Source organism: Streptomyces sp. NPDC051105, assembly GCF_040682795.1.
Classification (GTDB): Bacteria; Actinomycetota; Actinomycetes; order Streptomycetales; family Streptomycetaceae; genus Streptomyces.
Genome location: NZ_JBFBBR010000001.1, coordinates 283,470 through 339,230, shown reverse-complemented (window position 1 = coordinate 339,230; position 55,761 = coordinate 283,470). Strand labels below are relative to the sequence as shown.

Here is a 55,761-nt window from a genome sequence, read left to right as displayed (position 1 = left end):
CCGGGAACTGGTACTACGTCACCGGCGTCGACGTACGCAGCGTGACCCTCGGCACCGTGGTCGCCTTCGGCGACTCCCTCACCGACGGCAACGGCTCCTCCTTCGGCGCCAACCACCGCTGGCCCGACCGCCTCGCGGAACGGCTGCGTCCCCTCCGGATCGGCGTCCTCAACGCCGGGATCTCCGGCAACCGGCTGCTGCTCGACGGCACCGGAGGACCGGGCGCCCTGAACCGGCTGGACGCCGACGGGCTGGCTCGGACGGGTGTCCGTACCCTGGTCGTCCTCGAAGGCATCAACGACATCAAGGGCACCCCGGAGGCCACGGACCCGGCCGACTTCGTGCGCGCCTACCGGACGATCGTGGCCCGCGCCCATGCGCGCGGGATCCGGGTCGTGGGCGCGACACTCACGCCCTACGCGGGGTTCAGCGGCTACACCGAAGCCCGGGAGGCGGTACGGCAGCGGGTCAACGCGCTGATCCGCACCGAGCACGTCTTCGACGCCTACGCCGACTTCGACGCCGTCGTCCGCGACCCGGAGCAGCCGACGCGGATCCGGCCCGGCTACGACCCCGGCGACCACCTGCACTTCAACGACGCCGGCATGCGCGCCCTGGCCGCCGCCGTCCGGCTCGTCGACCTGCTCTGAGCCCTCGGCCGCCCCAGACCACCGCCCCCAGCCAGCCCGCCGCGATCAGCAGGCAGGCGAACAGCTCGGTCAGCACGCTGGAGCCGCCCGCGTCCATCGTCGTGCGCAGCGCGGCCGGCGCCTCGGCGCGGCGGCCGAGACGGAGGCGTTCGTGCAGGTTGATCCCGGCCCAGTCGGCCGCCGTGGCGGGAACCGGCCACGGCGCAAACCCGCCGCCGCACATCATCGCCCTACCGGCGGTCTCTCTGCCAAGATCACGTCAGCGCAGCACCTTCACAGGGGATCCGGATCCGCGATTCACAGCTGCTCGCAAGGAACATCCGTCACAATCTGGCCTCCGGCCGACGCCACCGCGTCCGGCCGTGCGGACGTGACCCGGGCCCATGACGCGCGTACGCGCAGGGGATCCGGGGCCGGGTCACTCAAGTGTCGCCGGGTGGTTCTCCCGTGGGGGGTGGGACCACCCGGCGACTCACACGTGTCATCCGTACCGTCCGCACCGTCTCTCCCAGGCGTGTCGTCGACTCCCTTTCCTCGCACGGGTGTTCAGCGAGTCCCTCGCCACGCCGTTCGGCACCGGTTCGGGTGCGGGATTTTCCCGATGCCCCGTTTTCATCCGGCCCGTGCGGTGGACAATTAGGGGCATGAGTCAGCCAGGGGGTAGGCCCACCCGTCATGAGGACGACTGGTGGGGGCAGTTGTACGACGACTCCACCGAGGACACCGGGCCCACGGCCGCACCCGATTCCCTGGACGACCGCTTCGCCTCGGCGAAGAACACGGTGGCGGGGCGGGGACGGCGGGGTGCCGCCGGGGAACCGGGCGCCGAGCCGGTCCCACCGGCCGTACCGGTCCCACCGGCCGTACCGGTCCCACCGGCCGTACCGGTGCAGCCGAGCGGGCCCGGGGCTGTGCCGGTCCCGTCGGCCGCTCGGGTGCCGTCCCCCGGCCCGACGGTTCCGCCGGCCGTGCCGACGCCGCCGACCGTGCCGGTCCCACCGGCCCAGCCGGCCGTGCCCGCGCAACGCGCGCCCGCCGGCCCCGCCGAGGCACCGGGCGAGGACACCACCACCGCCCGGAGGCCCTGGCCATGGGACGAGGAGGAGCAGGAGTTCCTGGAGGCCGACGAGGACGCCGGGGCGGACGCGCACCCCGCCACCCGCCCCGACCTGGCCACGCTCCCGCCGCACTCCGCCCCGGTCTCCTCCGTGGAGTACGTCGGCTCCGGCCCGCCCACCTACGACGCCGAACCCACCGCCCTGCCCGCCGCGGACCCCGACGAACTCGAAGACCTGGTCGCCGACACCGTGCTGGACGGCGCCCGCTACGGCACCTGCACCCTGCGGGCCGTCTCCCAGCGCGGCGACTCCGCCCGGTACCGGGGCGAGCCGCGCCGCGACGCCCTGCTCACCGCCCGGTTCGGGGCCGGCGACCAGGCCCTGCTCCTGGTCGCGGTGGCCACCGGCGCCCGGGCCACGCCCGGCGCCCACCGGGCCGCCGCCGAGATCTGCGAGTGGATCGCCCGGGCGGTGGGCCGCAGCCACCAGCGGCTCACCGAGGACATCCAGGCCGCCCGGCGCGGCGACCTCAAGTCCGGGCTGCACCGGCTCACCGACCGCAGCCTCGGCAAACTCCGCGCCAGCGCCGCCGAACAGGGCGTCGCCGCCGAGGAGTACGCGGCCAGCCTGCGCTGCCTGCTCATCCCCGCCCACCCCCAGTGCCGTACCCGGGTCTTCTTCGGGGTCGGGGAGGGCGGCCTGTTCCGGCTCCGGGATGGCGAGTGGCAGGACATCGAACCGCAGGTCGACACCGACACCGTCGGCGAGGCCGTGGTCGGCTACGGTTCACCGCCCGCGGAGACACCGGAGGGCGACCGGCTCACCATGGACCTCGGTATCCCGACCCCGCCGAGCCCCTACGAACCGGCCCCCGAACCGCCCCGCGACCCCTTCCTCTTCCGGGCCTCGGTAGCCCGCCCGGGCGACGCGCTGGTGATGTGCAGCGGCGGGCTCGCCGACCCGCTGCGCGGCGAGCCCGCCCTCTGCGCCTACCTGGCCCGACGCTGGTCCGGCCGTACCCCGCCGGGCCTCGCCGCGTTCCTCGCGGATGCTCAGGTGCGGGTGAAGGGCTACGCCGACGACCGTACGGCGGCGGTCGTCTGGGAGGCGTGACGCCGGTCCCTGTGCGTGGATGGGAGGTATCCGCCCACAGGGAAGGGGCACCCGTCCGCCATGGCCAAGCAGAACGTCGCCGAGCAGTTCGTCGACATCCTCGTCCGCGCCGGAGTACGCCGCCTCTACGGCGTCGTCGGCGACAGCCTCAACCCGGTGGTCGACGCCGTCCGCCGCAACTCCGCCATCGACTGGATCCACGTCCGCCACGAGGAGACCGCCGCCTTCGCGGCCGGCGCGGAGGCCCAGATCACCGGGAAGCTGGCGGCCTGCGCCGGCTCCTGCGGCCCGGGCAACCTGCACCTCATCAACGGCCTGTACGACGCCCACCGTTCGATGGCCCCGGTGCTCGCCCTCGCCTCCCAGATCCCCTCCAGCGAGATCGGCCTGGGCTACTTCCAGGAGACCCACCCCGACCGGCTCTTCCAGGAGTGCAGCCACTACAGCGAGCTGATCTCCAGCCCCAAGCAGATGCCCCGGCTGCTCCAGACCGCGATCCAGCACGCGGTCGGCCGCAGCGGGGTGAGCGTGGTGAGCCTGCCGGGCGACATCGCCGACGAGCCCGCCCCGGAGCATCCCGTCGAGAGCGCGATCGTCACCTCCCGGCCCACCGTCCGGCCCGGGGACGAGGAACTCGACAAACTGGTCGCGATGATCGACGCGGCGGACAAGGTGACGCTGTTCTGCGGCAGCGGTACGGCCGGGGCGCACCCGGAGGTCATGGAACTCGCCGGGAAGATCAAGTCCCCGGTGGGCCACGCCCTGCGCGGCAAGGAGCACATCCAGTACGACAACCCGTACGACGTCGGCATGAGCGGGCTGCTCGGCTATGGCGCCGCCTACGAGGCCACCCACGAGTGCGACCTGCTGATCCTGCTCGGCACCGACTTCCCGTACAACGCCTTCCTCCCCGACGACGTACAGATCGTTCAGGTCGACGTACGCCCCGAGGTGCTGGGCCGGCGGTCCCGTCTCGACCTCGCCGTGTGGGGCGATGTCCGCGAGACGCTGCGCTGTCTGGTGCCGCGGGTGCGGGCCAAGGAGAACCGGCGGTTCCTCGACCGGATGCTCAAGAAGCACGCGGACGCGCTGGAGGGGGTGGTGAAGGCGTACACCCGCAAGGTCGAGAAGCACGTCCCGATCCACCCCGAGTACGTGGCCTCCGTGCTGGACGAACTCACCGACGACGACGCGGTGTTCACGGTCGACACCGGCATGTGCAATGTCTGGGCGGCCCGGTACATCACGCCCAACGGCCGCCGCCGGGTGATCGGTTCCTTCTCGCACGGCTCGATGGCCAACGCGCTGCCGATGGCGATCGGCGCGCAGTTCACCGACCGGCGGCGGCAGGTCGTGTCGATGTCCGGGGACGGCGGCTTCGCCATGCTGATGGGCGATTTCCTGACCCTCGTCCAGTACGACCTGCCGGTGAAGGTCGTGCTGTTCAACAACTCGGCGCTCAGCATGGTCGAGTTGGAGATGCTGGTCGCGGGCCTGCCCTCGTACGGCACCACCAACGTCAACCCCGACTTCGCCGCCGTCGCCCAGGCCTGCGGTGCCTATGGGGTGCGGGTCGAGAAGCCCCGGCAGCTGGCCGGCGCGCTGAAGGACGCCTTCAAGCACAAGGGTCCGGCCCTGGTCGACGTCGTCACCGACCCCAACGCGCTGTCCATCCCGCCGAAGATCAAGGCCGACATGGTCACGGGCTTCGCGCTCTCCGCGTCCAAGATGGTCCTCGACGGCGGCGTGGGCCGGATGGTCCAGATGGCCCGCTCCAATCTGCGCAACGTGCCGAGGCCCTAGCTCAGCCCTCGACCGGCACCCACTGGCGGACGCCGTTCACGAAGCCGTACCAGTATTCCGGTAGGCCCTTGATGGAGCTGGTGCGGAACGGCCGGCCGTGGTCGTCGATCCGGACCGTGCCGGAGCGGCCCTGTGAGGACCAGTCCAGTTCGAGGTACCAGCGGCAGTCGCAGCCCTCGGTGCGCGCGTTGACGCGGAGCACCTCCGGGTCCGTGGACGAGACCCGGTAGGGCAGCCGCATGGTCGAGACGGTCTGCCCGTCCGGGCCCTCGCCGGCCACCGGGCGGGCGAGGGGACGGTCCTTGTCCAGGCCGACGTCGAAGTAGCGCGGGGTGAGCCCGCCGCCGCAGCCGTCGGCCATGGAGTAGGCGATGCCGGGTGCGGGCGCGGCCCGGCCGACGACCCGCACCCGCAGGTCCTCCAGGACGACGGCCGTGGACGAGCGGCCCTGCACCGAGATCTGGACGATCGTGTCGCGGCCGTGCACCGCGTTCTGGGTGGCCGCCCAGGTGCCGGCGTCCTGCGGGACGGGCGGCGGCGGAACCTGCGCCGGCTGCTTGTCGATGACGTAGTCGTGGTCGCAGCCCAGCTCCCAGACCTGGGAGCTGGCGGTCCAGGCGAGCGGGACACCGGCCTGGGCGGGGGCGGCGGTGGACGTGCTCGGAGCGGCGGACGAGGGGGTCCTGGTGCCGTCCGGCGTGGGGGACGGCGAACGGCGGCCGGGCGAGCCGGAGTCGTCCGGTGTCGGGCCGGCGGGTGCGGGATCGTGGCGCCGGGCGTCGCCGGCTGCGGTCGCCGGGGAGGAACCGGGGGACCGGGCCGAGGTGCCGGCGGGCGGCCGGTCGTCCGAGGGGGCGATCAGGCTGCCCAGCGTCACCAGGAGAACGACGGCGACGGCCGAGCCGACCAGGGTGCGGCGACGGCGGTACCAGGGGCGGGGCGTGGGCGTGGTCCCGGACTGCGGTACCGGGTCTTCTTCCCCGCTCCCGGCCGCGGCTTCCGGGGTTTCCGATTCCGCTTCGGTCCGCTCCGCGGCCTCCGGAGCCGTCGGTCCGGGTTCCTGAGTCCCGGTGTCCTCCGGCGTCCGCGGTCGCTGCCGTGCCGCGACCGCCCGTAACCAGCGCTCGTGGAGTTCGAGCCGTTCCTGCGGGGTCGCCCCGCAGAACGCGGCCAGGCGTTCGACCGGAGCGAAGTCCAACGGCACCGCCTCGCCCGCGCAGTAGCGATGCAGGGTGGAGGTGTTCATGTTCAGGCGGCGGGCCAGGGAGCCGTAGCTCCGGTCCGTACGGTCCTTCAACTGCCGCAGCAGCGCCGCGAACTCCTCGACGTCCTCGCGCACAGGCACCTTCCCCCGGTCGTCCGTATCCCAGGCACTCATATACCTGCACGTCAGCGGGGCTGGGATGGTTCCAGGGCGGCGGAACGGGCGGTTGCCGTTGCGGTTGCCGCAGGTGACCGCCGATGCTTCTGGTGTCGCACCGACCAGGGCCGGACCGACCAGCCGGCGCCGTCCGCGGCATCCCACACCCATGCACCGATCCAACGGGGGACCACTCATGCCCAAGCGCACCCGAGCAGGCGCGCTCACCGTACTCGCCGGCGCCGCACTGGCCATAGGCACCACGCTCGCCGTCCCGGCGGCGGCCGCCCCGAAGGCGCCCGGCTTCCTCGCGGCGGCCGACCTGCCGCCGCACCCGACCTCGTCCTGGACGGCCGGCAAGGTCACCGCGGGCGTGCCGGAGGCGGTCAAGCAGGACACCTGCCTGGGCATCGCCCTCGGCGGCGGACAGAACACGTGGTACCGGGAGTTCCGGACCGACCTCGACACCAGCGCCCGTCAGGTCAGCGTCGAACTGGCCAGTGTCGGCGCGGCGAAGGGCCGGGTCGCGAAGCTGGACGAGGACATCGTGTCCTGCGCGGACCGGATCGAGATGGAGGACCCGGAGACCCGGGCCGCCTTCCAGGACCACGGCGATCTGCCCGTCGGGGACGGCGCCCACGTCTACGCCCTGCACACCGAGACCTCCTGGGGCGCCAGTGACATCCGGCTGCTGTCGCTGGGCCGGGAGGGGAGCACCGTGACGGTCGTGGACTGGGGGCAGCTGGGCGGCTTCCAGGACGCGCCGGTGAAGGCGTTCAAGAAGACGACCACCACGGCCGTGAACAAACTCCACTGAAAGACGGGGGCCGTCCTCCCGCTCGGGGGAGGGGAGGACGGCCCCGACAGCCATCAGCCACATCGGCCACATCGGCCATCAGCCACATCGGCCATCGGCCATCAGCCCTCAGCCACATCGGCCATCAGCCCTCAGCCACATCGGCCATCAGCCCTCAGCCACATCGGCCATCAGTCATCACCGCAGAGAAGCAGAAAACGGGGAATCAGACATGAGCACCAAGACCCGCACCGTCCTCACCGCCGGCGTGCTCGCCGTGGCCCTCGGGCTCGGCGTCACCGCGCAGGCCTCGGCCGGCGCGCCGCGCAGCGTCGGCGGCGACCCGTCCGACAACCTCACCCGGATCGCCGACTTCTACGGCGCCTACATCGACGCCGAGAGCGACCCGGACGGAAGCGGCGACCTGCCCACCGCGCTGCGCGCCTACTACGTCGCCCCGACCTACCTGAAGCAGCTGCAGGCCTGGGAGGACCGGGAACACGCCGACGGGGTCCTGCAGGCCCAGAACACCCCGCTCAAGTGGAAGGTCACCGGCAACGGCACGGCGAAGAACCACACCGAGGCCGTCGTCACCCTGACCTGGAGCCGCAACACGACCACGAAGCTGTTCGTCGACATGAGCCGCGGCTCCCACAAGATCATTCACATCGGCACCAAGGGCCTCGGGGCTAAGTAGGCGGAAGGGTAGGTTTCGGCCAGGTTCGTCGGTGCCGTGGACCGCGTGAATCAGCTCGTTGGGTTGTGCGAGGGGCTGTTTCACGCCGGGTCCCCGGCACCGTTGGCGCGTACGGGACGGTCCGGGAGGCGACGTACGGGCCGGGGCCGGTTCAGGACATGGCCGAACACCCGGCCGTCATCGGCGTGACATGACTGGCCCGTGCCCGAGCGGGCATGGATCCCCGTGAACGTGTTCGATCAGGAGGGGATCCGGCAACAACGTGCGGGCGGGGGTCATGAACAGTCAGGCACGAGGGGGCGGTCCCGTGGCCATCGGGGCCTCCTCGGCGCAGACGGCGGGGGAAGAGACCGACACCACGGAACGGGGACACCCGTCACACCTCAGGCGGCGGCTGGGACGGTCGGACCTGCGGGCGGTGCCCGAGGCGCGACGGGAGCTGCGGGAACTGCTACGCCACTGGGGGAAACCGGGCCGCTCGGAGATCGCGGAACTGCTCACCAGTGAGCTCGTCACCAACGCACTCGTCCACACCGACCGCGAGGCCGTGCTGACGGCCGTCGTGGGGCCCAGCCAACTGCGAGTGGAGGTACGGGACTTCGTGGGCCGTCGGCCGCGCGTGCGCGCCCCGGACACCGGGGGCACCCACGGCCGGGGCCTGGTCCTGGTCGACTCCCTCGCGGACGCCTGGGGCGTCCAGCCGCACGAGGTGGGCAAGTCGGTATGGTTCGAACTGGACGCGGACGCCGCCTGACGGCGCCTTCGCACAACGGGACGGGGGCGTGACCCTGAAGGTCACGCCCCCGTCCCGAGGTGCCGTCCGGCAGCGGACGATCAACCGAACTGCTGCTCAAGGTCCTTGAGCTTGCGCTCCAGGGAGTCGAGGCGCGGCAACGCCATTGTGTCGTCCTCCGCGGTCAGGTCGACGGTGATCGGGTCAGACCCTTTGCGGACGGGCTGGAGGGAGGGCCGCTGGCGGACGGGCAGCTGCTCCGGCGCCGATATGGCAGGCTCCGCAGTGGGCTGGGAGGCGCGCTCGACCTGGTGCACCTCGTCCTGCCGGCCGCGTCCGACGAAGCCCCGGTGACCCCGGCTGATGGCCTTGAGCTGGGCCCGCTCCAGACGGTCCTGCTCGCGGCGGCGCAGCCGGTTCGTCTCCTTCTGCCGCTTGTCCTCGCGTACCTCGTCGACCGCCTCGTCCAGGCTGCGCACGCCCTCCAGGAGCATCAGCGACCAGGCCTTGTAGGTCTCACGGGGGGCCCGCAGCCAGCGGACGATCCGGATCTGCGGCAGCGGGCGCGGCACCAGGCCCTGCTCCCGCAGGGCGGCCTTGCGGGTCTGCTTCAGCGCGCGGTCGAAGAGGACGGCCGCGGAGAGCGACATGCCGGCGAAGAACTGGGGAGCGCCCGCGTGGTCGACACCCCTGGGCGCGTGTACCCAGTTGAACCAGGCCGCGGCGCCCGCGAACGTCCATACGAGTATCCGGGAGCCGAGGGCCGCGTCACCGTGGCTCGCCTCGCGCACCGCGAGGACGGAGGAGAACATCGCCGCGCCGTCCAGACCGAACGGCACCAGGTACTCCCAGCCGTCGGAGAGGCCGAGGTTCTGCTGGCCGAAGCCGACCAGACCGCGGAACGAGAGGGCCGCGGCTACCGCCGCCGAGCAGAACAGGAGCGCGTAGGAGACGGTGCCGTATATGGCTTCCTTGCGCCGACGGCGCTCCTCGCTACGCTCCCACGAGTCGTCCTTCGCGTGCTCCCCGCCGGACCGCTTGGAGCGCGCGAGCACCGCCACCGCGACCAGCATGCCCAGGAGCAGTACGGCGCCGGGAAGCAGCCAGTTCAGCGATATGTCGGTCAGTCTCATCTAGGGGTCCCTTGCATTGGGATAGGGCGTATCGCCCGCCATAGTGGCCCAATCCCACCGACCCTCAGGGGGTTTCGGGGCAAGAGGCCGCCAAGGAAGTGCAAGCGGATGCCCAGGGCAGCGTTCTGCTCGAACTGCCGCGTGAGGGGCGGGAGTTGAGTTCGAGTAAGAGTACCCATACGGGTGGTTCCTCGGAAAGTTCCTGCGGCAAGTGAGGAAGTTGTGAATTCCCTGTCGGCGCAAGGGTGATCCCGCCCTCGGCGATCTTAGTGGATCCCGTGGGGTGCTCGATGCCGGGGGGCGGCCTGAGGGTGCCTCAGGCCGCCGCGGCCGCCGTGAGTTTGGCGATCCGCTCGTCGTCGCAGGTCCGCGGGCAGGTGGCGCAGGTGTCCTCGGGCCGGAGCGTGTAGTACATGCAGCAGCTCGCCCGGTCCCGGGTCGGCAGCGGCTCGCCCGCCGGGCCGGTCAGTATCCGGAAGGCGGCCGAACCGGCGTACGGCTTGGTGGCGCCCGGCAGCAGCCGGTCGAGTTCGCGTACGGCCCGCTCCTCTTCACCGAGCATCTCGGCGACGTACCAGAGCCCCTCGACGATCTCGTCGGTCGCCATGCCCCACAGCGCGCGCCCGCGCCGCCGCATCCGCGGCCCGAAGGCGCCGAGGACCGGTTCCAGGTGCTCGGCGACGGCCGCCCGCACCTCGGCCCGCAGCGCCGCCTCGTCGGCGACGACGACCGCGCCGGGCAGCGCCGCCGCCGGGTCGCCCGGCAGGCAGGCGAAGGAGGCGACGCGTACCGCCATGCGGCCGGCCGCCCGGTCGTACGAGACATGCGTCACGGGCAGTCGCGGGACCCGGCGGTCCAGGAACCACGGGAGGGTGATCAGGAGGCAGGCGGCCCAGCCGTAGCGGTGCAGGCCGAAGCTCGCCACCACGTCCGGGCGGCCCGGCTGTCCGTAGTCCCGCAGGATCTGGTCCTCGTCCCAGGCCAGGAAGGTGTCCAGTCCGGCCCCGCCCGCCGCCAGTTCGGCGGCGCCGACCCAGTCACCGCCCCGGGGCGCCGGCTCGCCCGGGCCCAGCTCCGTGACCACCAGGTCCGGGCAGACCTCGGCCAGGCGGGCGTAGGCGGCGGAGACGGGGGAGGTCATGGGCTACCACCGATCGGGTGCGGGCCGACTACCGGATAAGTAAGCCTTACCTTACCCATCATTCGGAAATTTGAACTATCGCCCGGGGCGCCTAAGGTGCTTGACGGACGAGTAACAACCCACCGTTAATGACCCAAGTCCCGACGAGTCGGAGGAGGACCCGTGAACCATCGCGCGCACCCGGCTCCGGCCGAGACGGCCAGGGTGCCGGCGCAGACGCGGTCCGGGGAGACGGCCCGGGAGGCGACCGGACACGTCGCCGCCACGCCGGCCGCGCGCGGCGAGCACACGCACTGCGAGAGCCCGATCCCGCAGCCCAGGGCCGCCGTGCAGCGGGCGTCCGTGCGGGGGCAGATCCTGGACGCGTTGCGTACGGCGCTGGTGAGCGGGGAACTGGCGCCCGGTGAGGTGTACTCGGCGCCGGCGCTGGGGGAGCGGTTCGGGGTCTCCGCGACCCCCGTGCGCGAGGCGATGCAGCAGCTGGCCCTGGAGGGCGCGGTCGAGGTCGTGCCCAACCGCGGGTTCCGGGTGGTGGAGCGGGGGGCGCGTGAACTCGCCGAACTGGCCGAGGTGCGGGCGCTGATCGAGGTGCCGGTGATGATGCGGCTGGCGCGCAGCGTGCCGGCCGAGCGGTGGGCCGCGTTGCGGCCGCTGGCCGAGGAGTCGGTACGGGCGGCGGCGATGGGGTGCCGGGCGACTTACGCGGAGGCCGACCGGGCTTTCCACCGGGCGGTGCTGGCCCTTGCGGGCAACGAGCAGCTGGTGCAGATCGCGGAGGACCTGCACCGGCGGGCGGTTCCGCTGCGCGGGGGCCGGGCCGACCTGATGACGGACGCGGATGAGCATGCGGCGTTGCTTGAGGCGTTGATCGCGGGGGAGTTGGACGCGGTGCGCCGGTTGGTGGCCGGGCATTTCGCTGCCGCGGGCTGAGCGGGGAGGGCGTTCGCGCGGCGGCCCGCCGTAGGGGTGGCGGCCGGGGGTTTCGGGCGTCGGGATGGGGTGGTTGCCGGGGGATTGTTGTAGCGGTGGGGATCGGTTGCCGGGGGATTGTTGTAGCGGTGCGGATCGGTTGCCGGGGGATTGCTGTAGCGGTGGGGATCGGTTGCCGGGTGCGGGTGCGTCGCGGTGGTGGCGCGGTTCCCCCGTGTCCCGCGCGGGGCACGTCATAGCCGCGGCGACACGGGTGGGCGCCGGGGCCCCCTCCGGGAGAGGTGCCCTTCCGGCGCCGGGGAGCGAAACCCCGGGGTCCCAGCCCCGCACCCGGCTTGGGTGGCGTCAGCTGCCCTGTGCGGTCTTGTCGTACGCGTCGTGCCAGGCCGCCTTCGCGCCCGAGTCGCCTATGCGGTAGACGTCGACCACCGCGCCGATGCCCACGGCCACCGACAGCACGCCCACCGCGATCCGCACCGGGAGGGTCGACCAGCGGCTGCCCTCGCCGGCAGTCAGTTCCTCCCCGGTGCGCCGCGTCGCCCACCACACGACCATGGCCAGCACGAACAGACCCAGCGCCCACGGCAGCAGTCCGTCACCCAGTTCGGTGTGGCGGCGGACCAGGGAGTCCGCGGTGACGTGCCGCTCCAGCCACTCGCCTGCTTGGGTCGTCAGCGGCACGCTGACCAGGGCGACCAGCGCGAGCGCGGGCAGCAGGACGCCCAGCCGCCGGGCGGCCCGCGGCCACAGCGCGGCGGCCACCAGGGCGAGGGCGGTCAGCGGGACCAGCACGACGACGATGTGGACCAGCAGGACATGGGCCGGCAGGCCGTTGACGGTGCTCATGGCAAAGCGCTCCTGAGGGGGTCGGGGCGCGTCAGCCTGGCACAGCAAACTCTCAGTTTTCTCTGAGGCGCGTCTCAGGCGGTCGCCGCTCCCGGGGCGGGCGGGGTCAACTGTCCTGCCAGCCACGTCGGGACGCCGCCCAGGAGGCGGAACAGGCGGCCCGCCTCCTCCCGTAGCCGCGACGCCTCCGGCTCGGTCTCCGTGTCGGCCAGGGACGCGAGTGCCGGTGCCGTGCCCACCAGGTAGCCCAGCTCCTCCCTGATCCGCAGGGACTCCGCGAAGCCGTGCCGGGCCTCCGCCAACTCCCCCTCCCGCAGCGCCAGTCCGGCCAGATGCCGCCAGGTGAAGGAGAGCAGCAACGGGTCGGCGTGGGCGGTGGCGGCCGCGTGGGCGCGGCGATAGGCCGCCCGTGCCGCCTGCGGGGAGCGGGTCAGGTTCTCCGCCAGCAGGCCCCGGCGGAAGTCGAGAAGGGCCCGCCCCGGCGCCCCCGGAGGGATCAGCGCGGCCGCTCTGCCGAGCGCGGCCCGCGCCTCGTCGGCCCGGTCCCGCACCCCGTGCAGCGTGGCCGCGTAGGCGAGTTGGCCGCGCTCGCACGCGGCGGCGCCCCGTTCCTCGTCGGTGCGGGCCACCGCCTCCGCCGTCCGCAGCGCGTCCTCCGCCTCTCCCCAGCCGGCCTCGGTGTAGAGACACCGTTCGACCATCAGCCCCGCCCGTTGCAGGGAGTACGTCGGCGTGTCCGTCGGCAGCAGTGCCGCCGCGTCGGCCCAGCAGGCCCGCGAGCGCAGCCGCCATACCGCGGTCTGGAGCGGATCGTCACCGGCGTTCGTTCCGTTCCCAGACATGGCGGAGTACGCCACGTTGCCCTCCCCTTGCACGCCGTCGAGCAGTTGAGTGGTGGCCGCATTCCAGCATCTATCGCCACGCGGGGCCAAGAGGGTGGGTGAATAATTTCACAAAGTCGTGGGACGGCGAGGGCACTTGGCGCGAGCCGGTCGCACGCCGGCGTGACCTCAGCTCATCCGCAACGCCAAGAAGAAATCGAGCTTGTCCTCCAGCCGCGAGAGGTCCCGGCCCGTCAACTGCTCGATCCTGCCCACGCGATAGCGCAGCGTGTTGACGTGCAGGTGGAGGCGGGTGGCGCAGCGGGTCCAGGAGCCGTCGCAGTCGAGGAACGCCTCGAGGGTCGGGATCAGCTCGGCGCGGTGTCGGCGGTCGTAGTCCCGGAGGGGATCCAGCAGGCGGGCGGTGAAGGCGCGGCGGACGTCGTCGGGGACGAAGGGCAGCAGCAGGACGTGCGAGGCCAGTTCCTGGTGGCCGGCCGCGCAGACCCGGCCGGGGCGGGCGGCGGCCACCCGGCGGGCGTGCCGGGCCTCCTCCAGGGCCCCGCGCAGCCCCTCCGCCGAGTGCACGGCCGCGCTGACGCCGAGGGTGACCCGGCCGTCGTCGTCCAGGCCCGCGGACAGGGGGTCCCGGACCGACTTCAGGAGGGTGTCGGCGTGGATACCGGACTCCGAGCCGTCGTGTTCGGCGGTGACCGCGGGGAGCGGGACCAGGGCGATCGCCTCGTCGCCGGTGTGGGCCACCGCTATCCGGTCGGACGGCTCCGGGCCGGTGGCCGCCGGGTCGACCAGGATCTCTTCGAGCAGCGACTGCGCGACCGGGCCGCCCTCGACCTCGCCGCCCTCCCACTCGGCGCGGGCGACCACCACCTGCCAGTGCGGGGCCGCGCCGAGACCGGGCAGCAGGACGGGAGCGGCCACCCGCAGGCGCGCGGCGATCTCCGCCGGAGCCGCGCCCGTCTGGACCAGCTCCAGCACCTCCTGGGCGAGCCGGCGCCGTACCGTACGGGCCGCGTCGCGGCGGTCGCGCTCGACGGCGATCAGCTGGGTGACGCCCTGGAGCAGGTCGAGGCGCTCGTCCTGCCAGTCGCTCGCGTCCGCCTCGACGGCCAGCAGCCAGTCCGAGAGCACGGTCTCGCGCACGTCCCGCGCGCCCTGCGGGGAGCGGCCTCCCCCGGCCACCGCCGGGCGGTGCCCCCAGGAGCGGATCGGGAAGAGCGAGTACGTCGTGGAGCCGAGGAGGACGCGGTGCGGGCCCCGGCGGCCGGTGCGGGTCGCGGCCAGGTGCTCGGCGGCCAGCTGGGCGCAGGCGTCGGCGGGCAGCGCGGGCCCGGACACCTTGGAGCCCGCGATCAGCCGGCCGGTCGGGGAGAGCACCCAGGCGCGCAGGTCGAGGTCCGAGCCGAGCAGGTCCAGGACCACGTCCGGGCCGCCGCCCGCCGGGCCCGAGGTCATCATCCGGCGGTGCCGGTCGACGACGGCCGCGAGGTCCCCGGCCCGCTCGCCGCTGACCTGCCGTACGACGTGCTCGGTGATCGTCGCGAACGCCACCGACTCGTGCACCGCGAAGAGCGGGAGCCGGTGCCGGGCGCAGGCCACGACCAGGTCGTCCGGGATGTCGCCCAGTTCGGCCTCACCGGCCGCCAGCGCGGCCACCCCGGCCTGCGCGAGGAGTCGTACGAACGGCTCGGAGTCCGCGGCGTCCCGGCGCCAGGCCAGGCCCGTCAGCACCAGCTCACCGCCCGACAGGTAGCGGCTGGGGTCACGCAGGTCCGTGGTCATCACCCCGCGCACGGTGCGGTCCAGCTCGTCCTCGCCGCCGAGCAGCCGCAGGCCCAGCGCATCGGTGTCCAGCAGTGCGCGCAGCCGCATCTCGTCGCCGCCGTTCTGTGTCTCGAAATCTACGATGAATCGTGCAGTGTCATGGATGAGGCGCCCGCGTGCGAGGTCACGGGCCGCGATCGCGAGGTGCCTGGGCGTTTCCTGCGTTTCCACAGGAAAACCGGGAGGTTACTGATGACCTCCGTTCATACGAATCTACAAGATGCCCGTGCTGGCCAGCCAACTCCTTCATGGTTTCGGTGACTGACCCCACTGGAGTACGGGGCGGTGTACTGGCGTCATTCCGCGTTAACAGGACATGAACGAGCCGGGCCCGCCGCACACGGATTGGCTCAATCCGCACGACTCACGAGACTCACGAGACGGAGAAGAGAGCCGGTCATGGACTTCCTTCGCCCCGCCAGCTGGGAGGAGGCGCTCGCCGCGAAGGCCGAGCACCCCACCGCAGTGCCGATCGCGGGTGGCACCGATGTGATGGTCGAGATCAACTTCGACCACCGCCGGCCCGAGTACCTCCTCGATCTCAACCGCATCGGCGATCTCTACGAATGGGAGGTCGGCGAGGAGAGCGTACGGCTCGGCGCCTCCGTGCCGTACACCCGGATCATGGAGCACCTGCGCACCGAGCTGCCGGGCCTGGCCCTCGCCTCGCACACCGTCGCCTCCCCGCAGATCCGCAACCGCGGCGGCGTCGGCGGCAACCTCGGCACCGCCTCCCCGGCCGGCGACGCCCACCCGGCGCTGCTCGCGGCCGGCGCCGAGGTCGAGGCCGAGTCGGTGCGCGGCACCCGGCTCATTCCCGTCGACGACTTCTACACCGGCGTCAAGCGCAACGCCCTCGCGCCGGACGAGCTGATCCGCGCGGTGCACGTGAAGAAGGCCGACGGACCCCAGCAGTACTCCAAGGTCGGCACCCGCAACGCCATGGTCATCGCCGTCTGCGCCTTCGGGCTCGCCCTGCACCCGCGGACGCGGACCGTGCGGACCGGGATCGGCTCGGCCGCTCCCACGCCGGTGCGCGCGAAGACCGCCGAGGACTTCCTGAACGCGGCGCTCGACGAGGGCGGCTTCTGGGACAACGGAAAGATCATCACGCCGTCGGTCGCGAAGCAGTTCGCGGACCTGTGCGCCGCCGCCTGCAACCCGATCGACGACGTCCGGGGCACCGCGAGCTACCGCCGCCACGCGGTTGGCGTGATGGCCCGCCGGACGCTCACCTGGACCTGGGAGTCGTACCGCGGCGCCCGCCGCATCACGGAGGGAGTGGCGTAATGCGCGTCAACTTCACTGTCAACGGACGCCCGCAGGAGGCCGACGACGTCTGGGAGGGCGAGAGCCTTCTCTACGTGCTGCGCGAGCGGCTCGGTCTCCCCGGCTCCAAGAACGCCTGTGAGCAGGGGGAGTGCGGGTCCTGCACCGTCCGCCTGGACGACGTGCCCGTGTGTGCGTGTCTGGTCGCCGCCGGGCAGGCCGAGGGCCGCGAGGTCGTCACCGTCGAGGGGCTCGCCGACTTCGCCGAGCAGCGTGAGCGCGGTACTTCCCGCGGGACCCCGCTGGACGAGGCGAAGACGTGGGCCGCCAAGGGCACCGACTCCCACACCGGCGAAGGCACCCCACTCTCCCCGATCCAGCAGGCGTTCATCGACGCCGGCGCCGTGCAGTGCGGCTTCTGCACCCCGGGTCTGCTGGTCGCCGCCGACGAGATGCTGGAACGCAACCCGACCCCGACCGACGCGGACATCCGCGAGGCGCTGTCCGGCAACCTGTGCCGGTGCACCGGCTACGAGAAGATCATGGACGCGGTCCGTCTCGCGGCCGCCCGGCAGGGAGAGGCGGTCTGAGCGACATGCCCACCAACACCGCTCCCCTCGGCACTCCCACCAAGGTCACCCAGGGCTCCCAGACCAAGGGCGGCGTCGGCGAGTCCACGCTCCGCCCGGACGGCACCCTCAAGGTCACCGGTGAGTTCGCGTACTCGTCCGACATGTGGCACGAGGACATGCTCTGGGGCCAGATCCTCCGCTCCACGGTCGCGCACGCGGAGATCGTCTCGATCGACACCGGCGAGGCCCTGGCCCAGCCCGGCGTCTACGCGGTCATGACCTACGACGACCTGCCCACCGAGGTGAAGAACTACGGCCTGGAGATCCAGGACACCCCGGTCCTCGCGCACGGCAAGGTACGCCACCACGGCGAGCCGGTCGCGATCGTCGCCGCCGACCACCCGGAGACCGCCCGCCGCGCCGCCGCCAAGATCAAGGTCGAGTACCGCGAGCTGCCGGTCATCACCGACGAGGCCTCCGCGACCGCGCCGGACGCGATCCACATCCACGAGAACCGCGACGACCACCACATCGGCCACGTCCCGCACCCCAACATCGTGCACCGCCAGCCGATCGTCCGCGGCGACGCCGACGAGGCCGCCAAGAAGGCCGATGTCATCGTCAAGGGCGAGTACTACTTCGGCATGCAGGACCAGGCCTTCCTCGGCCCCGAGTCCGGCCTCGCGGTGCCCGAGGAGGACGGCGGCGTCCACCTCTACATCGCCACCCAGTGGCTCCACTCCGATCTGCGCCAGATGGCCCCGGTGCTCGGCCTGCCCGAGGACAAGGTACGGATGACGCTGTCCGGCGTCGGCGGCGCGTTCGGCGGTCGCGAGGACCTGTCGATGCAGATCCACGCCTGCCTGCTGGCCCTGCGCACCGGCAAGCCCGTCAAGATCGTCTACAACCGCTTCGAGTCCTTCTTCGGCCACGTCCACCGCCACCCGGCCCGCCTCTACTACGAGCACGGGGCAACGAGTGAAGGCAAGTTGACCCACGTCAAGTGCCGAATCGTGCTCGACGGCGGCGCCTACGCCTCCGCCTCCCCGGCCGTCGTCGGCAACGCCTCCTCGCTCGGCATCGGCCCGTACGTCGTCGACGACGTCGACATCGAGGCCATCGCCCTCTACACCAACAACCCGCCCTGCGGCGCGATGCGCGGCTTCGGCGCGGTCCAGGCGTGCTTCGCCTACGAGGCGCAGATGGACAAGGTGGCGAAGCAACTCGGCATGGACCCGGTGGAGTTCAGGAAACTGAACGCCATGGAACAGGGCACCTTGCTGCCCACCGGCCAGCGGGTCGACTCCCCGGCCCCGGTCGCCGAACTCCTGCGCCGGGTCAAGGCGATGCCCCTGCCGCCCGAGCAGCAGTGGCTCTCGGCAGGCGAGGAGGCGGACGTACGGCAACTGCCCGGCGGCCTGTCCAACACCACCCACGGCGAAGGCGTCGTCCGCGGTGTCGGCTACGCGGTCGGCATCAAGAACGTCGGCTTCTCCGAGGGCTTCGACGACTACTCCACCGCCAAGGTGCGCATGGAGGTCATCGCCGGCGAGCCGGTGGCCACCGTCCACACCGCGATGGCGGAGGTCGGCCAGGGCGGTGTCACCGTCCACGCGCAGATCGCCCGCACCGAGCTGGGCGTCACCCAGGTCACCATCCACCCGGCCGACACCCAGGTGGGCAGCGCCGGTTCGACCTCGGCGTCCCGCCAGACGTACGTCACCGGTGGTGCCGTCAAGAACTCCTGCGAGCTCGTCCGCGAGAAGGTGCTGGAGCTCGGCCGCCGCAAGTTCGGTACCTACCATCCGGCCTGGGCCACCGCCGAGTTGCTGCTGGAGACCGGCAAGGTCGTCACCGACGGCGGCGAGGTGCTCGCCGACCTGGTGGACGTGCTCGGCGACGACGCGGTCGAGATCGAGGCGGAGTGGCGGCACCGGGCGACCGAGCCCTTCGACCTGCACACCGGCCAGGGCAACGGCCATGTCCAGTACAGCTTCGCCGCCCACCGCGCGGTCGTCGAGGTCGACACCGAGCTGGGCCTGGTCAAGGTGATCGAGCTGGCCTGCGCCCAGGACGTCGGCAAGGCGCTCAACCCGCTCTCCGTCGTCGGCCAGATCCAGGGCGGTACGACCCAGGGTCTGGGGGTGGCGGTGATGGAGGAGATCATCGTCGACCCGAAGACGGCGAAGGTCAGGAACCCGTCCTTCACCGACTACCTGATCCCGACCATCCTCGACACGCCGACCATCCCGGTCGACGTCCTCGAACTCGCCGACGACCACGCCCCGTACGGGCTCCGTGGCATCGGCGAAGCCCCCACCCTGTCGTCGACCCCGGCCGTCCTCGCGGCGATCCGGAACGCGACGGGCCTGGAGCTGAACCGCACGCCGGTCCGACCGGAACACCTCACCGGCACGGGACCCTCCGCGGGCTGAACCGGTGAGTTCTCCTGGGGGACTTCGTCCCTCAGGAACCCAGAATGTTCGTCTCGGGCCGTCCCCCGGGTCGGGCACCTCCCCAAATCCCGCCATGCGCCGAAGGCAAGCGGCGGGTGCCCCTTTGAACCTTGGGAGTAGGCCCATATGACCCAGCAGTCACTCGAGCCGAAGACCGTCGCCGAAGACGCGGGTGAGGGAACCCGCGTCCCGGCCGGACGGTCCTGGCTCGACCGGTACTTCCACATCTCCCTGCGGGGATCCACCGTCGCGCGTGAAGTGCGCGGCGGCGTCACCACCTTCATGGCGATGGCGTACATCCTCCTGCTCAACCCCCTGATCCTGTCCGGCAAGGACGCCGCCGGGGACACCCTCGGCCAGAAGGCGCTGATCACCGCGACCGCCTTCGCCGCGGCCTTCACCACGCTGCTGATGGGCTTCGCCGGCAAGGTGCCGCTCGCGCTCGCCGCCGGCCTCTCCGTCTCCGGCGTGCTGTCCTCGCAGGTCGCCCCGGAGATGACCTGGCCGCAGGCGATGGGCATGTGCGTGCTGTACGGCGTGGTCATCATGCTCCTGGTCGTCACCGGCCTGCGCGAGATGATCATGAACGCGATCCCGCTCGCGCTCAAGCACGGCATCACCATGGGCATCGGCCTGTTCATCGCCCTCATCGGTCTCTACAAGTCCGGCTTCGTGCACCAGGGCAAGGCCACCCCGCTCGCCCTCGGCCCCGGGGGCGAACTCACCGGCTGGCCGGTGCTGCTCTTCGCCGGCACCCTGCTGCTGATCTTCATGCTCCAGGCCCGGAACGTCTCCGGTGCCATCCTGATCGGCATCCTCAGCGGCACGGTGGTGGCGGCCGTGCTCAACGGCCTCGGGGTCATCGACCCCAAGCAGTGGGCGGGCGGCGCCGCCCCCGCACTGCACGGCTCCGCCGTCTCCATGCCGGACTTCTCGCTCTTCGGGCACGTCGAGTTCGGCGGCTGGGGCAAGGTCGGCGCGATGACGGTCGCGATGATCGTCTTCACCCTGGTGCTCGCCGGGTTCTTCGACGCGATGGCCACCATCATCGGCGTCGGCACGGAGGCGAGGCTCGCCGACGACAAGGGCCGGATGCCGGGCCTGTCCAAGGCACTGTTCATCGACGGAGCGGGCGGCGCGATCGGAGGCGTGGCCGGCGGCTCCGGGCAGACCGTGTTCATCGAGTCGGCGACCGGCGTCGGCGAGGGCGCCCGCACCGGACTCGCCTCGGTGGTCACCGGCCTGTTCTTCGCGGCCTGTCTCTTCTTCACCCCGCTCACCGCGATCGTCCCGCAGGAGGTCGCCTCCGCCGCCCTGGTGGTCATCGGCGCGATGATGCTGATGAACGCCCGGCATGTGGACTGGGCCGACCGGGCCACCGCCGTCCCGGTGTTCCTGACGGTCGTGCTGATGCCCTTCACCTACACCATCACCGCCGGTGTGGCCGCCGGCGTCATCTCCTACACCGCCATCAAGGCGGCTCAGGGCAGGGTCCGGGAAATCGGCGCATTCATGTGGGGCCTGACAGGGATCTTCCTGGTCTATTTCGCCCTCCATCCCATAGAGAGCTGGCTCGGCGTCCACTAGACGCTCCGCCGGTTCGGCCGTGACGGGCCGGCGGTCGTCCGCCGGCCCGTCACGGCTGGTCGCGTCCACGCGGCGGAGCCGCACACAACTGCAGACCCGCGCCCCGTCGGGGCGCCTGTCCCCAACGTCGTCCGAAGGAGACCGAGAGATGCTGGACATCGCCGAGGAGCTGAACCGGTGGGTCGCGGACGGCCGTGACTTCGCCGTGGCCACGGTGGTGGCGGTCGGCGGCAGCGCCCCGCGCCAGCCCGGCGCCGCCCTCGCGGTGGACGCCGACGGCACCGCCGTGGGCTCGGTCTCCGGCGGGTGCGTGGAGGGCGCCGTGTACGAGCTGTGCCGGCAGGCGCTGGAGGACGGCGACACCGTCCTGGAGCGCTTCGGCTACAGCGACGAGGACGCCTTCGCCGTCGGCCTGACCTGTGGCGGCGTCATCGACATCCTCGTCACCCCGGTACGGGCGGGCGACCCCGCCCGGCCGGTGGTCGAGGCCGCGCTGGCCGCCGCCGTACGGGGGGAGGCGGCGGCCGTCGCGCGGATCGTCACCGGGCCGGCCGAACTCCTCGGCCGCGCCCTCCTTGTGGACGCCGACGGCGCCTACGAGGGCGGTTTCGGCGCCCACCCCGAGCTGGACCGCACGGTGGCCGCCGAGGCCGGCGCCTTCCTGGACGCGGGCCGCACCGGCACCCTGGAGATCGGAGAGCAGGGCTCTCGCTGCGGAGCACCGCTCACGGTGCTGGTCGAGTCCTCGGTCCCGGCACCCCGGATGATCGTCTTCGGGGCGATCGACTTCGCGTCGGCACTGGTCCGTGTCGGCAAGTTCCTCGGCTACCACGTGACGGTGTGCGACGCGCGGCCCGTCTTCGCCACCAAGGCCCGCTTCCCGGAGGCCGACGAGATCGTCGTCGGGTGGCCGCACGAGTACCTGGAGCGGACGCAGGTGGACGGCCGTACCGTGCTGTGCGTCCTCACCCACGACGCCAAGTTCGACATCCCGCTGCTCCGGCTCGCGCTGCGGCTGCCGGTGGCGTACGTGGGCGCGATGGGCTCCCGCCGCACCCACCTGGACCGCAACCGGTGGCTGCGCGAGGTCGGCGTCACCGAACTGGAGCTGGCCCGCCTCAGGTCCCCGATCGGCCTGGACCTCGGCGCCCGTACGCCCGAGGAGACCGCCCTGTCGATCGCGGCCGAGATCGTCGCCAACCGGCGCGGCGGCAGCGGACTCTCCCTGACCGGCGCCCACACCCCGATCCACCACGACACGGCATCGACGCCGCCGCGGCGGATCGGGTCGGTGGCCTGACTCCCCCCGGGTCAGGCCACCCCGCAGGGAGCGGAGCGCCCGGTCCGTTCCCCCGATCGCCGTACCGGTCCGGGCGCCAGGGGACGATGGAAGCGCCTTCACGGGGGTCGTACAGCGTCAAATGACGCATTCGGCGGGGAGAGTTCCGTTCTGATGCGTTTGCGGTGCAAGTCCCTCGCCCGGATGGCCCGAGCGGGGCGGCTCACTCCTCCGCCCAGCGCCGTAACCCCGCCAGATCGAGGACGACGGTGCGGCCCCGCCGGGTGGCCACCAGGCCCTCCTGCTGCATCGCCCGCAGACAGCGCACCACCGACTCCCTGGACGCCCCGGTGGCGGCCGCCAGTTCACGCTGGTTGACCTGGACGGAGACGGCACCCGGCAGGGTCTCCGGCGCGGCCGAGCCGTACTGCACGGCGAGCTTCACCAGCAGCCCGGCGACCCGGGCCCGGGTGGTGCGGGCGCCCTGTTCGGCGCGCAGCCCGTCGGAGTCCCGTAACCGGCCCACGACACTGCGCAGGACGGACAGACACAGTCCCGGGTCCCGTTCCAGGAGCCGCAGGAAGGCGTCCGCGGCGACCACCACCCCCTCCGAGCGGCGCATCGCGGTGACGGTCGCGCCCCGCGGGCCGCCGTCGACGCAGGCGAGTTCGCCGAGGAGTTCACCGGGACCGCGCAGGGCGAGCAGGCTGGTGTAGCCGTTGGCCGAGTCGACCGTCGCCTTCACCAGGCCGGCGGTCAGCAGGACGACGGAGTCGGCCTCCTCGCCCTCCCGCATCAGCACCTCGCCGCGGGCCCACCCGCGCGGGTGCCCGGCCTCCCGCAACAGCTTGATTTCCCCGGGCGAGAAGAACGCCACCTCCGAGCCTCCCGGCCGCCTCGACCCACGGTGACCGTTCGGCACCGGAGGGCCACTGTCCATCGTGCGGCCGGGATCTGCCAAGGGGTGGCCACCGGGGCGGCGCCTACGCCTTCCTGAGCAGCGCGTTGACCGCCCGCCCGAACACCGCCCGGGAGGCCCTGCGCACCAGCGGATCGAAGGCCGACGGCAGCCCTCGCACCCGCAGCTCCTCGTGCCAGATCACCCGGGTACGGCCGCCCGGCCCCGGGTGCACCTCCAGCTCGGCCCAGCCGAGCACCACCCGGCCGTGCTTGACCAGGCGGCACCGCCCGGAGCCGCCGTCCTCGGGGGGTTCCCAGACGGTCACCTCCATGGGGTCCTCAAAGGCGAGCGGTCCGAGCCCGGAACGGGCCACGAAAACCGTGCCCTCGTGGGTCGGCGGATCGGTGAGCACGGTGATGCGGGTCAGCGGGACCGCATCGGCGTGCGCGGACCACTCCGTGAGCCGGCGCCACGCCTCGTCGATCGGCAGTGGGGCCGTGCGTTGGAGAAGGAAGGTGACCACGGACCGATCGTAGGGAATCGGCCGGGCTCCACGGGTCGGGCACCGCCTGTTCACAGGATCGACAGAAACGTCCAAGGCAGGCCGGAACCGGCCCCGGACCCGTACGATTCCCGCCATGGGCGGGCAAACCGCCTGCCTTCACGGGGAGTTGGCCGACATGCCGTTGAAGACCTATGGCGTACTGATCACCCGGGCCGTCGACGTCCGGCGCGAGGGCGCCGGCGACAGCCCGCACTACCAGATCCACCTCACCGACGACACCGGCGTCCCCTACCGGGCCGCTGTCAACGTCCTCTCGCAGCAGAAGCCCGCCGAACTGCTCTACGTCGTCGACGACGACTTCACACACCCCCTGACCGCCCGCCTGGAGGGCCTGACGAGCGGTTGGAACACCCTGCCGCCCGGGTCCGGCGGCCCCAATCTCGACTTCGTGCGCGGCAACCTCTTCGACCCGGCGCGGATGCGCGTCCTGCCGGCCGACCGCTCCGGTCCCGACAACGACCTGGCCGACCTGCTCGACCACTACGTACGCCGTGCCGTCGACGACCCCCGAGCCAGGCTGTACCTCTTCGGCGAGCGCTGGGGGCCCGAGACCGGCGTCAAGGACAAGATCTTCGGCTTCCTGCCCGGCAACGGTGTCCACGACATCCACATGAACCAGGGCAACAGCGGCCGCTTCAGCAGCGACGACGGGGTGTGGCAGGACGGCGGGCTGCTGATCCGCCTCCCCGGAGACGGCCAGGGCGGCGAACGGTGGGTCGGCATCTTCCTCGCCTTCCAGAACCAGGCCTGGCACACCGACGACGTCACCGGCCACGCCCTCGACGGCGTCGACACCTCCCGGCCGGCCCCCGGCGACCAGCCGGTCCGGATCGTCGCCGCGCTGGTCAACCCGACCGGTCCCGCACCCGAGGCGGAGACGGTCACCCTCCTCAACGCCTCGGCCACCCCGGTCGACCTCACCGGCTGGCGCCTGCTCGACCGCATCGGCCAGGCCTCCCCGGTCCCGCCCGGCCCCCTGGCCGCCGGTGCCGCCCTCGCCGTGCCGCTGTCCGGCGGCGCCCAACTCGGCAACCACGGCGGCGAGATCACCCTCCTCGACACCGCCGGCCTCAAGGTGCACGGGGTGTCCTACACGGCCGAGCAGGCGGCCCGCGAAGGATGGTCGGTCGTCTTCTGACCGGACCCTGTCGGGGTGGGTGGTGGTGCCCCGCGTCGCCCCCACCCCGGCACGTTCGACATCCCCCGTCGGCCGGCCGCTCGCCGCCTCGCCCCCCACCCTCGGCTCCGGGATCCATCCCGGCGCCGGCGCTCGGCCGTCCTGTGTGCGACTCCGGCTCGGAGTCGAGGAGTTGATCCGCACGGGCCGAGCGACCGCACCTGGTCCGCCGGCGGCCCTAGGGCCGGTACACCTTTCCGGGTTCGGCCTTGCCGGGTGCCAGCAGCTGCGGGACGGTCACGAAGACGTACCCGCGCTCCTTGAGCGCGTCGATGATCCCGGGTACGGCGGGCACGGTGCCCCGGTAGATGTCGTGCAGCAGGATGATCCCGTCCCGCGACACCTGGTCCAGCACCCGCTTCTCGATCAGCGCCGAGTCGGTGGTCAGGTAGTCCTTGGCGGTCACGCTCCACAGCACCTCGGACAGGCCCAGCTCACGGCAGATCCGGTGCACGTTCGCGTCGGTACGCCCCTGGGGCGGGCGCATCAGGGTGGGCTTGCGCCCGGTGAGCCGCTCGATCGCGTCGTCGGGCCGGGTGAGCTCCTCGCGTATCTGCCGGTCGGAGATCTCCGTGAGGATCTTGTGGTCCCAGGTGTGGCTGGCGATCTCGTGGCCCTCCGCGGCCATCCGCCGGACCAGCTCCGGGTACTTCTCGATGTGCCGCTTGCCCAGCAGGAAGAAGGTCGCCGGGACGTGCTTCTCCTTGAGGATGTCGAGCAACCGGGCCGAGTTCTCGCTGGGCCCCGCGTCGAAGGTGAGCGCGACGCACTTGGCCTCGCGGCAGTCGACGGTCCCGAACCGGGCCTGGCTCGTCTTCACGGCGTGGTCGCGGGCGTCGGCGGGCGAGGTCGTGTCGACCTGCGCGCAGCCCGACAGGGCCAGGGCGAGTGAGACGGCGGCGGCGGTGAGGGCCGGTATGCGAAATCCGGGGGACGAACGGAACCTGTAGGGCCGTCTTTCCCTCTTCTTGGTCGGAAGCTTGCTCCAAAGTGGCATGCCGGGACTATACACACAGTTTATAGAATGCGTGTACGAATCCTCCTGGTGGACTCGGCCTTCGACACCTTCGGGTGTGAGCATGGGAGAAGGGGGCCGACCTCGACCGGAGAGGACGAGCCGTGCGCTACCGGGACCGCGCCCAGGCTGGTCGCGAACTCGCCGCCGTACTGGGGAAGTTGCGCGACGAAGGCGGCCTGCCGGACCCGATCGTGCTGGCGCTGCCGCGGGGCGGTGCGGCCGTCGCCGCGGAGGTCGCGCGGGAGCTGTCGGCCCCGTTCGACGTGCTCGTCGTCCGCAAGATCGGGGCCCCGCACCACGAGGAGTTCGGCGTCGGCGCGATCGCCGGGGACGATCCGCCGCTCCTCGACCGGGCGACCCTGGCCCACCTGGGCATGAGCGAGGACTCCCTGGCCCCCGTGGTGGAACGGGAACGGCAGGAACTGCGCCGCCGCGAGCGCCGCTACCGGCAGGGCCGGCCGGCGCCCGAGCTGCGCGGCCGTACCGTGATCGTCGTCGACGACGGCCTGGCCACCGGCTCCACCGCACGCGCCGCCCTGCGCCACGTGCGGCGCCGAGATCCCGCCCGGACCGTGCTGGCCGTCCCTGTCGGCGCCCCCGACTCCCTCGACACGCTCGCCGCCGAGGCCGACCTCGTCGTCTGCCCGTACCGGCCGGCCGTGTTCAACGCGGTCGGCCAGTGGTACGACGACTTCGCACAACTGACGGACGCCGACGTGCTGGACGCGCTGCGCGGCGCCTGACGGGGAGGGGACGCCGTGCCGGAACTGGCCGTGGGCGAGGCGCGTCGGCGGTTCGCCGGGGCGAGGGTGGCGCGGCTCGCCACCGTCGACGAGTCCGGCCGCCCCCATCTGGTGCCGGTCGTCTTCGCGCGGCACGGTGCCGACGGGATCGTCACCGCCGTGGACCACAAGCCCAAGACCACGCCCCGGCTCAAACGGGTGCGCAACATCGCCGCACAGCCGTCCGTGAGCCTGCTCGTGGACGAATACGACGAGAACTGGGACCACTTGTGGTGGGTCCGGGCGGACGGAGACGCGCGGGTGATTCCCGCCGACGCGGCGGTCATCGAGCCGCTGTGCGCGAAATACCCGCAGTACCGGGAACGCCCGCCGAGCGGTCCGGTCATCTTCGTGACCGTCTCACACTGGACCGGCTGGCAGGCGGCCGCCCTTTAGACGCGGAATTTCCGCATGTCAAGTCCCGAGCTGTCGGAACGTGACCCTGCCGCGCGCCGCGGGCCTACTGGAAGCACGAGCTCGACCGGAAACACCGGACAGGAAATCCGAGCTCGGTGGCACGGAAAGTGCCCTTCGCTTCAGGAGGAGAAAGAAATGATCCGCAAGACGCGCAACGCCGGTACCGAGGAATCCCGTCCCAAGCGCCGCCTGGGTGCGGCGGCGGTCCTGGCCTCCGCGGTGGCGGTCGCCGGTGGTGTGGTCCTGCCGGCCGCGGTGGCCACGGCGGCACCGATGCCGAAGGCGCCGGTGGCCGACGCCCACCTGTCCAAGGAGCTCAAGAAGAACTGCGGCAAGAAGCCGCCGGCGCACCATACGCAGGGCCGCGTGTACTCGTGCTGGGCCAACAACAAGCAGTACCACTGGGACGAGAAGTACCACTGCTACTACTACCTCGTCGACGCGCACCGGTATTACTGGGACTGGGACCACGACTGCTATTACGTGGTCAAGAACCACCACAAGTACTACTGGGACCACTACTACGACTGCTACTACGTCGTGCACAAGCACCATAAGTACTACTACTGGGACTCGTATCGCCAGTACAACTACTGGGAGCACAACAAGCACGAGAAGCACTGGGACCACTGGGGCAGCGACAGCTGGAAGAAGCCCGAGTGGGTGGAGAAGCACGACAAGGAACACCCGGACGACAAGGGCAAGGACAGCGAACACGGCCAGCCCCCGGCCAAGGGCCCGGACGGCACGGACACGACGGGGACCCACGGGAAGAGCCCGAATGAGGGGACGGATCCCGGGACGGATCAGGGGACCGACCACGGTACCGACCAGGGCACCGGTCAGGGGACGGACCATGGGACGGATCAGGGGACCGACCAGGGCACCGGTCAGGGAACGGGCCATGGGACGGATCAGGGGACCGACCAGGGCACCGGTCAAGGAACGGACCATGGGACGGATCAGGGGACGGATCAGGGGACCGACCAGGGCACCGGTCAGGGGACGGACCATGGGACGGATCAAGGGACCGGCCAGGGCACCGATCAGGGAACGGATCAGGGGACCGACCACGGTACCGATCAGGGCGGGACTGACCAGCAAGGTGGGACCGATCAGGGTGGTGCTCCGGCTGACGACGGCGGTAGCGACCAGGGTGGGCCCGCTGACCAGCCTGCGGATCAGGGCGGTGCTGACCAGGGCGGCACGGACCAGGGCGGGACTCCTGCCGACCAGGGTGGGGCCGACCAGCCCGCCGACCAGGGTGGGGCCGACCAGCCCGCCGACCAGGGTGGTGTGGACCAGGGCAGCGGTGCTGACCAGGGTGGGAGCGCCGACCAGGGCGGTGGCACGGATCAGGGTGGCGCGGCCGATCAGGGTGCTGTTCCTGACGGTGGTGACCAGGGTGCCGGTGCTGACCCGGCGGCTCTCGTCGGCTGAGATGTAGGGCCGAGCGGTGGGTGAAGGTCTTCCGACCTTCACCCACCGCTCTTTCGCGCGCGTCGGTCGCCCAGCGGGACGCCGCCCCTCTGGATACGATTTGTAAAGGTTTGACACGCTACGGGGTGGACATGCCATGGCGACGCGCATCGCGGGTTACGAGGTCGAGGGCGAGATCGGGCGGGGCGGAATGGCCGTCGTCTACCGTGCGACCGACCTGCGCCTGGACCGCACGGTCGCCCTGAAGCTGCTCGCCCCCGAGATGGCCCGCAACGACACCTTCCGCCGACGCTTCACCTACGAGTCACGGGTGGCGGCCGCCCTCGACCACCCCCACATCGTGCCGATCTTCGAGGCCGGCGAGACCGAGGGCGTGCTGTACATCGCGATGCGCTTCGTGTCCGGCCCGGATCTGCGCGGGCTGCTGGACAAGGAGGGCGTGCTGCCGTTGGCCACGGCGCTGCGGATCGCCGCCCAGATCGCCTCGGCGCTCGACGCGGCCCATGAGCACGACCTCGTGCACCGGGATGTGAAGCCCGGCAACGTGCTGGTGGCGCGGGGCACCGACAGCGACCACCCGGAGCATGTCTATCTCACGGATTTCGGGCTCACCAAGAAGTCGCTGTCGCTGACGGGGTTCACGACGGTCGGCGAGTTCGTCGGCACGCTCGACTACGTGGCGCCGGAGCAGATCTCGGGCCGCCCGGTGGACGGGCGGTGCGATCTCTACAGTCTCGCCTGCGTGGTCTTCGAGATGCTCGCCGGCGGTCCGCCGTTCGTCCGGGACGAGGACATCGCGCTGCTGTGGGCGCACCAGTACGACCGGCCGCCCGCGCTGAGCGAGGTGCGGTCCGGGCTGCCGCCGGGGCTGGACGAGGTGTTCGCCAAGGCGCTGGCCAAGGTCCCCGAGGACCGCTTCGGCTCCTGCCTGGAGTTCGTGGGCGCGCTGCGGCTCGCCGCGTACGGCGTCGTACCGGGAGAACCGGCATCGTCGGACCGTCCCACGGACCGGACCCCCACAGTTCGCCGGGGCACCGGGCCCACCCCCGGCCCGTCCACCCCCGGTCCGCCCACCTGGGCCCGCCCGATGTTCGGCCCCTAGCCTGCTCGGCCCGCCGGAGCGCTCACTCAGCCGTGAGGAACTGTTCCGCCCAGACGGTCTTGCCGGTGGTGGCGTGGCGGGTGCCCCAGCGCTGGGTGAGCTGGCCGACGAGGAGCAGGCCGCGGCCGCCCTCGTCGTAGGTGTGGGCCCGTCGCATGTGCGGGGCCGTGTTGCTGGAGTCGAAGACCTCGCAGGTGAGGGTGTGGTCGTCGTGGATGAGCCGGAGCCGGACGGGCGGCCGGCCGTACCGGAACGCGTTGGTGACCATCTCGCTGACGATCAGCTCGGTGATGAACGTGGCCTCCTCCAGCTGCCAGGCGACCAGCTGGTCGGTGGCCTGTTTGCGGGCGTCGGAGACGGCGGCGAGGTCGAAGGGCAGTTCCCAGGTGGCGACCCGGTCGGAGTGCAGGGCCCGGGTGCGGGCAACGAGCAGGGCGATGTCGTCGTCGGGGCGGTGGGTGAGCATGGTCGTCAGGACCCGGTCGCAGACGGTGTCCAGGTTCTGCGCGGGGCGGGCGAGCGCGGTGAACATCTTGTCCAGGGCTTCGTCGATGTCGTGGTCGCGGGGTTCGAGCAGCCCGTTGGTGTAGAGGGCGATCAGGCTGCCCTCGGGCAGTTCCGTCTCGAAGGACTCGAAGGGCAGCCCGCCCAGGCCCAGCGGGGGCCCGGCCGGCACGTCGAGGAAGCGGACGGCGCCCGAGGTGACCACGGCGGGCGGCGGATGTCCGGCCCGGGCGACGGTGAACCGGCGGGTGACCGGGTCGTACACGCCGTACAGGCAGGTCGTGCCGACGCCGCCGGCGGTCTCCTCGGCGTTGTCGGCGCCGGCTTCCTCGGCGGAGAGATGGACCACCAGGTCGTCCAGGTGGCTGAGGAGTTCGTCGGGCGGCAGATCGACGTCGGCCAGGGTGCGGACGGCGGTGCGGACCCGGCCCATGGTGGCGGCGGCCCGCATACCGTGGCCGACCACGTCGCCCACGACGAGCGCGACCCGGGTCCCGGACAGCGGGATCACGTCGAACCAGTCGCCGCCCACCCCGGCCTGGCCGACCGAGGGCAGATAGCGGGTGGCGATGTCCAGCGCCGCCTGCTGGGGCAGCGTCTGCGGGAGCAGGCTGCGCTGGAGGGTCATCGTGGTGGTGTGCTGGCGCTGGGCGCGCTCGGTGCCGTGGATGCTGGTGGCCGTACGGGCCGCCAGTTGCTCGGCCACCCACAGATCGTCCGGGTCGAACGGCTCGTTGCGAAGGTTCCGTCCGAACAGGGCCACCCCGAACGTGGTGCCGGACGCCCGGAGCGGCACCGCCATCAGCGAGTGCGCCCCACTGTCCCGGATCCACGCGGCCGCCAGCGGATCCTCCCGCGTCCAGCGGGTCACGACCTCGTCGTCGCTCGCGTACACCGTGCCCCGCCCCTCCGCCAGACACCGGCCCGACGGCGACCAGGGCGGGCAGCGCAGCACGTCGCCGGAGGGATGGGGGAGCGGCGGGCCCTGGGGCGCCGCCCGCACGGCCGCTCGTCGCAGCGCCGGGCCGTCGGCGGCGGGTGCACCGGGCCTGGCCGCGTCCAGCAGGTCCACGGCGCAGGCGTCGGCGAAGGCGGGGACGACGACGTCGGCCAGCTCCCGCGCGGTGCGCTGCACGTCGGAGCTGGTGCCGATCCGTACCCCCGCGTCGCTCAGCAGCAGCATCCGCCGCCATACCAGCTGCTCGGACGGATCGGAGTGGGCCGTCAGGGTCACCGCCCGCACCCGCCCGTCCCTGTCCGTCAGCGGGGCGAGCCGTCCGTGCCACTCGTGGTCGGGGTCGGCCGGGTCCAGGCGCAGGCGGACGTCCTCGGGGCCGCCGCCTTCCAGGATCCGCCGCATGCCGGCCTCGGCCTCGGTGCCGCCCTCGTACGGTGCGATGTCGGTCAGCCGCAGCCCGCGCATCGTGCCCTCGGCGAGGGACAGGCCGCGTTGCATCCCGACGCTGGCCAGCACCAGCCGCAGTCCCTCGTCGAAGACGGCGGCGACACAGGGAGACTGGTCGAAGGCCCATTCCCCGAGGGTCCGGTCGGGGGCGGCCGCCGGCGGCCCGGCGACGGCGGACACCACCCGCCACTCCGTGCCGCCCGGCCGCTCGCCGGAGAGTCGGCGGTGGACGAGTACGTCCCGGTCCAGCCGGTGCCCGTCCCGGTGGCGCAGGGCGGCGGTCCCGCTCCACCGCGGGCCGGCGGCCGCCTCTCGCCAGGTGTCCCCGTCCGGCTCGGCGAGCAGCCGGGTGGCGTGCTGCCCCAGGATCTCGGCGGGCGGGTAGCCCAGCAGCAGCGTGGCCCCGTCGCTCCAGCCGGTCACGGCACCCCGCTCGTCGACCGTGACCGCGGCGGTGTAGGTCCCCTGCGGTACGGCGTGGGTCTGCGCCCGGTTGCTGGGAGGGGTGGGACGTCGTTCCATCGCCGCTCATCCTTCGCGGAACCTGCACGGCCGGCTCTTCTCCCAGGATGGTCCCGGCCGACACGGAGCACCAATTCGCCGCCGTTACCACCCGGACGCCGCGGCCACGCTCGTCCCGGGTTCCTGTGACACACCTGTGACAGGCGGCGGACAGCGTCATGACGTCGGCTTGTCAGGGTTTTGTAAACGGACAAATCGCCTTTATCGGCCAATCCGGCAAGGGAATCCTCATGAGCTTCACCGTCGTCACCCAGCACACCGAGACCGCCGCCGTCGCGCTGGCCCCGCGTGAGCGCGAGACGCTGAAGCACATCGCCGCGGGCTGCACATACCTCCAGGCGGCACGGCAGATGGGGCTCTCCCGGCACACCGTCGACGCCTACCTCCGCCGGATCCGCGCCAAGCTCGACATCAACACCACGGCCGAACTCACCCGGCTGGCCATCTCGCTTGGCCTGTGAGATCCGCCCGGCCGTGACAGCGTGGGAACAACGGCTGAGCACGGTGTCCTGGAGGCGGAGATGACGGTGAACGGGCTCGGACTGGTGGTGCACGGGGGCCGGGCGGAGGCGGTGGACGCCGCCCGTACCGTACGGGCGTGGGCGGCGGAGCACGACGTGCGGTGCACGGACATCGACGTCTGGCACGACGGCGGACGGCACAGCTCCGGGGAGGAGGTCGCGGCCGCGGGCGATCCCGACCTGATCGTCACCCTCGGCGGCGACGGCACCTTCCTGCGCGGCGCCCGGCTCGCCGCCCACCACGACGCCCTGGTCCTCGGCGTCGACCTGGGCCGGGTCGGCTTCCTGACCGAGGTGGCGGCCTGCTCGGTGACGGAGGCGCTGGACGCGATCCGCGAGGACCGGTTCGCCGTCGACAGCCGGATGCTGCTCACCATGCGCGCCTCCCGCCGGCTGGAGGTGCCCTCCGACATGGAGGAGCTGATGCGCTACGGCCGCGGGCCGCTGCTGCCGCCGCCCGAGGTGCGCACCGACTGCGAGAAGGACACCGAGTGGGGTGTGCCCCTGCACATCACCGCGGTCAACGACGTCGTACTGGAGAAGCTGTCCCGGGACCGCCAGGTGTCCGTCGGCGTGTACGTCTCCGGTCGGCTGCTCGCCTCCTACTCCGCGGACGCGCTGCTGGTGGCGACGCCGACCGGCTCGACCGCCTACAGCTTCGCGGCCGGCGGGCCGGTCGTCTCGCCGTGCGCGGACGCGCTCGTCTTCACACCGGTCGCCCCGCACATGACGTTCAACCGGTCGGTCGTCACCGCCCCGAACGAGCCTGTCGGCCTGCGCGTCCTGGAGCGCTCGGGGCAGGCCGCGGTCAGCGTCGACGGACAGGTGCGGGGCGTCCTGGCGCCGGGGGACTGGATCGGTGTGTACGCCGCCCCGGCCCGGCTGCGGGTGGTCCGGCTCGCGCCGATGGACTTCTACGGCCGGCTGCGCGAGCGCATGAACCTCACCGACGCCCCGGCCGCGGTCGCCGACGGCACCCCCGCGCCCCTGTGGTCGACGCGGACGCCCCCGCCCGGTGACATGGCCCACCTCTCCCTGCTGCCCGCCGGCCTGCTGGACACCGAGCCGGAAGAGCCCTGCGTGGACGCGAAGGACGAGGTCGCCCCGGCACCCGGCCGCGGCTGACCACCGCCGCCCACGCCTCAGACACGACCCTGCTGCCCACCCCGGCGCCCCGGCCGGCGCCTCGCGGCCCACCCCGGCGCCCCGGCCGGCGCCTCGCGGCCCGCCCCGGCGCCCCAGGCACCGCCCGGCCGCCCGCCCCGGCGCCCCAGGCACCGCCCGGCCGCCCGCCCCGGCGCCCCAGGCACCGCCCGGCCGCCCGCCCCGGCGCCCCAGATTTCGCCGGGCCGCGCAGCGGGCGGCCGCCGAGGCGGCGGCAGGCGTCTGGCCCGCGTCGCCTCGGCCGGCTCGACCGTGGGCCGGCCCCTGACCGGCGTGCGGACGCCGGTCAGGGGCGGACGCGGCGGTGCTCAGTAGCGGCCGCCCACCGTCTGTGCGGCCAGCCCGTCCAGCGTGGCGACCTCCTCGGCGGTCAGCTCGATGCCCGCGGCGGCCACGTTCTGCTCCAGCCACTTCACCCGCTTCGTCCCCGGGATCGGCACCACGGGCACACCGAGCCGCGCGCCGCGCGCGTGTACCCAGGCCAGCGCCAGCTGCGCCGGGGCGACATCGCGCGCCTGGGCCAGCGCGCGGATGGCGTCCGCGATCGCCTGGTTGTCCGCCGTCTGGAAGCGCGGCAGCCGTCGGCGGGCGTCACTCGCCGGCAGGGCGGTGACGTCGACCGTGCCGGTCAGGAAGCCCCGGCCGAGCGGCGAGTACGCCACCAGCGCCACGCCCAGGTCGCGCAGGGCGTCCCCGACGGTGGTCTCCACGTCACGGGACCAGATCGAGTACTCGCTCTGCACGGCCGCGACGGGGTGGACGGCACTGGCGCGCCGCAGCAGTTCGCCGTTCACCTCGGAGAGGCCGATGTGCCCGATCTTGCCCTCCTTCACCAGCTCCGCCATGGCGCCGACGGACTCCTCGATCTCGGCGGTCTGCGGCGGCCGGTGCAGGTAGTAGAGGTCGATGTGGTCCACGCCCAGCCGCAGCAGGGAGGCGTCGCAGGCGCGCTTGATGTAGCCCGCCTCGCCGCGCAGCACCCAGGTGTCGCTGCCGGTGCGGTCGATGCCGGTCTTCGTGGCGAGCTGGACCTGGTCGCGCCGGCCGGCGATGGCCCGGCCCACCAGCACCTCGTTGTGTCCGAAGGCGTAGGCGTCGGCGGTGTCGATGAGGGTGACGCCCAGGTCGAGGGCCCGGTGGACGGTGGCGATCGCGTCGTCCCAGCTGGTCGGGCCGTACCCCTCGCTCATGCCCATGCAGCCGAGCCCCTGGGCGGAGGTGGTGAGGCCCCCGAGAGAAACCGTGTCCACGGCATGTCTCCGTTCGATGTCGGCGGTGCGTGCGATAACGGATACCGGAGGATCCTCCGGTAGTGGGGACGCTAACGGAGGATCCTCCGGTAAGCAAGTGGGAAGAATGCCGGGTACGGTGACCGGCCTGGAGGGGAGTACCGCATGAACGGACAAGGACCCGCACGGCCCGTGCGCGCCCACGCCCGCCGCAACCGGGAGAAGCTCGTGGCGGCGGCCCTGGAGGAGTTCACGCGCACCGGCAAGGACGCGCCGCTCGACAGCATCGCCAGGGCGGCCGGCGTCGGCATCGGCACCCTCTACCGGCACTTCCCGACCCGGGAGTCCCTCGTCCTCGCCGCCTACGAGCACGAGGTGGACCAGTTGTGCGCCGTGGGGGGCGAGCTTCTCGCGGCGCTCCCGCCGGACCGGGCGCTGCGCGAGTTCATGGGCCGGCTGGCGGGCCTGCTGGTGACGAAGCAGCACATGTCCGAGGCGCTGCGCAGCGCCGGACCCGACGGCGGGGAGTCGTACGCGAAGGTCTACGACACGATCGGCACCCTGTTCACGGCGGGCGTCGCCGCCGGGACGCTCCGGTCCGACATGGAGACCGGTGACGTGGTGCGGGCCATGGGCGGCCTGCTGCGCCTGGACGTGGACGGGGACTGGAAGGGGCAGGCCGAGCGCCAGATCCGGCTCCTCATGGACGGCCTGCACACAGGAGCTCCGGCCCGCGCCGAAGGGCACGAGCCGGAGCGGTAGAGCCGGGAACGGTCAGTCCGTGGACCGTACCGTCGGCATCGCGAGCGCGACCGGCCCGCTCTTGCAGGAGTCGTGGCAGTCCTTCTCCAGACTGCAGCACAGCGAGCAGATCGCCCCCGAGTGGAACGGGCAGCCCGCCACGTCCGGCCGCTCGAACTCGGTCGTGCACACCGTGCAGGTCAGCACGGCCGCCGACGGTAGCCCGTCCGCGCCCAGCAGCGGCTCCGCCAGGTCGTCGACGCGGGCGATGTAGTACTTCCCCTTGGTCAGCACCGCGAACAGCGGCGAGAGCACCATCGCCAGGAACAGCGCGATGAACGGCGAGTACGCCTTGCCGTACTCCCCGAACGCGTTGAAATAGGCGGCGATCGAGACCGCCGACGCGATCAGCATCGAACCGAAGCCGACCGGGTTGAAGTTGTGCAGATGGGCACGCTTGAACTCGATGTACGACGGGCTCAGCTTCAGCGGCTTGTTGATGACCAGGTCGGCGACGACCGCGCCGATCCAGGCGATCGCCACGTTGGAGTAGAAGCCGAGGACGGTGTTGAGGAAGCCGAAGACGCCGCCCTCCATCAGGGCCAGCGCGATGCCGACGTTGAGGAAGATGTAGACAACGCGCCCTGGGTGACGGTGCGTCAGCCGCGAGAAGAAGTTCGACCAGGACAGCGAACCGGAGTACGCGTTCGTCGAGTTGATCTTTATCTGGGAGAGGATCACGAAGAACGTGGCCAGGCCCAGCGCGACGGGCGCGGCGAACGTCTTGAAGCCGGACACGTACTGCTGGATCGGCTCATTGGCTTTGGCCAGGCCCACGCTGCCGGCGATGTAGAAGGCGAGGAAGGCGCCGCCGATCTGCTTGGCGGCCCCGAGCACCACCCACCCCGGACCGGCGGAGAGCACCGCACCCCACCACTTCCTGCTGTTCTCGGGCGTCTTGTCCGGCATGAACCGCAGATAGTCCACCTGCTCACCGATCTGAGCGATCAGCGACAGCGCCACACCGGCACCCGCGCCCACCCCGAGCATGCTGATGCTCGAGCCGGTGGGCGAGTTCCCCGCGAAGTGCGTGAACTCCGAGAACTTGCCGGGCTCCTGGATCGCGATCGACACGAACGGCGCGACCATCAGCACCAGCCACACCGGCTGCGTCCACACCTGCATCTTCGACAGCGCGGTCATGCCGTAGATGACCAGCGGCAGGATGATGACCGAGCAGATCAGATAGCCGACGGCGAGCGGGATGTGCAGGCCCAGCTCCAGGGCCTGCGCCATGATCGAGCCTTCGAGGGCGAAGAAGATGAAGGTGAAGCTGGCGTAGATGACCGAGGTGAGCGTCGAGCCGAGGTAGCCGAAGCCCGCGCCCCGGGTCAACAGGTCCATGTCGATGGAGTACTTGGCCGAGTAGTACGAGATCGGGATGCCGGTGAGGAAGATGACCACCGCCGCGGTCAGGATCGCCACCATCGCGCTGGAGAACCCGTTGGAGATGGCGATCGAGCCGCCGATGGCGAAGTCCGCGAGATAGGCGATACCGCCGAGCGCCGTGGTGGCCACCACGTACGGGGTCCAGCGGCGGAAGGACTTCGGCGCGTAGCGCAGCGAGTAGTCCTCCAGCGTGTCGTTCTTCGCCCAGTCGTTGTAGGTCCGTTTGCCGTCCGACCCGCCGTCCGCCACGGCCGGCGGCGCTTCTTTCCCGACGATCTCCGTCACGACTCTGCCCTCTCTCGTCCCCGGTCGTTTGCACGGAAGAGTCGCGGCGCGCTGTTTCCCGAACGTTTCACCTGCTTTAAAAGACAAAGCTTGATACTTCCCGTGGGAAGTATCGGCTGTGCTCGGGGAGTTGGGCTCAGAGCTGGGCGACGATGTGGAAGTCGAAGGCGTCCGCCCGCGCCAGATACAGCCGTTGCGCGAGATGGTTGCCGTGCAGCCGTACGACACCGCGCGGGCCCTCGTACGACACCGAGTCCCGTACCGCGCAGATCGTCCGCACGTCCAGCGACCGGGCCCGCTCGGCCAGCGCCGCCAGCAGCCGTACCCCTTCGAAGCACGACTCGCCCGGGCTGCCCACGACGGGTGCGTGGGCACCGAACCGGGCCGCGTGGCGGGCGCTGAAGTCGAGGCTCTCGGCGGTCGCGAGGGTCTCGAAGAAACCGGCCGTCGCCCACAGCCCGTCGGTGCCCTCCGCGCCCGTGGCCAGCAGGATGTTCTCGTCCATGTGGGTGCTCAGCCTGAGACACCGCTGGTGCAGCCCGTAGCCGGCGAACGCCCGGTTGAAGCGGGCCGCGTCCGCCCCGACCAGCAGCATCAGCACCGCGTCCGCCTCGCACCGCTCGACCCGGCGCAGCACCGGCCCGAACTCCTCCGTCCCGAGCGGCACGAACACCTCGTCCCGCACCCGGCCCCCGCACTCCCGCGCATACGCCCGTACCGTACGGGCGGTCACCCGGGGCCAGACGTAGTCGTTGCCCACCGTGCACCAGCGCCGCACCCCGGCCGCCTCCGCCAGCAACCGCATCGCGGGCAGCAGTTGGGCGGCATCGGTCTCACCGGTCAGGAACACGCCGGGAGTCCGCTCGCCGCCCTCGTACTGGGCGGTGTAGACATAGGGCACCCGGCCCGCGATCCGGGGCAGCAGCGCCTGCCGTACCGCCGACGTGTGCCAGCCCACCACCCCGTCCACGGCGCCCGGCGCGACCAGGGACCCGACCTCGGCCGCCACCCGCCACGGCGGCGCCCCGCCGTCCACCGTGACCAGCCGGACCTCCCGGCCCAGCACACCGCCCGCGGCGTTGAGTTCCTCCACGGCGAGACGCGCGGCCGACTCGCACGACGGCCCGAAGACCCCCGCCGGTCCCTGCAGCGGCACCACCAGGGCGACGACCAGGGGCGAACCCGAGGGGCCGCTCGGCGGTGCCCTGTGCATCAGGCCACCTCCGTGCGGGCATGGGGAGCGGATTCCGGTCCCGGGCCCCGGCACCCTCGCGGAGGCTCGTATTCTGCGGGCACAGTAGACCTACCGGAAGGACACCGGCAATGCCGTCCGTACCCTCCTCGCCGGACCTCGCCCACCTCCTCAGCCACGCCGAGCGACGCGTCGTGCAACGGCTGGCGGCGGTGCTGGCCGAGGAGGGCTGCACGGTCGAGGAGTGGCGCGTGCTGTCGATCGTCGGGGACGGACAGGGGCATCCGATGTCCGAGATCGCCGAGTACGCCCTGATGCCGGCGCCCAGCCTGACCAAGCTCGTGGACCGCATGGTCGCCGGCACCCTGGTGTACCGCCGTCCCGATCCGCACGATCGCCGCCGCGTCCTGCTCCACCTCACTCCGCGCGGCGACGACCTGTACCGGCGCGCCGCCCGCCGGGTCCGTACCGACCACGCCCGGCTGCTCGCCGAGACAGCCGACGGGGGAGCGCTCGCCCGGCTCCTGCCCCGACTCACGGCGGCGGCCGACGCCCGGACGGCCGACGCCCGGACGGCCGACGCACCGAGCGCGGCCCGGCCCGCCTGACGCTCGCGCGCGGGTTGTCAGTCCTCGCAGCCGCTCTCGCAGCCGCTCTCGCGGTGAGGTGTCACCACCCGGTGAACAGCAGATGGTTGATCAGCAGCGCGAGCAGCGCCTGTGCCGTCAGCCAGGCGCGCGGCCGGGGCAGGAACGCGCAGGCCGGGAGCAGCCACATCGCGAACGGCAGCCAGATGCGCTCCGTCTCCGCCTTGCTCATCCCGGACACGTCGGCGACCAGCAGCGCGAGCAGCGCGACCGCCGCCAGGAAGGCGAGCCGGGTCGGTACGGAGCCCGCCGTACGGCGGTGGACGAGCGTGGCGGCCGCCCGCCGCAGGCCCGCCACCGTCGCCAGGCCGATGACGATCACCGTGCAGGCCAGGTTGGCCCACACCCAGTAGCCATACGGGCGGGTGCCGCCGATGCCCTGGTAGTAGCGGGTGACCAGCAGCCGGTACCCCTCCCACCAGTCGAACCCGGCGAGCGTGAACACGACCGGGACGACCGCCGCCCCCGCCACCAGCAGGGCGAGGACCACCGGCCGCGCCCGGACCCGGCGCCGGCCGAGCACCAGCACCGCCGCCCCGATCAGCGCGAAGAGCGTCAGGCCGTACGACAGATAGCAGGTCAGGCCGTACAGCAGTCCCGCGCCCGCCGCCCATCCCACGGACCGTCCGGTCACCGCCAGCACCAGCAGCGCCACCGCCCAGGCGGCGACCGCCGCGAAGTACCCGTCGGCCGACGCGCCCACCCACACCGCGGCCGGGGCCATGGCCAGGAAGGGGGCGGCCCGCCGGGCGAGCCGCTCGTCGGCCAGGGCCCGCACCGTGACCAGCACGGCGACACAGGCCGTGGACCCGACGGTGATGCACCAGGCACCCGCCCAGCCGCCGCCGTGCAGCCCGAGCCGGTCGAGGAGGACGAAGGTGAGGGTGGCCGCGGGCGGATGTCCGGCGATATGGGCGGGCCAGGGGGACGGGGTGCCGCTCACGATGTGGCGGGTGAAGTCGCGCAGGGTGGCCGGGATGTCGTGGAAACGGCCGATGACCGTGAGGTACTCGTTCGGGCTGGTGAGCCGGCCGGCCACACCCCGCTGCCAGCCGTCGACCAGCGCCAGCGACCAGGTCCAGGCCAGACAGGCGCCCCAGGCCGCGGCGAGCAGCCCGCGCCAGGGCAGCCGTACGGCGAGGTTCGGCCCGTACGCCACCAGCACGGCCGCGACCAGTACGGCGGCCGGGGTGCCCGGGCCCACGTGCGGGTCCCAGTCGGCGAACAGCGGCGGCCAGTGCACGAACAGGACGCGGTAGGCGTCCTGGAGGTGCCGGCCGACCAGGACGGCGACGAGCACCAGCAGAGCGGCGGCGAGGACGGCGTAGAGATCGGCGGGGCGATCACGGTGGGGGGCGCGGGTCACACCGGAACGCTAGGTCGGCGACCGGGCGAACGACTGGATCAGGTGGCTGACGTCAGACTTTCGTCATGGGTCGCGCACCCGTTCCCCGGGTTCTCCCCGCCTACGGTCGGACCATGCGACACGACGACCCCCGGCTTCCCACCTCACCCGGCTTCTGGCGCAGCCCGCTGCGCGGCACCTGGTTCACCTCGGTGCTCGGCCTCGTGCTGCTCGTCGGCATCACCGTGCTGTTCGTGACCGGACTGGTGTCGTACGCCGCCTACAACCCGGACCTCGCCCCGGTGAACGACCAGACCCCGGACAAGGGCATCCTCGGCTTCTACCTGTTCTCATGGCCGACGAACCCGTCCTGGCTCTACCGGCTCACCCAGGGCCTGCACGTCACCCTCGGCGTCACCCTGATCCCGGTGCTGCTCGCCAAGTTGTGGTCGGTGGTGCCGAAGCTGTTCACGCTGCCCCCGGCCCGCTCGCTCGCCCACGCGCTGGAGCGGATCTCGCTGCTGTTGCTGGTCGGCGGCGGCCTCTTCGAGTTCACGACCGGTGTCCTCAACGTCCAGCTCGACTACGTCTTCCCCGGCTCCTTCTACCCCCTGCACTTCTACGGCGCCTGGGTGTTCTTCGCCGCGTTCGTGGCGCACGCGGCGCTGAAGACCCCGACCGCGCTCCGGGCGGCCCGGCAACGGCGGCGGGACGAGGCCGAGTTGGCGCCCATCCGGTCGGACGCGCCGACCGTGTCCCGGCGTGGCGCGCTGTGGTTCGTCGGCGGGGCGTCCCTGCTGCTGCTCGTCACCACGGCCGGGCAGAGCATCGGGGGCGCGCTGCGGCGCACCGCCCTGCTCGCGCCGCACGGCGGAGCCGACCCCGGCAGCGGGCCGAACGGCTTCCAGATCAACAAGACGGCCGCGTACGCCGGGATCGACGCCAGGGCGACCGGAGGCGAGGCCTGGCGGCTGGTCGTCGCCGGACGCGACGGCCGGACGGTCCGCCTCAGCCGTACCGAACTCCTCCGACTGCCCCAGCACAGCGCCGCGCTGCCCATCGCCTGCGTCGAGGGGTGGTCGACCGCCGACCAGTGGTGGCGCGGGGTGCGGCTGCGCGACCTCGCGGCACTCGTCGGCTACGACGGCGACCCGCCGGACGTGCTCGTCGAGTCGCTCCAGCTGCACGGCGCCTTCCGCCGCGCGGCCCTGCGCGCCAACCAGGTCGCCGACCCGCGCTCCCTGCTCGCCCTCCAGGTGAACGGCGAGGACCTGTCCCCCGACCACGGCTACCCGGCGCGCGTGATCGTGCCTGCCGCGCCCGGTGTGCTCAACACCAAGTGGGTGGCCCGGATGACCTTCGGAGACCTGTGATGCGCTCGCCCCGACCCGTCGGCGCCCTGCTGCGACGGCTCCGCCTCCCGCTCGGCAACCCCCTCCACATCCTGCTGCTGGCCTGCTCGTTCGCGCTCGCCGCCTATGCCGGCGTACGGCTGCTGTCCGGCGACTGGCTCGGGGTGACGCTGTGGGTGGTGGGGGCGGCCCTGCTGCACGACCTCGTCCTGCTGCCGCTGTACTCACTGGCCGACCGTGCGGCCGTACGCGGGCTGGGCGCCGCCGGGCGCCGGGTGGGGGCACCGTCCGCGCCCTCGGGACCACGGGGGAGGGAGAGGGCGATGTACGTCCGCGTCCCGGCCGCGCTCTCCGCGCTGCTCCTGCTGGTGTGGTTCCCGCTGATCAGCGGGATGGTGGCCGGGCACTACCGGACGGCCACCGGCCTGACCTCGGACGGCTACCTGGCCCGCTGGCTGCTGATCACCGCCGTGCTCTTCGGCGGCTCGGCGCTGCTGCTGGTGTGCCGGCTGCGCAGGGCGACGAAGCGGCGCCCGCCGGCCGCCCACTGACCGGCCCGCTCCCAGCCCCACGCGTACCCCAGCAGGGCCGCGGTGCCGAGCCGCGCCCAGAGGAAGGGAGCGCCGACCGCCTCATGGGCGTCGGTGAGGTGGACATGGACGCGTTCGTCGACGTCCACCGGTGCGGTCTCGGCGATCAGCAGGCCGCCGGGAGCGAGGAGTTCGGCCACCCGGTCCAGCAGGTCGCGCGGGTCACCGCCGATCCCGACGTTGCCGTCCATCAGCAGGACGGTGCCCCAGCGGCCCTCGCCGGGCAGCGGCTCGAAGACCGAGCGGCGCAGTGCCTGACCGCCGAGGCGCACGGTGTGGTCGACGGCGGCCGCGCTGACGTCGATACCGAGGACGGTACGGCCCCGGGCGGCGAGTTCGGCGACGAGCCGCCCGGGGCCGCAGCCGACGTCGAGGACGGCGCCCTCACAGCGGTCCAGGACCTCCCGGTCGACCGGGTCGGCCCGTGCGCACCAGCGCTCGACGTCCAGGGGCAGCAGCCATCCGTCGGTGCGGCGCAGGAACAGCGGGCCCCGGCCGGTGCGCAGGGCGGCGGCATAGGGGTCGGCGCCGGTCCAGGCGAGGGGCGGCGATGTGGTCATCGGCGGGCCGTCCCGCCGTGCGCCGTGCATCGGGCCAGACGGGCGGCGAAGCGGCCGTGCGGGACGAGGGCGGCGACGGCGGCGGCGTCCGCGGCGGTGTCCACGTCCCGCAGCCGCGGCAGGTCCTCGACCCGCAACCCGGCGGCCACGAGCCGCCGCCGCTGGACCGCGCCGGTCTCCGGAGTGGACATCGGCACCCCGCGCAGCAGCGCGGGGTCCGGGTCGGCCAGCCCCAGCGCCCAGAACCCGCCGTCCTCGGCGGGACCGAAGTACGCGTCGCAGTCCGCGAAGTCCACGGTGAGCAGGGCCGGGGTGACCTGGGGGGTGTCCATGCCGATGAGGAGAGCGGGGCCGGTGCAGCCGGCGAAGGCGTGCGCGAGCCGCTCGTCCAGCCCGCCGGCGCACTGCGGTACGACGTCGAAGCCGGGCGGCAGCCAGGGGCCGGGGTTTCCGTCGAGTACCAGGACGCGGCGGGTGGCGGCGGTCCCGGCCACGGCACGCAGGGTGTCGGCGAGGGCCGCCTCGGCGAGCGCGGCGGCCTGCTCGGGGGAGTACGGCGGGGTGAGCCGCGTCTTGACCCTGCCGGGGCGGGGCTCTTTCGCGATCACGAGGAGGGTGGTCATGTGGGGGTTCCTTGGCTGGTTCTCGTGGGTGGGGGCTGGGGTCGGGTGGGGGCGCTTACCGGCGCTTGCAGGGCGCCGCCCGCGCCCACCCGTGCCGACCTGGGGGCACCTCCCAGGCCTTTGAGGCGCTGGGGGAGGCACGACTGCCCGCGGCTATGACACGGCTGGGGAGCGCCCCGTCAGGGGCGCGAGGCTGTATCGATGGGGGCTCCGCCGCGTGGGCGCGCTCAGCCCCCACCGACCCGCACCCGAGGCTGCTCCTTCAGTACCCGACTCATGTCCCGCACCGCCTGCCATGTGCCGCGCCAGGTCCCCGTCACCTTGGACGTGCCGGTACGCGGCCGGTACGGCACCTCGCGTTCGGTGATCCGCCACCCCGCGTCCGCCGCCCGCACCACCATCTGCAGCGGATAGCCACTGCGCCGGTCGTCGAGCGACAGCGCCAGCAGCGGTTCACGCCGCGCCGCCCGCAGCGGACCGAGGTCGTGCAGCCGCAGCCCGGTTCGGCGCCGCAGCATCCGCGCCAGCGCCAGGTTCCCGGCCCGGGCGTGCGCCGGCCACGCGCCCCGGCCCTGCGGGCGCCGTCGGCCGAGCACCAGGTCCGCCTCGCCGTCGCGGACTTCGCGCACGAACGGCACGAGGAGCCCCGGATCCAGCGAGGCGTCGCAGTCGCAGAAGCAGACGATGTCGGCGGTCGCGGCGGTCAGTCCCGCATGGCACGCCGCGCCGAAGCCGCGCCGCGCCTCGTGGACGACGGTCGCGCCGAGCGCCCCGGCGATGTCCGCCGAGCCGTCCGTGGAGCCGTTGTCCACCACGAGGGCCCGCCAGCCCGCCGGGATCCGGCCGAGCACCCAGGGCAGGGCCTCGGCCTCGTTCAGACAGGGGAGGACGACGTCCACGTCGGTCGTCGGGGAGGTTGGTGAGGTGGTCACGGTTGTCACCCTACGAACGTGAACCGGACATACCGGGCGTCGGCTCCTTACGAAACGCGGACGTCGGAACCGGCGGCCCCACCTCCCCGGTTTCTTACGAAACACGGACGTCGCACCCCGTGCCCACCCTCGGGCGCGACACCCGCGACGGCCCGGTGCGAGGGTGGGGGCATGCAGCAGCCGTACGAGCTCACCGAGGACCGGGCCGCCCCGGCCGCCACCCGGGTCCTGGTCGTCGACGACGATCCGACCGTCGCCGAGGTCGTCACCGGGTACCTCGACCGTGCCGGGTACCTGGTCGACCACGCCGAGGACGGCCCCACCGCCCTGACCCGGGCCACCGCCCGCTGGCCGGACCTGGTGGTGCTCGACCTGATGCTGCCCGGCATGGACGGCCTGGAGGTCTGCCGGCGGCTGCGCGGCCACGCCCCCGTCCCGGTCATCATGCTCACCGCGCGCGGCGACGAGGACGACCGGATCCTGGGCCTGGAGGTCGGTGCCGACGACTACGTCACCAAGCCCTTCAGCCCCCGCGAACTGGTCCTGCGGGTCGAGTCGGTGCTGCGCCGCGCCCGCCCCGCAGCCGCCGCGCACTCCTTCTCCACCGCCGGAGTCACCCTCGATCCGGGCGCCCGCCGGGCCACCCGGAACGGCGTCGAACTCGCCCTCACGCTGCGCGAGTTCGACCTCCTCGCCTTCTTCCTGCGGCACCCGGGGCGGGCGTTCGGCAGGGAGGACCTGATGCGCGAGGTGTGGGGCTGGGACTTCGGCGACCTGTCCACCGTCACCGTCCATGTGCGCCGGCTGCGCGCCAAGGTCGAGGACGACCCGGCCCGGCCCCGGCTGATCCAGACGGTGTGGGGTGTCGGCTACCGCTTCGACCCCGCCGCCGCCGAGCAGGAGGTGGACTGACATGCGCGACACCCTCCTGATCGCCCTGTACGCCCTGTCCGGCGCCGCCCTCACCGGGCTCGCCGGAGCGGCCGCGCTGCGCCTGCTCCGGCGTCGCTCGCTCACCCTGTCGATCGCCGTGGTCGCCGCCGTCGGCGTGGTCGCGATGCTCGCCGGCACTCTGGCCGTCGCCTGGGCGATGTTCCTCTCCTCGCACGACCTGTCGGTGGTGACGACGGTGGTCGCGATGGCGGCCGCGGTCTCGCTCGCCAGCGCGCTGATACTGGGCCGCTGGGTCGGCGCCCGCAGCCACGAACTCGCCCTCGCCGCCCGCTCGTTCGGCGAGGAGGGCGACTTCGCCGTGCCCGCGGTCCCGGCCAGCGCGGAACTGGCCGAGGTGAGCCGCGAGTTGGCGGCCACCAGCGCCAAGCTCGCCGAATCCCGGGAGCGGGAACGCGCGTTGGAAACCTCGCGTCGGGAACTGGTCGCCTGGATCTCGCACGACCTGCGCACGCCACTGGCCGGTCTGCGCGCCATGTCGGAGGCGCTGGAGGACGGCGTCGCCACCGACCCGGACCGCTATCTGAAGCAGATCCGCACCGAGGTCGAACGCCTCAACGACATGGTCGGCGACCTCTTCGAGCTCTCCCGCATCCACGCCGGGACGCTCGCGCTGAGCCCGAGCCGGATGTCGCTGTACGACCTCGTCGGCGACGCCCTCGCGGGCGCCGACCCGCTGGCGCGTGAGCAGGGCGTACGGCTGGTCGGCGACCGGGTGGAGCCGATGCCCGTCGAGGTGGACGGCAAGGAGATGAGCCGGGTGCTGGGCAACCTGCTGGTGAACGCCATCCGCCGGACGCCGCCCGACGGCACGGTCGCGGTCGCCGCCGAGCGCGGTCCCGAGGGTGTCGTCCTGTCGGTCACGGACGGCTGCGGCGGGATCCCCGAGGAGGACCTGCCGCGCGTCTTCGACACCGGCTGGCGCGGCAGCCACGCCCGGACGCCTCCTGCCGGAGCGGGACTCGGCCTCGCCATCGTGCGCGGGATCGTGGAGGCCCACCAGGGGCGGGCCACCGTGCGCAACATTCCGGGCGGCTGCCGCTTCGAGGTGGTGCTGCCCACGGCCGCTTCCTGATCGTGGGCAGCACCACCGGTCCATCCGGGGCCCACGCGCCCCGCATCCCGTCCTGCGGCGCGAATCCGGGGCCTACGCGCCCCGCATCCCGTCCCGCGCGAACTCCCGCATCCCCTCCGCGAACCCCACCTCGGCCTTCCAGCCCAGCTCGGCCCGCAGCCGCGAGGAATCGGCCGTGATGTGCCGTACGTCCCCGAGCCGGAACTCCCCGGTGACCACCGGCATCGGCCCGCCGTATGCCTCGGCCAGCGCACGGGCCATCTCGCCGACGGTGTGCGGCTCACCGCTGCCGGTGTTGTAAGCGGTCAGTGCACCCGGCTCCGGCTGTGCCTCCAGGGCGACCGCGTTGGCGGCGGCCACGTCCCGGACGTGCACGAAGTCCCGGCGCTGCCGCCCGTCCTCGAACACCCGGGGCGCCTCACCCCGGGCGAGCGCCGAACGGAAGAAGGAGGCCACGCCCGCGTAGGGGGTGTCACGGGGCATCCGGGGCCCGTACACGTTGTGGTAGCGCAGCGACACCGCCGAGCCGCCCGTCGACCGGGCCCAGGCGGCGGCCAGATGCTCCTGGGCCAGCTTGGTGGTGGCGTACACGTTGCGCGGATCGGCCGGCGCGTCCTCGGCGACCAGCCCCGGTACCAGTTCGGCGCCGCACACCGGGCAGTGCGGCTCGAACCGCCCGGCGTCCAGATCGGCGACCGCGCGCGGCCCCGGCCGTACGACACCGTGGCGCGGGCACTCGTACCGGCCCTCCCCGTACACGACCATCGACCCGGCCAGCACGAGGCGCCGTACCCCGGCCTCGGCCATCGCGGCGAGCAGCACGGCCGTACCGAGATCATTGCGGGAGACGTACTCCGCCGCGTCCCCGAACCCCACCCCCAGCCCGACCATCGCGGCCTGATGGCAGACCGCGTCCACGCCCGCGAGCGCCCGCCCGACCGCCGCCGGATTGCGTACGTCGGCGCCAGGATCGTCGCGCACGTCGAACACGACCGCGTCGTGCCCGTGCGCCGTCAGCGCCTCGACGACATGGGACCCGATGAACCCGGCACCGCCGGTGACCAGTACTCGCATACGGCCACGCTAGGCCCGCGCCGCCGCCGCACCACGCGACCGCGCCCGCACGTCACGACTCCGTAAGAAGGGCCGTACCCACCCTTCCGGGTCTGGTGCCGGGCGCGGACCGCGTTCCCCGATCGGCTGCCGCCCCTACGCCTTGGGGGGCTTGACGGCGATGTCGAGGTAGAAGGCGTCGATGCTGCGCACCGCCGTCTCGAACTCCGCCAGGTTGACGGGCTTGGTGACGTAGGCGTTGGCGTGGTGGTGGTACGCGCCGGTCACGTCGTCGGGGGCGACGGACGTGGTCAGTACGACGACCGGGATGGTCCGCAGCTCCGCGTCCTCCTTCACCACGGCGAGGAACTCGCGCCCGTTCATCCGGGGCATGTTGAGGTCGAGCACGATGAGGTCGGGGCGCTCGTTGTCCGGGTCGCGCAGGTAGTCCAGGGCCTCGATGCCGTCGGAGACCTTGGTGAGATTGCGCGTACCGCGCTCGGTGAGGGCGTCCTGGATGAGCATCGCGTCGGCGACGTCGTCCTCGACCAGCAGCACGTCGTACGGTCGGATTGCGGCGGCAGCCATGATTCAGGAGCTCCGGGGTGTGGGGCGGGTCGAGTGGTCTGTGTTGTTGGTGATCAGCCCGGGCCAGCGGCGCCGAGCCCCTTGGCGGCTCATGCTCACGGCCCGGCCGATCTCCGGGTAGCCGGCTCCGCTCTCGGCGGCGGCGTGGGCGGCCTGGTCCTCCAGGTGTCTGACGGTCTGCTTGACACCGGCGAGTACCCGCAACCGCAACAGAGCATGCCGACGGGCCTCGGCCGCCGTGTCGACGGGGTCCGCCGGGCGGCGGGCGGTGTCCTGCGTGAGCAGCCGGGTGAGTTCGTCCACCACCAGGGTCACCAGCACGTCCGTATCCCCACTCGGGAGATCGGGAGGGGGGAAGGGAGCGGGCATGGCATCACCCTAGGGCGTTGATCCAGGTAGGGACAACATGCGTTGTCGGGCCCCGGGTACAGTGTGGTTGCCGCGCGCCCAGGCGCGGCCAGGACGGCCGACCGAGGGAGCAGCCCACCGCTATGACAAGCAAGCCGTCAGGCGTCGTGGGCGCGTTCGCGGGCTGGACGACCCGGCGCTGGCTGCGGGTGGGCGTGGCCGGCACCCTGATCGTCCTCGCGGTACTGGGGTCGCTGGGTGGCTGGGCCATGTGGCGGACCTCGCAGATCACGGCCGGGCTGGTGGACCGGCGGTCCCCCGCCCTGGTCGAGTCGATACGGGTCGAGGAGGCGCTGGTCAACCAGGAGACCGGCATCCGCGGCTACGGTCTGTCCGGCCGGCGGGACTTCCTGCAGCCCTACGCGCAGGGCGTGGCCGGCGAGCAGGCGGCGCTCAAGCGGCTGCGGCCGCTGCTCGGCGACGACGGCCGGGCCCGCGCCGACCTGGCCGAGGTGGAGCGACTCGCCGGGACCTGGCAGGAGCGCATCGCGCGGCCCGTCTCCGCGGCCTCCCCCGAGCAGGCCGCGAAGATCAGCACGGCACGCGCCGATGAGGGCAAGACCGCGTTCGACTCCCTGCGGCGCGCGATGACACGTCAGCAGGCCCACCTGGAGCAGGAACGGGAGTCGGCGACCCGTCAGCTGCGGCAGGCGGTGACCCTGCGGAACTGGATGTTCGCCATCATCGCGGGCGTCATCGCCCTGGTGGCCGGACTCGTCTTCGAAGGCCTGCGACGCGGTGTCACCGGCCCGCTCAGCAGGCTCGGCTCCGCCGCTCGTGACGTGGCGCAGGGCCGGTTCGACCGCACCCTCGACGGCACCGGCCCCGCGGACCTGCGCCGGCTCGCCTCCGACCTGGAGTCGATGCGCCTGCGCCTGATGGCGGAGCTGCGGTTCAGCGAGGAGGCCCGCGGGCTGCTGGACGAACAGGCGGAGGACCTCAAGCGGTCCAACACGGAACTGGAGCAGTTCGCCTACGTCGCCTCGCACGACCTCCAGGAACCGCTGCGCAAGGTGTCCAGCTTCACCCAGCTCCTGCAACGGCGTTACGGGGGACAGCTGGACGACAAGGCCGACCAGTACATCGCCTTCGCCGTCGACGGCGCCAACCGCATGCAGAACCTCATCAGCGACCTGCTGGTCTTCTCCCGGGTCGGCCGCGTCCACAACGAGCAGCGGACCGTGGACCTGGAGGAGGTGCTGAGCACGACGATGGACGACCTCAGTGTGCGCGTGGAGGAGACCGGCGCCGAGATCACCCACGACCCGCTGCCCACCGTCCTCGGGGACGCGACCCAGCTGGGCATGCTGCTGCAGAACCTGCTGTCCAACGCGATCAAGTTCCGCCACCCCGACCGGCCGCCGCGGATCCACGTCGGCGTGACGCCGGCCGAGGGGACCTGGGAGTTCGAGGTCCGCGACAACGGCATCGGGATCGAGCCGGAGTACCAGGAGAAGGTCTTCGTCATCTTCCAGCGGCTGCACACCAGGGAGGCCTATCCGGGCACCGGCATTGGCCTGGCGATGTGCAAGAAGGTCGTGGAGTTCCACGGCGGCACCATCTCGATCGACCCCGGCAACCGGCCGGGCACCCGCGTCGTCTTCACCCTTCCCGCCCCACCCGCCCTTTCCGCCCCCACGGCCGCGACGGCCGTCCCGGACAGAGAGACACAGTCGTGACCGGTCCATCCGCAGGCCGTGGCGAGCAGTACGACGTCCTGCTGGTGGAGGACGACGACGGGGACGCCCTCCTGGTCGAGGAACTGCTCCACGACACCGATCTGCCGCACACCCTGACGCGGTGCCGCACCGCCGCCGAAGCACACCGGGCACTCGCGGCCGGTCCCGTCGACTGCGTCCTGCTCGATCTGCATCTGCCCGACGCCGCCGGGGTGGAGATGATCCAGACCATCCAGGCCGGCACCCACGCCGCGATCATCGTCCTGACCGGCCTGGACGAACCCCGCGCCGGAGTCGAGTCCCTCGCCGTCGGCGCCCAGGACTATCTCGTCAAGGGCAAGGTCGATCCCGACCTGATGCAGCGCGCCGTCCGCTACGCCGTCCAGCGCAAGCAGGCCGAACTCGCCAACGCCGCCCTCCAGCTCGGGCGGCTGCGCGCCGAGGAGAACGCCCGCCTGGAACGCGGGCTGCTGCCCGACCCACTGCTGTCCTCGACCGCCGTCACCGCCTCCAGCCGCTACTACCCCGGACGGGCCCAGGCCCTGCTGGGCGGTGACTTCCTCGACGTCGTCCAGACCGACGACGGGCAGGTCCACGCGATCATCGGAGACGTCAGCGGGCACGGCCCGGACGCCGCCGCGCTCGGGGTCTGCCTGCGCATCGCCTGGCGCGCGCTCACCCTCGGCGGCCACCGCGCCCAGCACCTGCTGCGCCTGCTGGAACAGATACACATCGCCGAACGCGCGGGCAGCGACCTGTTCACCACCTGCTCCCTCATCACCCTGGACCCACGGGCCGCCACCCTCACCCTGCACCTGGCCGGCCATCACGAACCCCTGATCGTCACCCCCGACGGCACCCGGCAGGTCACCGCCGCCCACGGAATCGCGCTGGGCATCGCGCCCGGACTGGGCGACTGGCCCGCGACCACGCTGGCGCTGCCCGCCGACGGAGCGCTCATCGCCTACACCGACGGACTCGTCGAGGGCTTCGCGGACGGTTCCGGCGCCCGCCTCGGAGTGGACGGCCTGCTGCGCATCATCGACACGCTGCACTCGCCCGATCCCGGTACCCACCTGGACCGGCTCATCGCCCGCACCCGCGCCCTCAACGCGGACCGCCACACCGATGACCTCGCCGTCCTGCGCCTGGACTGGAAAACGGGGGCGTCCGCAGGCCCGGCTCACTCCTCCTGAGGGGTCTTCGCCAGTTCCGCGTTGAACTGGGCGCCGGTCAGCAGCGCCAGGTTGGACAGCCACAGCCAGACCAGGAAGATCACGACGCTGCCCAGCGAGCCGTACAGCCGGTGGTAGCTGCCGACATGGGAGGTGTAGGCGGTGCAGCCGAGCGAGAAGACCAGCAGGAGGGCCACCGCCAGCACACCGCCCGGCGCCATCTTCCCGACGGGGCGGGAGAACTCCGGGCCCGAGTGGTACAGGACGAGCACCGTGACGACGGCGACCGCGACCACCAGCGGCCAACGGAGCGCATGCCAGGCGGCCTGCGGCCCGGTACCGAGATTCAGCGCGCGGCCCAGGAACGCGGCCAGGCTGCCGGTGAGGAACAACGCCAGAACGGACGTGAGCAGCAGCAGGATCAGGACCAGGGCCGTGGTGATGATGCGGGGCGCGGTCCGCCAGAGCGGCCGGTGCGAGCTGGTCCGGTGCATGGCGTGCAGCGCCCGACGGAAGACGCTCAGATAGCTGGACCCCGACCACAGCGCCCCCGCGCCGCCCAGGACGATCAGCGCCCATGCCGCCGACGACTGTCCGGTCATCTGCCGCAGGGTGCCGCGCAGCAGGGCACGGGACGCGAGCGGGGCGGCCTGCGTGATGCGGTCGATGACCTCCGGCTTGGCCGTGGGGATGGTCAGACCCAGGACCGAGAGGATGACCAGCAGCACGGGGAACAGGGCCAGGACCGCGTAGTAGGTCAGCGCGGCGGCCCAGTCCGTGACGTCGTCGTTCCAGACGGCCACCGGGGTCCGGCGCAGCGCCGCCCACCACCGAGCCCTACGGCCGCCCGCATCCTTCATGGGACGGATGCTCTCACTCCCCGGTGCCCGGGGCGGGCAGCGGGTGGTCTCGGTGTCGGCGGGTGGCCCGGACATGGAGATGGTTCAGGGCGTCCACCACCACGGTGTTGTCGTGCCAGAGCAGCCAGCGGCCCACGTCGGCGCCGAGTCGCTCCAGCGCGGCCAGCTGGGCCGGCGCCAGCTCGTGCAGCGGGTGTTCGTGGTGGGAGGAGATCATGCCGACCACGGCCCCTCTCGGGCTGACCAGGGGGACGCTGTGGCAGGCGCGGCTGCCGGCCTGCAGGATCACCTGCCGGGAGCGCTCGTCGAAGGTGTCGCAGGAGCCGACGTCCTTCACGGTGACCTGCCGCGCCTCCTCGGCCGCCTGCGCGCACGAGGTGGTTCCGCTGTCGACGAAGGTGAAGTAGTCGGTGAACTGCCGGTTCAGCCCGGTGTGCCGCACCATGCGCAGCAGCCGGTTCTCCACCAGCTGCACGTTGCCCATACGGGTCCCCGTGATGCGCAGTGTGCGCCGCAGCGCGGCATCGAGGACCGTCCCCTGGCCGTTCGGATTTCCGTTCAGGTCCAGGGCGGGCAGCGGGGGAGGGCCCCCGTGCGGACGGCCCGCGACCCATCGCGGGGCCGTCGCCTCGGGGACCGGAAGCCGGACGACGGCAGCGGCGAGGGTGTGCAGTTTGAGGTTGAACCGCTGGGACGCGTCGCGCAGCAGCTCGAACGACTCCTCGCGCGAGGAGAGCCGGTAGTACGTCAGCAACAGCGCTTCGGCGCGAGCCACACCGGCACGCGCCAGTCGCCTGTTGCGCTCGTCCAGAGCCCGCTGCTCCTCGGGCTCGTCGGTCGGCGGCGCGGCAGGGGTGTGGGGATACTCGGCCATAGGCAGACCTCCTCGTCCGGCAACGGGATCGCGGCGCCGTCCCGCCGCCCGCGCCGGGACACCGTGCCAGGATGTCCGCAGCCCGAAGCGCGCCGATCGGGCACTCACCGTACGCATGCCCCGTACGCGCTCCGACAGACCACCCGCTCCCACCACCCCGTCCCCGGTGTGCCGGAGTCTCCCGCCGCGATGAGTTCCGGCCGGCGCGGGAGTCTGTTCAGGTGACCGTCCCAGAACGTCGGTCACGCCTCGTACGACGCTGACCGGCACCTGACACCACGGAGGACCCCATGTCGCCCACGCCCGACGAACCGACCAGCGCGCTGCCCGGCCGCCCGCCCGTGGTCGACCTGGCCACCTGGCAGGCCGCCCGTGACGAGCTGCTGATCCGCGAGAAGGCCCACACCCGTGAGGGCGACGGGATCGCCGCGGCCCGCCGCCGGCTGCCGATGGTGGAGTTCGACGGGACGGTCGAGGTCGTCGGACCCGACGGCCCGGTCCCGTTCCTGGACCTGTTCCAGGGCCGCGACGAGCTCGTGGTCTACAAACACATGTGGCACGACGGCGCGCCGCACCAGGGACAGTGTGAGGGCTGCACCACCACGGCCTGGCACCTCCAGGACGCCTCCTACCTCAACGCCCGCGGTGTGTCGTACGCCGTCCTGACCACCGGCCGGTGGCAGGAGGTGGCCCCCTACGTCGAGTTCATGGGCTACACCCAGCCCTGGTACTCGGTGCGCGACGTGGCGGGGCCGGCCGGCGAGCCCATGGGTTACCTCACCAGCTACCTGCGCGACGGCGACCGCGTGTTCCTCACCTACTCCACGACGGGCCGTGGCAACGAACGGGTCAACGGCTCCCTCGGCCTGCTCGACATGACGCCCTACGGCCGCGGCGAGGCATGGGAGGAGAACCCCGAGGGCTGGCCCAAGGGGAACAGCCCCTGCTGGTCCTGGCGCTCGGACGCGGACGGGAACGCCACCTGGGGCCCGACCAGCCGCCCCGTGCCGCAGTGGACCCGCCCCGGCGCCACCCCCGTGGAGACCCTGGGCCGGCACGGCCACCACCACTGACACCGGCCGGGGCCACGTCACGGCACCGGCGCGGTCAGGCGGGCTGCCACAGTTCGATCCGGTTGCCCTCGGGGTCGGTGACCCACCCGAACCGGCCGACACCGTCCATGTCCTGCGTCTCCTCGGCCACGTCCGCTCCCGCGGCGCGGAGCTGCGCGAGCATGGCGTCCAGGTCGCGGACCCGGAAGTTGAGCATGGTCTGCTGGGTGCGGGATCCGAAGTAGTCGGTCCCGGACTCGAAGGCCGCGAAGACCGTGGGCCCGGCCTGCTGGTGCCACAGCCCGTGGTCGTCGATGTCCAGGCCCAGGCGGTCGCGGTACCAGGCGGTCAGGGCCGCCGGGTCCCCGGCCCGCAGGAAGTACCCACCGATTCCAAGCACACGTTCCATGGCGTCATCTTGCCAGCACGGCGAGGTGCGGGCAGCGGGCACGGCCGGGCGCCCGCCGGCGTTCGCCACGGCCGGGGCGACAAGGCGGCAGAGGGAATCGGCCGGCAGACGCGGGGGGCCGGCGGGGTCCGGTGGCCCGCCGCCACAGGTCAGACGCCGTCCCACCGCAAGCTCCTGGACGAGGTGACGGCAGGAGCGTGAAGGGGGCGGTCCCCGGCGGCATGGTGAGCACAGGGCGGTATTCGGGGAAGAAGCACCCTTTCACGCCACCCTCAAGGAGAGTCGCCACGTGCGTTCCATCCTCGCTCCCGCGCTCGGCTGTGTCGTCGGAGCACTGGAGAAGACCCCCGGCCCGGCCGGGGTCACCCTGCATCGCGCTCCCGGCCCCGGACGCGCCCAACTGGCGGACACCCCGTACGAGTTCATCAGCACCGTGCCCTCGGGAGTGCGGCTGGAGATGCTCACGGACGCCACCGTGATCGAGCTGGACGCCCGGATCACCCAGGTCGTGATGACGGGATCCGAGCCGTCCGACGCGGTCTTCGACCTGGTCGTCGACGGTGAGCTGCGGGCACCGGTCACCTGCTCCGACCAGACCCTCATCCACGTCGACCCCGCCACCATGGCCCCGGAGGAGCACCCGGCCCCACCGGCCACCCTCCGGTTCGGCCTCGGCGCCGAGCCCCGGGAGCGCCGCGTCGAGATCTGGCTGTCCCACTCACGGGCCACCCAGCTCGTCGACGTCCGGGTCCCGGAGGAGGCGTCGGTGCGACCGGCTCCGGCGAGCGGCCCGGTGTGGGTGCACCACGGCAGCTCGATCAGCCAGTGCTCGGAGGCGGACCGCCCGACCGGCACCTGGCCGGCGACCGTCGCCCGGCGCGCGGGCCGCTCCCTCGTCAACCTCGGCCTCGGCGGCGAGTGCCACCTCGACCCCTTCATGGCCCGGGCCATCCGCGACCTGCCCGCCGACGCGATCAGCCTCGAACTGGGCATCAACATCGTGGCCGGCGACACCATGCGGGAACGCACCTTCGTCCCGGCGTTCCACGGCTTCCTCGACACCGTCCGCGACGGGCACCCGGAGACAC

52 protein-coding genes and 1 pseudogene (2 of these 53 running past the window's edge) are annotated in these 55,761 nt (G+C 72.5%); 29 read left to right on the top strand and 24 right to left on the bottom strand.

Annotated elements, in window-relative coordinates; all coding sequences use genetic code 11:
* A protein-coding gene (locus AB0N16_RS01595; protein WP_365791895.1) for an SGNH/GDSL hydrolase family protein crosses the window boundary here: on the top strand, nt 1–650 show its 3' portion. The gene continues 532 nt to the left of window position 1, outside the view; the window shows 650 of its 1,182 coding nt (coding positions 533–1,182); its start codon lies off the left edge, out of view; the stop codon is at nt 648–650.
* 10 nt (nt 651–660) lie between these two features.
* Here the strand turns inward: AB0N16_RS01595 and AB0N16_RS01590 are convergent.
* A pseudogene (locus AB0N16_RS01590) lies at nt 661–819 on the bottom strand (DUF456 domain-containing protein); the annotation flags it as partial.
* A 475-nt stretch (nt 820–1,294) separates the two neighbouring features.
* Between AB0N16_RS01590 and AB0N16_RS01585 the strand changes: the two are divergent.
* On the top strand, nt 1,295–2,821 hold the full coding sequence (locus AB0N16_RS01585; RefSeq protein WP_365791893.1) for a protein phosphatase 2C domain-containing protein: 1,527 nt from the start codon (nt 1,295–1,297) through the stop codon (nt 2,819–2,821).
* A gap of 60 nt (nt 2,822–2,881) precedes the next feature.
* Nucleotides 2,882–4,624, top strand: a complete 1,743-nt coding sequence (locus tag AB0N16_RS01580) for a pyruvate dehydrogenase (RefSeq protein WP_365791891.1) — start codon at nt 2,882–2,884, stop codon at nt 4,622–4,624.
* Between the two features lies 1 nt (nt 4,625).
* Here AB0N16_RS01580 and AB0N16_RS01575 read toward each other — a convergent pair whose 3' ends face one another.
* Nucleotides 4,626–6,002, bottom strand: a complete 1,377-nt coding sequence (locus AB0N16_RS01575) for a helix-turn-helix domain-containing protein (RefSeq protein WP_365791889.1) — start codon at nt 6,000–6,002, stop codon at nt 4,626–4,628.
* Nucleotides 6,003–6,180: 178 nt separating this feature from the next.
* On the opposite strand from AB0N16_RS01575, the gene AB0N16_RS01570 reads away from it, so the two are divergent.
* The 3 genes from AB0N16_RS01570 (at nt 6,181) to AB0N16_RS01560 (ending at nt 8,231) form a co-directional block, all read left to right on the top strand.
* Nucleotides 6,181–6,801 carry a hypothetical protein gene (locus tag AB0N16_RS01570; protein ID WP_365791887.1) on the top strand — a complete coding sequence of 207 codons (621 nt, stop codon included), beginning with the start codon at nt 6,181–6,183 and terminating at the stop codon, nt 6,799–6,801.
* A gap of 211 nt (nt 6,802–7,012) precedes the next feature.
* Nucleotides 7,013–7,477, top strand: coding sequence for a hypothetical protein (locus AB0N16_RS01565; RefSeq protein ID WP_365791885.1), 465 nt, complete (start codon nt 7,013–7,015; stop codon nt 7,475–7,477).
* Nucleotides 7,478–7,784: 307 nt separating this feature from the next.
* A complete protein-coding gene (locus tag AB0N16_RS01560; RefSeq protein WP_365791883.1) occupies nt 7,785–8,231 on the top strand; it encodes an ATP-binding protein in 447 nt (148 codons plus the stop codon).
* 80 nt (nt 8,232–8,311) lie between these two features.
* Here AB0N16_RS01560 and AB0N16_RS01555 read toward each other — a convergent pair whose 3' ends face one another.
* Both AB0N16_RS01555 and AB0N16_RS01550 read right to left on the bottom strand, forming a co-directional pair.
* Nucleotides 8,312–9,343 carry a DUF2637 domain-containing protein gene (locus tag AB0N16_RS01555; RefSeq protein ID WP_351729442.1) on the bottom strand — a complete coding sequence of 344 codons (1,032 nt, stop codon included), beginning with the start codon at nt 9,341–9,343 and terminating at the stop codon, nt 8,312–8,314.
* A 316-nt stretch (nt 9,344–9,659) separates the two neighbouring features.
* Nucleotides 9,660–10,484, bottom strand: coding sequence for a (2Fe-2S)-binding protein (locus AB0N16_RS01550; protein ID WP_365791881.1), 825 nt, complete (start codon nt 10,482–10,484; stop codon nt 9,660–9,662).
* Nucleotides 10,485–10,646: 162 nt separating this feature from the next.
* Here AB0N16_RS01550 and AB0N16_RS01545 point away from each other — a divergent pair, with 162 nt between their 5' ends.
* Complete coding sequence (locus AB0N16_RS01545) at nt 10,647–11,414, top strand: GntR family transcriptional regulator (RefSeq protein WP_365791879.1); 768 nt, start codon at nt 10,647–10,649, stop codon at nt 11,412–11,414.
* Between the two features lie 345 nt (nt 11,415–11,759).
* Here the strand turns inward: AB0N16_RS01545 and AB0N16_RS01540 are convergent, their stop codons facing one another.
* The 3 genes from AB0N16_RS01540 to AB0N16_RS01530 form a co-directional block, all read right to left on the bottom strand.
* Nucleotides 11,760–12,260: a DUF2231 domain-containing protein gene (locus AB0N16_RS01540; RefSeq protein WP_365791877.1), complete on the bottom strand. Its 501-nt coding sequence runs from the start codon at nt 12,258–12,260 to the stop codon at nt 11,760–11,762.
* Between the two features lie 74 nt (nt 12,261–12,334).
* A complete protein-coding gene (locus AB0N16_RS01535; protein WP_365791875.1) occupies nt 12,335–13,102 on the bottom strand; it encodes a hypothetical protein in 768 nt (255 codons plus the stop codon).
* A gap of 168 nt (nt 13,103–13,270) precedes the next feature.
* Nucleotides 13,271–14,971 carry a PucR family transcriptional regulator ligand-binding domain-containing protein gene (locus tag AB0N16_RS01530; RefSeq protein WP_365792749.1) on the bottom strand — a complete coding sequence of 567 codons (1,701 nt, stop codon included), beginning with the start codon at nt 14,969–14,971 and terminating at the stop codon, nt 13,271–13,273.
* A gap of 351 nt (nt 14,972–15,322) precedes the next feature.
* On the opposite strand from AB0N16_RS01530, the gene AB0N16_RS01525 reads away from it, so the two are divergent.
* From AB0N16_RS01525 to AB0N16_RS01505, 5 genes are all read left to right on the top strand, one after another.
* Entirely contained in the window at nt 15,323–16,213 is an 891-nt protein-coding gene (locus AB0N16_RS01525; protein ID WP_365791873.1) for a xanthine dehydrogenase family protein subunit M, read from the top strand.
* Complete coding sequence (locus AB0N16_RS01520; RefSeq protein WP_365791871.1) at nt 16,213–16,782, top strand: (2Fe-2S)-binding protein; 570 nt, start codon at nt 16,213–16,215, stop codon at nt 16,780–16,782. The genes AB0N16_RS01525 and AB0N16_RS01520 overlap by 1 nt, the downstream gene beginning before the upstream one ends.
* 5 nt (nt 16,783–16,787) lie before the next feature.
* Nucleotides 16,788–19,199, top strand: coding sequence for a molybdopterin cofactor-binding domain-containing protein (locus AB0N16_RS01515; protein WP_365791869.1), 2,412 nt, complete (start codon nt 16,788–16,790; stop codon nt 19,197–19,199).
* 147 nt (nt 19,200–19,346) lie between these two features.
* Nucleotides 19,347–20,807 carry an NCS2 family permease gene (locus AB0N16_RS01510; protein WP_365791867.1) on the top strand — a complete coding sequence of 487 codons (1,461 nt, stop codon included), beginning with the start codon at nt 19,347–19,349 and terminating at the stop codon, nt 20,805–20,807.
* A 148-nt stretch (nt 20,808–20,955) separates the two neighbouring features.
* A complete protein-coding gene (locus tag AB0N16_RS01505; protein ID WP_365791865.1) occupies nt 20,956–22,107 on the top strand; it encodes an XdhC/CoxI family protein in 1,152 nt (383 codons plus the stop codon).
* A gap of 202 nt (nt 22,108–22,309) precedes the next feature.
* On the opposite strand, the gene AB0N16_RS01500 is transcribed toward AB0N16_RS01505, so the two are convergent.
* Together AB0N16_RS01500 and AB0N16_RS01495 are read right to left on the bottom strand one after the other, a co-directional pair.
* Entirely contained in the window at nt 22,310–22,963 is a 654-nt protein-coding gene (locus AB0N16_RS01500) for a Crp/Fnr family transcriptional regulator (protein ID WP_365791863.1), read from the bottom strand.
* Between the two features lie 106 nt (nt 22,964–23,069).
* On the bottom strand, nt 23,070–23,510 hold the full coding sequence (locus AB0N16_RS01495) for an SRPBCC family protein (protein ID WP_365791861.1): 441 nt from the start codon (nt 23,508–23,510) through the stop codon (nt 23,070–23,072).
* 157 nt (nt 23,511–23,667) lie between these two features.
* On the opposite strand from AB0N16_RS01495, the gene AB0N16_RS01490 reads away from it, so the two are divergent.
* Nucleotides 23,668–24,690, top strand: a complete 1,023-nt coding sequence (locus AB0N16_RS01490; protein WP_365792747.1) for a DUF2278 family protein — start codon at nt 23,668–23,670, stop codon at nt 24,688–24,690.
* A gap of 217 nt (nt 24,691–24,907) precedes the next feature.
* Here the strand turns inward: AB0N16_RS01490 and AB0N16_RS01485 are convergent, their stop codons facing one another.
* The gene (locus tag AB0N16_RS01485) at nt 24,908–25,726 is read right to left on the bottom strand and encodes a polysaccharide deacetylase family protein (protein ID WP_365791859.1); all 819 of its coding nucleotides are present in this window, start codon (nt 25,724–25,726) and stop codon (nt 24,908–24,910) included.
* Nucleotides 25,727–25,848: 122 nt separating this feature from the next.
* On the opposite strand from AB0N16_RS01485, the gene AB0N16_RS01480 reads away from it, so the two are divergent.
* The 4 genes from AB0N16_RS01480 (at nt 25,849) to AB0N16_RS01465 (ending at nt 29,488) form a co-directional block, all read left to right on the top strand.
* Nucleotides 25,849–26,490, top strand: a complete 642-nt coding sequence (locus AB0N16_RS01480; protein WP_365791857.1) for a phosphoribosyltransferase family protein — start codon at nt 25,849–25,851, stop codon at nt 26,488–26,490.
* 15 nt (nt 26,491–26,505) lie between these two features.
* A complete protein-coding gene (locus AB0N16_RS01475) occupies nt 26,506–26,925 on the top strand; it encodes a TIGR03668 family PPOX class F420-dependent oxidoreductase (RefSeq protein WP_365791855.1) in 420 nt (139 codons plus the stop codon).
* A 156-nt stretch (nt 26,926–27,081) separates the two neighbouring features.
* A complete protein-coding gene (locus AB0N16_RS01470; protein WP_365791853.1) occupies nt 27,082–28,386 on the top strand; it encodes a hypothetical protein in 1,305 nt (434 codons plus the stop codon).
* A gap of 136 nt (nt 28,387–28,522) precedes the next feature.
* Nucleotides 28,523–29,488 (top strand): serine/threonine-protein kinase, encoded by a 966-nt coding sequence (locus tag AB0N16_RS01465; protein ID WP_365791852.1) that lies wholly within the window; start codon nt 28,523–28,525, stop codon nt 29,486–29,488.
* A gap of 22 nt (nt 29,489–29,510) precedes the next feature.
* Here the strand turns inward: AB0N16_RS01465 and AB0N16_RS01460 are convergent, their stop codons facing one another.
* Nucleotides 29,511–31,919, bottom strand: a complete 2,409-nt coding sequence (locus AB0N16_RS01460; RefSeq protein ID WP_365791850.1) for a SpoIIE family protein phosphatase — start codon at nt 31,917–31,919, stop codon at nt 29,511–29,513.
* A 230-nt stretch (nt 31,920–32,149) separates the two neighbouring features.
* Here AB0N16_RS01460 and AB0N16_RS01455 point away from each other — a divergent pair, with 230 nt between their 5' ends.
* Nucleotides 32,150–32,380: a helix-turn-helix transcriptional regulator gene (locus tag AB0N16_RS01455; protein WP_365791848.1), complete on the top strand. Its 231-nt coding sequence runs from the start codon at nt 32,150–32,152 to the stop codon at nt 32,378–32,380.
* Between the two features lie 60 nt (nt 32,381–32,440).
* Complete coding sequence (locus AB0N16_RS01450; RefSeq protein ID WP_365792745.1) at nt 32,441–33,565, top strand: NAD(+)/NADH kinase; 1,125 nt, start codon at nt 32,441–32,443, stop codon at nt 33,563–33,565.
* A gap of 347 nt (nt 33,566–33,912) precedes the next feature.
* Here the strand turns inward: AB0N16_RS01450 and AB0N16_RS01445 are convergent, their stop codons facing one another.
* Complete coding sequence (locus AB0N16_RS01445; RefSeq protein ID WP_365791846.1) at nt 33,913–34,854, bottom strand: aldo/keto reductase; 942 nt, start codon at nt 34,852–34,854, stop codon at nt 33,913–33,915.
* Between the two features lie 144 nt (nt 34,855–34,998).
* Between AB0N16_RS01445 and AB0N16_RS01440 the strand changes: the two genes are divergently transcribed.
* The gene (locus AB0N16_RS01440; RefSeq protein ID WP_365791844.1) at nt 34,999–35,595 is read left to right on the top strand and encodes a TetR/AcrR family transcriptional regulator; all 597 of its coding nucleotides are present in this window, start codon (nt 34,999–35,001) and stop codon (nt 35,593–35,595) included.
* A 12-nt stretch (nt 35,596–35,607) separates the two neighbouring features.
* On the opposite strand, the gene AB0N16_RS01435 is transcribed toward AB0N16_RS01440, so the two are convergent.
* Together AB0N16_RS01435 and AB0N16_RS01430 are read right to left on the bottom strand one after the other, a co-directional pair.
* Nucleotides 35,608–37,308 (bottom strand): hypothetical protein, encoded by a 1,701-nt coding sequence (locus AB0N16_RS01435; RefSeq protein WP_365791842.1) that lies wholly within the window; start codon nt 37,306–37,308, stop codon nt 35,608–35,610.
* A gap of 136 nt (nt 37,309–37,444) precedes the next feature.
* Entirely contained in the window at nt 37,445–38,521 is a 1,077-nt protein-coding gene (locus AB0N16_RS01430) for a substrate-binding domain-containing protein (RefSeq protein WP_365791840.1), read from the bottom strand.
* Between the two features lie 110 nt (nt 38,522–38,631).
* Here AB0N16_RS01430 and AB0N16_RS01425 point away from each other — a divergent pair, with 110 nt between their 5' ends.
* Nucleotides 38,632–39,108 (top strand): MarR family transcriptional regulator, encoded by a 477-nt coding sequence (locus AB0N16_RS01425; protein WP_365791838.1) that lies wholly within the window; start codon nt 38,632–38,634, stop codon nt 39,106–39,108.
* A gap of 61 nt (nt 39,109–39,169) precedes the next feature.
* Here AB0N16_RS01425 and AB0N16_RS01420 read toward each other — a convergent pair whose 3' ends face one another.
* Nucleotides 39,170–40,513: a hypothetical protein gene (locus AB0N16_RS01420; protein WP_365791836.1), complete on the bottom strand. Its 1,344-nt coding sequence runs from the start codon at nt 40,511–40,513 to the stop codon at nt 39,170–39,172.
* A gap of 113 nt (nt 40,514–40,626) precedes the next feature.
* Here AB0N16_RS01420 and AB0N16_RS01415 point away from each other — a divergent pair, with 113 nt between their 5' ends.
* On the top strand, nt 40,627–41,865 hold the full coding sequence (locus tag AB0N16_RS01415; protein WP_365791834.1) for a molybdopterin-dependent oxidoreductase: 1,239 nt from the start codon (nt 40,627–40,629) through the stop codon (nt 41,863–41,865).
* Entirely contained in the window at nt 41,865–42,395 is a 531-nt protein-coding gene (locus AB0N16_RS01410) for a hypothetical protein (RefSeq protein WP_365791832.1), read from the top strand. The genes AB0N16_RS01415 and AB0N16_RS01410 overlap by 1 nt, the downstream gene beginning before the upstream one ends.
* Here the strand turns inward: AB0N16_RS01410 and AB0N16_RS01405 are convergent.
* The 3 genes from AB0N16_RS01405 to AB0N16_RS01395 form a co-directional block, all read right to left on the bottom strand.
* Nucleotides 42,284–42,994 (bottom strand): methyltransferase domain-containing protein, encoded by a 711-nt coding sequence (locus AB0N16_RS01405; RefSeq protein WP_365791830.1) that lies wholly within the window; start codon nt 42,992–42,994, stop codon nt 42,284–42,286. The genes AB0N16_RS01410 and AB0N16_RS01405 overlap by 112 nt on opposite strands.
* Nucleotides 42,991–43,617: a DUF2064 domain-containing protein gene (locus tag AB0N16_RS01400; RefSeq protein ID WP_365791828.1), complete on the bottom strand. Its 627-nt coding sequence runs from the start codon at nt 43,615–43,617 to the stop codon at nt 42,991–42,993. Before AB0N16_RS01400 ends, AB0N16_RS01405 begins: the two co-directional genes overlap by 4 nt.
* A 227-nt stretch (nt 43,618–43,844) precedes the next feature.
* Nucleotides 43,845–44,558: a glycosyltransferase family 2 protein gene (locus tag AB0N16_RS01395; protein WP_365791826.1), complete on the bottom strand. Its 714-nt coding sequence runs from the start codon at nt 44,556–44,558 to the stop codon at nt 43,845–43,847.
* A 162-nt stretch (nt 44,559–44,720) separates the two neighbouring features.
* Between AB0N16_RS01395 and AB0N16_RS01390 the strand changes: the two genes are divergently transcribed.
* Nucleotides 44,721–45,461 (top strand): response regulator transcription factor, encoded by a 741-nt coding sequence (locus tag AB0N16_RS01390; RefSeq protein ID WP_365791824.1) that lies wholly within the window; start codon nt 44,721–44,723, stop codon nt 45,459–45,461.
* Between the two features lies 1 nt (nt 45,462).
* Nucleotides 45,463–46,575, top strand: coding sequence for a HAMP domain-containing sensor histidine kinase (locus tag AB0N16_RS01385; protein WP_365791822.1), 1,113 nt, complete (start codon nt 45,463–45,465; stop codon nt 46,573–46,575).
* A gap of 72 nt (nt 46,576–46,647) precedes the next feature.
* Here the strand turns inward: AB0N16_RS01385 and AB0N16_RS01380 are convergent, their stop codons facing one another.
* From AB0N16_RS01380 to AB0N16_RS01370, 3 genes are all read right to left on the bottom strand, one after another.
* Nucleotides 46,648–47,649, bottom strand: a complete 1,002-nt coding sequence (locus AB0N16_RS01380; RefSeq protein WP_365791820.1) for an NAD-dependent epimerase/dehydratase family protein — start codon at nt 47,647–47,649, stop codon at nt 46,648–46,650.
* Between the two features lie 135 nt (nt 47,650–47,784).
* Nucleotides 47,785–48,216 (bottom strand): response regulator, encoded by a 432-nt coding sequence (locus AB0N16_RS01375; RefSeq protein ID WP_365791818.1) that lies wholly within the window; start codon nt 48,214–48,216, stop codon nt 47,785–47,787.
* 3 nt (nt 48,217–48,219) lie between these two features.
* Nucleotides 48,220–48,585: a hypothetical protein gene (locus AB0N16_RS01370; protein WP_365791816.1), complete on the bottom strand. Its 366-nt coding sequence runs from the start codon at nt 48,583–48,585 to the stop codon at nt 48,220–48,222.
* Nucleotides 48,586–48,707: 122 nt separating this feature from the next.
* On the opposite strand from AB0N16_RS01370, the gene AB0N16_RS01365 reads away from it, so the two are divergent.
* Both AB0N16_RS01365 and AB0N16_RS01360 read left to right on the top strand, forming a co-directional pair.
* A complete protein-coding gene (locus AB0N16_RS01365; RefSeq protein WP_365791814.1) occupies nt 48,708–50,303 on the top strand; it encodes an ATP-binding protein in 1,596 nt (531 codons plus the stop codon).
* The gene (locus AB0N16_RS01360; protein WP_365791812.1) at nt 50,300–51,499 is read left to right on the top strand and encodes a SpoIIE family protein phosphatase; all 1,200 of its coding nucleotides are present in this window, start codon (nt 50,300–50,302) and stop codon (nt 51,497–51,499) included. The genes AB0N16_RS01365 and AB0N16_RS01360 overlap by 4 nt, the downstream gene beginning before the upstream one ends.
* On the opposite strand, the gene AB0N16_RS01355 is transcribed toward AB0N16_RS01360, so the two are convergent.
* The gene (locus tag AB0N16_RS01355) at nt 51,487–52,338 is read right to left on the bottom strand and encodes a YihY/virulence factor BrkB family protein (protein WP_365791810.1); all 852 of its coding nucleotides are present in this window, start codon (nt 52,336–52,338) and stop codon (nt 51,487–51,489) included. The genes AB0N16_RS01360 and AB0N16_RS01355 overlap by 13 nt on opposite strands.
* Nucleotides 52,339–52,351: 13 nt before the next feature.
* Entirely contained in the window at nt 52,352–53,212 is an 861-nt protein-coding gene (locus AB0N16_RS01350) for an ANTAR domain-containing protein (protein ID WP_365791808.1), read from the bottom strand.
* A gap of 290 nt (nt 53,213–53,502) precedes the next feature.
* Here AB0N16_RS01350 and AB0N16_RS01345 point away from each other — a divergent pair, with 290 nt between their 5' ends.
* Nucleotides 53,503–54,285, top strand: coding sequence for a DUF899 family protein (locus AB0N16_RS01345; RefSeq protein WP_365791806.1), 783 nt, complete (start codon nt 53,503–53,505; stop codon nt 54,283–54,285).
* A 34-nt stretch (nt 54,286–54,319) separates the two neighbouring features.
* On the opposite strand, the gene AB0N16_RS01340 is transcribed toward AB0N16_RS01345, so the two are convergent.
* Nucleotides 54,320–54,673 carry a VOC family protein gene (locus AB0N16_RS01340; RefSeq protein ID WP_365791804.1) on the bottom strand — a complete coding sequence of 118 codons (354 nt, stop codon included), beginning with the start codon at nt 54,671–54,673 and terminating at the stop codon, nt 54,320–54,322.
* Nucleotides 54,674–54,962: 289 nt separating this feature from the next.
* Between AB0N16_RS01340 and AB0N16_RS01335 the strand changes: the two genes are divergently transcribed.
* Nucleotides 54,963–55,761, top strand: partial view of an SGNH/GDSL hydrolase family protein gene (locus AB0N16_RS01335; protein ID WP_365791802.1) — the 5' portion only. Its footprint extends 341 nt past the window's final position; 799 of the gene's 1,140 nt are visible here — the first part of the coding sequence; it begins with the start codon at nt 54,963–54,965; the stop codon falls past the right edge of the window.

Excerpts from the sequence above, each read along its gene's own strand:
- AB0N16_RS01585 (WP_365791893.1), top strand. The coding sequence starts at position 1,295 with ATGAGTCAGCCAGGGGGTAGGCCCACCCGTCATGAGGACGACTGGTGG.
- AB0N16_RS01580 (WP_365791891.1), top strand. The coding sequence starts at position 2,882 with ATGGCCAAGCAGAACGTCGCCGAGCAGTTCGTCGACATCCTCGTCCGC.
- AB0N16_RS01575 (WP_365791889.1), bottom strand. The coding sequence starts at position 6,002 with ATGAGTGCCTGGGATACGGACGACCGGGGGAAGGTGCCTGTGCGCGAG.
- AB0N16_RS01570 (WP_365791887.1), top strand. The coding sequence starts at position 6,181 with ATGCCCAAGCGCACCCGAGCAGGCGCGCTCACCGTACTCGCCGGCGCC.
- AB0N16_RS01565 (WP_365791885.1), top strand. The coding sequence starts at position 7,013 with ATGAGCACCAAGACCCGCACCGTCCTCACCGCCGGCGTGCTCGCCGTG.
- AB0N16_RS01555 (WP_351729442.1), bottom strand. The coding sequence starts at position 9,343 with ATGAGACTGACCGACATATCGCTGAACTGGCTGCTTCCCGGCGCCGTA.
- AB0N16_RS01550 (WP_365791881.1), bottom strand. The coding sequence starts at position 10,484 with ATGACCTCCCCCGTCTCCGCCGCCTACGCCCGCCTGGCCGAGGTCTGC.
- AB0N16_RS01540 (WP_365791877.1), bottom strand. The coding sequence starts at position 12,260 with ATGAGCACCGTCAACGGCCTGCCGGCCCATGTCCTGCTGGTCCACATC.
- AB0N16_RS01535 (WP_365791875.1), bottom strand. The coding sequence starts at position 13,102 with ATGTCTGGGAACGGAACGAACGCCGGTGACGATCCGCTCCAGACCGCG.
- AB0N16_RS01530 (WP_365792749.1), bottom strand. The coding sequence starts at position 14,971 with ATGCGGCTGCGCGCACTGCTGGACACCGATGCGCTGGGCCTGCGGCTG.
- AB0N16_RS01525 (WP_365791873.1), top strand. The coding sequence starts at position 15,323 with ATGGACTTCCTTCGCCCCGCCAGCTGGGAGGAGGCGCTCGCCGCGAAG.
- AB0N16_RS01520 (WP_365791871.1), top strand. The coding sequence starts at position 16,213 with ATGCGCGTCAACTTCACTGTCAACGGACGCCCGCAGGAGGCCGACGAC.
- AB0N16_RS01515 (WP_365791869.1), top strand. The coding sequence starts at position 16,788 with ATGCCCACCAACACCGCTCCCCTCGGCACTCCCACCAAGGTCACCCAG.
- AB0N16_RS01510 (WP_365791867.1), top strand. The coding sequence starts at position 19,347 with ATGACCCAGCAGTCACTCGAGCCGAAGACCGTCGCCGAAGACGCGGGT.
- AB0N16_RS01505 (WP_365791865.1), top strand. The coding sequence starts at position 20,956 with ATGCTGGACATCGCCGAGGAGCTGAACCGGTGGGTCGCGGACGGCCGT.
- AB0N16_RS01490 (WP_365792747.1), top strand. The coding sequence starts at position 23,668 with ATGCCGTTGAAGACCTATGGCGTACTGATCACCCGGGCCGTCGACGTC.
- AB0N16_RS01485 (WP_365791859.1), bottom strand. The coding sequence starts at position 25,726 with ATGCCACTTTGGAGCAAGCTTCCGACCAAGAAGAGGGAAAGACGGCCC.
- AB0N16_RS01470 (WP_365791853.1), top strand. The coding sequence starts at position 27,082 with ATGATCCGCAAGACGCGCAACGCCGGTACCGAGGAATCCCGTCCCAAG.
- AB0N16_RS01465 (WP_365791852.1), top strand. The coding sequence starts at position 28,523 with ATGGCGACGCGCATCGCGGGTTACGAGGTCGAGGGCGAGATCGGGCGG.
- AB0N16_RS01460 (WP_365791850.1), bottom strand. The coding sequence starts at position 31,919 with ATGGAACGACGTCCCACCCCTCCCAGCAACCGGGCGCAGACCCACGCC.
- AB0N16_RS01455 (WP_365791848.1), top strand. The coding sequence starts at position 32,150 with ATGAGCTTCACCGTCGTCACCCAGCACACCGAGACCGCCGCCGTCGCG.
- AB0N16_RS01450 (WP_365792745.1), top strand. The coding sequence starts at position 32,441 with ATGACGGTGAACGGGCTCGGACTGGTGGTGCACGGGGGCCGGGCGGAG.
- AB0N16_RS01440 (WP_365791844.1), top strand. The coding sequence starts at position 34,999 with ATGAACGGACAAGGACCCGCACGGCCCGTGCGCGCCCACGCCCGCCGC.
- AB0N16_RS01430 (WP_365791840.1), bottom strand. The coding sequence starts at position 38,521 with ATGCACAGGGCACCGCCGAGCGGCCCCTCGGGTTCGCCCCTGGTCGTC.
- AB0N16_RS01425 (WP_365791838.1), top strand. The coding sequence starts at position 38,632 with ATGCCGTCCGTACCCTCCTCGCCGGACCTCGCCCACCTCCTCAGCCAC.
- AB0N16_RS01415 (WP_365791834.1), top strand. The coding sequence starts at position 40,627 with ATGCGACACGACGACCCCCGGCTTCCCACCTCACCCGGCTTCTGGCGC.
- AB0N16_RS01410 (WP_365791832.1), top strand. The coding sequence starts at position 41,865 with ATGCGCTCGCCCCGACCCGTCGGCGCCCTGCTGCGACGGCTCCGCCTC.
- AB0N16_RS01405 (WP_365791830.1), bottom strand. The coding sequence starts at position 42,994 with ATGACCACATCGCCGCCCCTCGCCTGGACCGGCGCCGACCCCTATGCC.
- AB0N16_RS01400 (WP_365791828.1), bottom strand. The coding sequence starts at position 43,617 with ATGACCACCCTCCTCGTGATCGCGAAAGAGCCCCGCCCCGGCAGGGTC.
- AB0N16_RS01390 (WP_365791824.1), top strand. The coding sequence starts at position 44,721 with ATGCAGCAGCCGTACGAGCTCACCGAGGACCGGGCCGCCCCGGCCGCC.
- AB0N16_RS01385 (WP_365791822.1), top strand. The coding sequence starts at position 45,463 with ATGCGCGACACCCTCCTGATCGCCCTGTACGCCCTGTCCGGCGCCGCC.
- AB0N16_RS01380 (WP_365791820.1), bottom strand. The coding sequence starts at position 47,649 with ATGCGAGTACTGGTCACCGGCGGTGCCGGGTTCATCGGGTCCCATGTC.
- AB0N16_RS01375 (WP_365791818.1), bottom strand. The coding sequence starts at position 48,216 with ATGGCTGCCGCCGCAATCCGACCGTACGACGTGCTGCTGGTCGAGGAC.
- AB0N16_RS01370 (WP_365791816.1), bottom strand. The coding sequence starts at position 48,585 with ATGCCCGCTCCCTTCCCCCCTCCCGATCTCCCGAGTGGGGATACGGAC.
- AB0N16_RS01365 (WP_365791814.1), top strand. The coding sequence starts at position 48,708 with ATGACAAGCAAGCCGTCAGGCGTCGTGGGCGCGTTCGCGGGCTGGACG.
- AB0N16_RS01355 (WP_365791810.1), bottom strand. The coding sequence starts at position 52,338 with ATGAAGGATGCGGGCGGCCGTAGGGCTCGGTGGTGGGCGGCGCTGCGC.
- AB0N16_RS01350 (WP_365791808.1), bottom strand. The coding sequence starts at position 53,212 with ATGGCCGAGTATCCCCACACCCCTGCCGCGCCGCCGACCGACGAGCCC.
- AB0N16_RS01345 (WP_365791806.1), top strand. The coding sequence starts at position 53,503 with ATGTCGCCCACGCCCGACGAACCGACCAGCGCGCTGCCCGGCCGCCCG.
- AB0N16_RS01340 (WP_365791804.1), bottom strand. The coding sequence starts at position 54,673 with ATGGAACGTGTGCTTGGAATCGGTGGGTACTTCCTGCGGGCCGGGGAC.